General features: G+C 64.0%; 43 protein-coding genes and 4 pseudogenes (2 of these 47 running past the window's edge). 20 read left to right on the top strand and 27 right to left on the bottom strand.

The window, feature by feature from the left end; all coding sequences use genetic code 11:
• From H040_RS16785 to H040_RS16780, 3 genes are all read left to right on the top strand, one after another.
• Positions 1-124: the 3' end of an HlyD family type I secretion periplasmic adaptor subunit gene (locus H040_RS16785; protein WP_027916849.1), read on the top strand. The gene continues 1,295 nt to the left of window position 1, outside the view; the window shows 124 of its 1,419 coding nt (coding positions 1,296-1,419); its start codon lies off the left edge, out of view; it ends in the stop codon at positions 122-124.
• A 474-nt stretch (positions 125-598) separates the two neighbouring features.
• A complete protein-coding gene (locus H040_RS27285; RefSeq protein ID WP_143512507.1) occupies positions 599-1,102 on the top strand; it encodes a hypothetical protein in 504 nt (167 codons plus the stop codon).
• Between the two features lie 1,304 nt (positions 1,103-2,406).
• Positions 2,407-6,765 carry a S8 family serine peptidase gene (locus H040_RS16780; RefSeq protein WP_371260224.1) on the top strand — a complete coding sequence of 1,453 codons (4,359 nt, stop codon included), beginning with the start codon at positions 2,407-2,409 and terminating at the stop codon, positions 6,763-6,765.
• A 15-nt stretch (positions 6,766-6,780) separates the two neighbouring features.
• Here H040_RS16780 and H040_RS16775 read toward each other — a convergent pair.
• Positions 6,781-6,981 (bottom strand): annotated as a pseudogene (locus H040_RS16775) (TetR/AcrR family transcriptional regulator); the annotation flags it as partial.
• On the opposite strand from H040_RS16775, the pseudogene H040_RS27795 reads away from it, so the two are divergent.
• The 3 genes and pseudogenes from H040_RS27795 to proP form a co-directional block, all read left to right on the top strand.
• Positions 6,957-7,124 (top strand): annotated as a pseudogene (locus H040_RS27795) (amino acid ABC transporter substrate-binding protein); the annotation flags it as partial. The pseudogenes H040_RS16775 and H040_RS27795 sit on opposite strands and share 25 nt — an antisense overlap.
• 271 nt (positions 7,125-7,395) lie before the next feature.
• The gene (gene hemB, locus H040_RS16765; RefSeq protein ID WP_027916845.1) at positions 7,396-8,370 is read left to right on the top strand and encodes a porphobilinogen synthase; all 975 of its coding nucleotides are present in this window, start codon (positions 7,396-7,398) and stop codon (positions 8,368-8,370) included.
• Between the two features lie 280 nt (positions 8,371-8,650).
• Positions 8,651-10,153 (top strand): glycine betaine/L-proline transporter ProP, encoded by a 1,503-nt coding sequence (gene proP / locus H040_RS16760; RefSeq protein ID WP_027916844.1) that lies wholly within the window; start codon positions 8,651-8,653, stop codon positions 10,151-10,153.
• 2 nt (positions 10,154-10,155) lie between these two features.
• Here the strand turns inward: proP and H040_RS16755 are convergent, their stop codons facing one another.
• From H040_RS16755 to H040_RS16735, 5 genes are all read right to left on the bottom strand, one after another.
• A complete protein-coding gene (locus tag H040_RS16755; protein ID WP_027916843.1) occupies positions 10,156-10,857 on the bottom strand; it encodes a YoaK family protein in 702 nt (233 codons plus the stop codon).
• Positions 10,858-10,866: 9 nt separating this feature from the next.
• Positions 10,867-11,496 (bottom strand): riboflavin synthase, encoded by a 630-nt coding sequence (locus H040_RS16750; RefSeq protein ID WP_027916842.1) that lies wholly within the window; start codon positions 11,494-11,496, stop codon positions 10,867-10,869.
• Between the two features lie 197 nt (positions 11,497-11,693).
• Positions 11,694-14,678: an autotransporter outer membrane beta-barrel domain-containing protein gene (locus H040_RS16745; protein WP_027916841.1), complete on the bottom strand. Its 2,985-nt coding sequence runs from the start codon at positions 14,676-14,678 to the stop codon at positions 11,694-11,696.
• A gap of 88 nt (positions 14,679-14,766) precedes the next feature.
• Positions 14,767-16,833: a maltose alpha-D-glucosyltransferase gene (gene treS, locus H040_RS16740; RefSeq protein ID WP_027916840.1), complete on the bottom strand. Its 2,067-nt coding sequence runs from the start codon at positions 16,831-16,833 to the stop codon at positions 14,767-14,769.
• Between the two features lie 198 nt (positions 16,834-17,031).
• Positions 17,032-17,835 (bottom strand): DNA-binding transcriptional regulator, encoded by an 804-nt coding sequence (locus H040_RS16735; RefSeq protein ID WP_027916839.1) that lies wholly within the window; start codon positions 17,833-17,835, stop codon positions 17,032-17,034.
• A 316-nt stretch (positions 17,836-18,151) separates the two neighbouring features.
• Between H040_RS16735 and H040_RS16730 the strand changes: the two genes are divergently transcribed.
• The 8 genes from H040_RS16730 (at position 18,152) to H040_RS16695 (ending at position 27,107) form a co-directional block, all read left to right on the top strand.
• The gene (locus tag H040_RS16730; RefSeq protein WP_027916838.1) at positions 18,152-19,819 is read left to right on the top strand and encodes a bifunctional 3-(3-hydroxy-phenyl)propionate/3-hydroxycinnamic acid hydroxylase; all 1,668 of its coding nucleotides are present in this window, start codon (positions 18,152-18,154) and stop codon (positions 19,817-19,819) included.
• Between the two features lies 1 nt (position 19,820).
• Positions 19,821-20,765 (top strand): 3-carboxyethylcatechol 2,3-dioxygenase, encoded by a 945-nt coding sequence (mhpB, locus tag H040_RS16725; protein ID WP_027916837.1) that lies wholly within the window; start codon positions 19,821-19,823, stop codon positions 20,763-20,765.
• A 19-nt stretch (positions 20,766-20,784) separates the two neighbouring features.
• Positions 20,785-21,648, top strand: coding sequence for an alpha/beta fold hydrolase (locus H040_RS16720; RefSeq protein ID WP_027916836.1), 864 nt, complete (start codon positions 20,785-20,787; stop codon positions 21,646-21,648).
• Positions 21,649-21,663: 15 nt separating this feature from the next.
• Entirely contained in the window at positions 21,664-22,458 is a 795-nt protein-coding gene (gene mhpD / locus H040_RS16715; RefSeq protein ID WP_027916835.1) for a 2-keto-4-pentenoate hydratase, read from the top strand.
• A gap of 11 nt (positions 22,459-22,469) precedes the next feature.
• Complete coding sequence (locus H040_RS16710; RefSeq protein WP_027916834.1) at positions 22,470-23,402, top strand: acetaldehyde dehydrogenase (acetylating); 933 nt, start codon at positions 22,470-22,472, stop codon at positions 23,400-23,402.
• On the top strand, positions 23,399-24,409 hold the full coding sequence (mhpE, locus tag H040_RS16705; RefSeq protein WP_027916833.1) for a 4-hydroxy-2-oxovalerate aldolase: 1,011 nt from the start codon (positions 23,399-23,401) through the stop codon (positions 24,407-24,409). The genes H040_RS16710 and mhpE overlap by 4 nt, the downstream gene beginning before the upstream one ends.
• A gap of 166 nt (positions 24,410-24,575) precedes the next feature.
• A complete protein-coding gene (mhpT, locus tag H040_RS16700; RefSeq protein ID WP_027916832.1) occupies positions 24,576-25,760 on the top strand; it encodes a 3-(3-hydroxy-phenyl)propionate transporter MhpT in 1,185 nt (394 codons plus the stop codon).
• Between the two features lie 81 nt (positions 25,761-25,841).
• A complete protein-coding gene (locus tag H040_RS16695; RefSeq protein WP_027916831.1) occupies positions 25,842-27,107 on the top strand; it encodes an OprD family porin in 1,266 nt (421 codons plus the stop codon).
• Position 27,108: 1 nt separating this feature from the next.
• On the opposite strand, the gene H040_RS16690 is transcribed toward H040_RS16695, so the two are convergent.
• Positions 27,109-27,732, bottom strand: a complete 624-nt coding sequence (locus tag H040_RS16690) for an EamA family transporter (RefSeq protein ID WP_272482624.1) — start codon at positions 27,730-27,732, stop codon at positions 27,109-27,111.
• Positions 27,733-27,926: 194 nt separating this feature from the next.
• Complete coding sequence (locus H040_RS16680) at positions 27,927-28,844, bottom strand: LysR family transcriptional regulator (protein ID WP_027916830.1); 918 nt, start codon at positions 28,842-28,844, stop codon at positions 27,927-27,929.
• 116 nt (positions 28,845-28,960) lie between these two features.
• Between H040_RS16680 and H040_RS16675 the strand changes: the two genes are divergently transcribed.
• From H040_RS16675 to H040_RS16665, 3 genes are all read left to right on the top strand, one after another.
• Positions 28,961-29,719, top strand: coding sequence for a 5-oxoprolinase subunit PxpA (locus H040_RS16675; RefSeq protein WP_027916829.1), 759 nt, complete (start codon positions 28,961-28,963; stop codon positions 29,717-29,719).
• A 92-nt stretch (positions 29,720-29,811) separates the two neighbouring features.
• Positions 29,812-30,687 (top strand): 5-oxoprolinase subunit B family protein, encoded by an 876-nt coding sequence (locus H040_RS16670; protein ID WP_027916828.1) that lies wholly within the window; start codon positions 29,812-29,814, stop codon positions 30,685-30,687.
• Positions 30,684-31,655: a biotin-dependent carboxyltransferase family protein gene (locus H040_RS16665; protein WP_027916827.1), complete on the top strand. Its 972-nt coding sequence runs from the start codon at positions 30,684-30,686 to the stop codon at positions 31,653-31,655. The genes H040_RS16670 and H040_RS16665 overlap by 4 nt, the downstream gene beginning before the upstream one ends.
• 263 nt (positions 31,656-31,918) lie before the next feature.
• Here the strand turns inward: H040_RS16665 and H040_RS16660 are convergent, their stop codons facing one another.
• The 9 genes from H040_RS16660 to H040_RS16620 all read right to left on the bottom strand — a co-directional run bounded on the left by H040_RS16660 (position 31,919) and on the right by H040_RS16620 (position 42,206).
• Positions 31,919-34,021 (bottom strand): TonB-dependent siderophore receptor, encoded by a 2,103-nt coding sequence (locus H040_RS16660; protein ID WP_371260223.1) that lies wholly within the window; start codon positions 34,019-34,021, stop codon positions 31,919-31,921.
• Positions 34,022-34,191: 170 nt separating this feature from the next.
• On the bottom strand, positions 34,192-35,037 hold the full coding sequence (locus H040_RS16655; protein WP_027916825.1) for a TIGR03915 family putative DNA repair protein: 846 nt from the start codon (positions 35,035-35,037) through the stop codon (positions 34,192-34,194).
• The gene (locus H040_RS16650; RefSeq protein WP_027916824.1) at positions 35,028-36,248 is read right to left on the bottom strand and encodes a putative DNA modification/repair radical SAM protein; all 1,221 of its coding nucleotides are present in this window, start codon (positions 36,246-36,248) and stop codon (positions 35,028-35,030) included. The genes H040_RS16655 and H040_RS16650 overlap by 10 nt, the downstream gene beginning before the upstream one ends.
• A 91-nt stretch (positions 36,249-36,339) precedes the next feature.
• Positions 36,340-37,302, bottom strand: coding sequence for an SdiA-regulated domain-containing protein (locus tag H040_RS16645; protein ID WP_027916823.1), 963 nt, complete (start codon positions 37,300-37,302; stop codon positions 36,340-36,342).
• Positions 37,299-38,855 carry an ArnT family glycosyltransferase gene (locus H040_RS16640; RefSeq protein ID WP_050437154.1) on the bottom strand — a complete coding sequence of 519 codons (1,557 nt, stop codon included), beginning with the start codon at positions 38,853-38,855 and terminating at the stop codon, positions 37,299-37,301. Before H040_RS16640 ends, H040_RS16645 begins: the two co-directional genes overlap by 4 nt.
• A gap of 3 nt (positions 38,856-38,858) precedes the next feature.
• Positions 38,859-39,131, bottom strand: a complete 273-nt coding sequence (locus H040_RS16635) for a lipid-A-disaccharide synthase N-terminal domain-containing protein (RefSeq protein WP_027916822.1) — start codon at positions 39,129-39,131, stop codon at positions 38,859-38,861.
• Positions 39,128-39,871, bottom strand: coding sequence for a glycosyltransferase family 2 protein (locus H040_RS16630; protein ID WP_027916821.1), 744 nt, complete (start codon positions 39,869-39,871; stop codon positions 39,128-39,130). The genes H040_RS16635 and H040_RS16630 overlap by 4 nt, the downstream gene beginning before the upstream one ends.
• A 35-nt stretch (positions 39,872-39,906) precedes the next feature.
• Positions 39,907-40,881 (bottom strand): NAD-dependent epimerase, encoded by a 975-nt coding sequence (locus H040_RS16625; protein ID WP_027916820.1) that lies wholly within the window; start codon positions 40,879-40,881, stop codon positions 39,907-39,909.
• Entirely contained in the window at positions 40,869-42,206 is a 1,338-nt protein-coding gene (locus H040_RS16620) for a UDP-glucose dehydrogenase family protein (RefSeq protein WP_027916819.1), read from the bottom strand. Before H040_RS16620 ends, H040_RS16625 begins: the two co-directional genes overlap by 13 nt.
• Before the next feature lie 589 nt (positions 42,207-42,795).
• Here H040_RS16620 and H040_RS16615 point away from each other — a divergent pair.
• Positions 42,796-43,842, top strand: a complete 1,047-nt coding sequence (locus H040_RS16615; RefSeq protein ID WP_027916818.1) for a class I SAM-dependent methyltransferase — start codon at positions 42,796-42,798, stop codon at positions 43,840-43,842.
• A 104-nt stretch (positions 43,843-43,946) separates the two neighbouring features.
• Here the strand turns inward: H040_RS16615 and H040_RS16610 are convergent, their stop codons facing one another.
• From H040_RS16610 to H040_RS16565, 9 genes and pseudogenes are all read right to left on the bottom strand, one after another.
• Positions 43,947-45,191: a saccharopine dehydrogenase family protein gene (locus tag H040_RS16610; RefSeq protein WP_027916817.1), complete on the bottom strand. Its 1,245-nt coding sequence runs from the start codon at positions 45,189-45,191 to the stop codon at positions 43,947-43,949.
• 33 nt (positions 45,192-45,224) lie between these two features.
• Positions 45,225-46,322, bottom strand: a complete 1,098-nt coding sequence (locus tag H040_RS16605; RefSeq protein ID WP_027916816.1) for a carboxynorspermidine decarboxylase — start codon at positions 46,320-46,322, stop codon at positions 45,225-45,227.
• Between the two features lie 486 nt (positions 46,323-46,808).
• Complete coding sequence (locus H040_RS16595; RefSeq protein WP_027916815.1) at positions 46,809-47,738, bottom strand: pyridoxal-phosphate dependent enzyme; 930 nt, start codon at positions 47,736-47,738, stop codon at positions 46,809-46,811.
• The gene (locus H040_RS16590; protein ID WP_027916814.1) at positions 47,735-48,412 is read right to left on the bottom strand and encodes a helix-turn-helix transcriptional regulator; all 678 of its coding nucleotides are present in this window, start codon (positions 48,410-48,412) and stop codon (positions 47,735-47,737) included. Before H040_RS16590 ends, H040_RS16595 begins: the two co-directional genes overlap by 4 nt.
• A 184-nt stretch (positions 48,413-48,596) precedes the next feature.
• Positions 48,597-50,300, bottom strand: a complete 1,704-nt coding sequence (locus tag H040_RS16585; RefSeq protein WP_027916813.1) for an amidase — start codon at positions 50,298-50,300, stop codon at positions 48,597-48,599.
• 141 nt (positions 50,301-50,441) lie between these two features.
• Positions 50,442-51,281 (bottom strand): glutathione-dependent disulfide-bond oxidoreductase, encoded by an 840-nt coding sequence (gene yghU, locus H040_RS16580; RefSeq protein ID WP_027916812.1) that lies wholly within the window; start codon positions 51,279-51,281, stop codon positions 50,442-50,444.
• A 133-nt stretch (positions 51,282-51,414) separates the two neighbouring features.
• A pseudogene (locus tag H040_RS16575) lies at positions 51,415-51,681 on the bottom strand (NAD(P)/FAD-dependent oxidoreductase); the annotation flags it as partial.
• An 82-nt stretch (positions 51,682-51,763) separates the two neighbouring features.
• The gene (locus H040_RS16570; protein ID WP_027916810.1) at positions 51,764-52,366 is read right to left on the bottom strand and encodes a helix-turn-helix domain-containing protein; all 603 of its coding nucleotides are present in this window, start codon (positions 52,364-52,366) and stop codon (positions 51,764-51,766) included.
• A gap of 39 nt (positions 52,367-52,405) precedes the next feature.
• Positions 52,406-54,358 (bottom strand): oxidoreductase, encoded by a 1,953-nt coding sequence (locus H040_RS16565; protein WP_027916809.1) that lies wholly within the window; start codon positions 54,356-54,358, stop codon positions 52,406-52,408.
• 188 nt (positions 54,359-54,546) lie between these two features.
• Here H040_RS16565 and H040_RS16560 point away from each other — a divergent pair, with 188 nt between their 5' ends.
• Entirely contained in the window at positions 54,547-55,590 is a 1,044-nt protein-coding gene (locus tag H040_RS16560; RefSeq protein ID WP_027916808.1) for an ABC transporter substrate-binding protein, read from the top strand.
• Between the two features lie 126 nt (positions 55,591-55,716).
• A pseudogene (locus H040_RS16555) lies at positions 55,717-56,484 on the top strand (class II aldolase/adducin family protein); the annotation flags it as partial.
• 137 nt (positions 56,485-56,621) lie between these two features.
• On the opposite strand, the gene H040_RS16550 reads toward H040_RS16555, so the two are convergent.
• Positions 56,622-57,671, bottom strand: partial view of a purine-cytosine permease family protein gene (locus H040_RS16550; protein WP_027916806.1) — the 3' portion only. Its footprint extends 348 nt past the window's final position; only the last 1,050 of its 1,398 coding nucleotides appear in the window; its start codon lies off the right edge, out of view; the stop codon is at positions 56,622-56,624.

Below are 57,671 nucleotides of genomic sequence, written 5' to 3'. Positions count from 1 at the left end.
GGAGGTGCCGCTTGCGCCGGGTATGGCGGTGCGTGCAGAACTGATTATTGATAAGCGGAAGGTGATTAGTTACTTCCTTAGTCCGTTGCAGCGGCATGTGAGGGAAAGCTTCGGGGAACGATGAGACTGCCAGAGTGTGATGTAGGAGAGTGGGCTCAATGAAAAGGTCGCTGGGGATGTACGCGTTGATAGTGATGTGGAATGTGCTAGGGGTTTTGGTGTTCTTGATGCTGTTGTTCTTGCCAGGTAGCTTATTTGGCTACTTACTTCTGATTAGGTGGTGGTTTGGCTAGGCGGGCGATTTCGCCATAATGGGCTGTTTGCGTGGGAGGTTGCTAATGCTGAAGCTTGATGCAGTTCGACTATATATGATGACTTGGCGGCGGTTGAGGATTTGTGGTGGCTTTTTTTTCATCATTTGGATTGGTCCATATGTTTGGGGGGTGTTTATCATTGTCTGTACGCGAAGCCAGTCCAACCCTATGAGCCGCCTCCGGTTGCTTGCGGAAAAATGGCAGGCGAGGTGTATGAATTCTCCCGGTTATACCTTCCGTTTTGGCCTGAGTACGAAAAGGCACCTTTAAATGGTTCGTACCATGTGGAAAAGAACGACTGCGAAAAAAATATTGAATCAATTGTCTTGGCAATGACTTGGCCAGGGCTGGGGTCTACAGAAGACCGCCGGATTTATGAACGGCTTTTGGACAAGAAAGGTTTGTTGGTTGCAGTTGGTCCGGTGGTGGCGAGTGAAAGCTACCTTAGTCGACGGCGAGACTACCTGTTATCGGGATTGCCATCTCAGGTCGCGCCCGTTGCTGCTTATGACAGTTCGCTAAGTCTCTATGGCTCAGTGGATAACGGTTTTTCCTGGGGGCGGCAAAGCAGAAGAGTTTTTTGGAGCGAAGAGTCTGGGGTGGTTACATCAGTGACCATTTGCAACTGGCAAGCACGGGAACCAGATTTTTATGCTTGTGAAATGACATTTTTGATGCGCGGGTCTTTGAAAGTGGGGGTCACGATGTCTCCGGAAAATCTGGGGCAGTGGTACGAAGTCCGGCGTGCGCTCGAAGAGTTTTTCATCAACAGAAAGAAAGTCATGTGACCTATCCTTGATTTAGGAGGCTGGGTGAATAAATCCTTGGGTATGTGTGCGTTGATCATCGTATGGAACCTGCTGAGGGTTTTAGTTTTTCTGATGCTTTTCATTTCGACTGCAGGTATTGGATTCGCTGCGGTGTAGATGGTTTTGGTCTCGTCTTAGAAGGTGTTACTCGCTGGTCGCAGGATTAATTGTTGTTGCTGTTCTTGTTTCATTGTTCTCGCATGTGCAGCAATATCCGGAAAGCTTAGTCAAGAGGGCTGATGCATTGTGCGGGGATTTTATGGGCTATAACTTGAGGGTTTTTTATGTCTGGCTTGCTTCAGGAAGATGTAAGGCGTGCGCGCGAGATTTTCGAGTCTGAAAGGACTGGTGCAATGTATGACTACTTGGCAAGTAAGGGGGATCGTTATGCGGTTCTCGCAAATGGGGTGGCAAAAGGGAATTCAATAGCAGGCATTGCGGCGATCGATTTTATGAAGCGCACGGAACAAGGCGCCGATCGCCCCATGCAGGAGGAGGATGTCGAACAGGTACGATTTAAAATGGCCGAGGCCTATCTGGGAGTCTTGGATGAAAAAGTCAAGGCAGGAAGTATTGGTCTCGAAATCAATCATTTGGAGGCGTGGGGTTTTCACTCGAATGTTTTCGAAGATATGGGAAGATCAAAAGACGCTTGGACGCTGAATACCGTATTTAATTTGCTTCATGAAGACGCACGGGAGACCTATTGGAAGGAGGTTTTGGGCGCGGCAGGGAGCCTACCCTCTGAGTTATGGCTGTCGCTTCGAACTGATGCGAGCGTGGCATTTTCGTCAGCGATGGCGCCTGAAGAGTTACGTGTCCAAGCAGAGTCCTGGAAAGCTAGGATTGATTCACCAGGAGGAGTGGCGTCCGTTTTACTAGGCTTAGGTACCGTGACGGCAAATGGTATCCAAGGTGTGATCTCAGATTTGATCAACACGGATGAGCCCGCACCTTCCCAACCCATCCAGATCGAAATCACCCCAACCACCGACTCCCGCCGCGACCTACAAGGCCAGGACGACATCCGTAACGACGTCTCCGCCGGCTATGTCACCCGCCGCCTGACCCACAGCATCGCCTTCACCGACAAAACCCTCGACAACACCGATTTCACCTCTGCCCAGCTGGGCAGCCTGGCTACCGGCGGTATCCGCCCCGGCGAACTGCAACTGGACCCCAACGTGCGCCCCAACCAGCACCTGGCCCAGTTCTACCAGGATGGCTCTGACACGCCGGACTTCAGCCTGCGCAACGCCGCCGTCCTGAACGGCCTGGCCGCCATGACCACGGTCAACACCTTCGTCGACCCGCTGCTGTTCGACCTCAGCGGCCAAGGCGCAGGGATGACCGGTATCGAGGACGCCGTGCTGTTCGATGTCGACAACAGCGGCCAGCTGCGGCGCACAGGCTGGGCCGACCGGCAGACCGGGATGCTGGTGCACGATGACGGCAGTGGGCAGGTCGTCAGCATCCGCCAGCTTTTCTCTGAATACTACGGTGGCCAGCCAGGCAGCAATGGCGCACCGGGCGAGGCACCATTCAAGGATGGTTTTGCCGCGCTGGCCAGTGTCGATGCCAATGCCGATGGCTTGATTAGCCCCGACGATGCGGCGTGGGCACAGTTGAAGCTGTGGGTCGATGCCAACCATGATGGCCGAACCGATGCCGGTGAACTCAAGGCACTGCCGGAACACGGCATCACGCAGATCGACCTGCGTCAGGTCCAGCCAGTGAACGAGGTGCGCCAGGGCAACGAAGTCATCTCCCGCGGCGCGTTCGTGGCCAATGGCGTGGAGCGTGAAGTGCTGGCAGTGAAGTACCTCGCCGACACAGTAGGCAATCTCGTGGAGCAGCAAGACGGCGCCACCTTGCTGGCCTCCGTCAGTGGGGCGATCTCGCGCCGTTCCTATATCAGCAACAGCCCGCAAGGTACCGAGCTCGATGCCGCCGCGCTAGGCGTGGATACCCTGCAGGGCGGGGCGGGTGACGATGTGCTCAAGGCCGCACCAGGCGGCAGCTGGCTGGTGGGTGGCGCTGGCAGCAACACCTATGAAGGCGGCGCCGGTGACGATGTACTGGTGATCAGCGCCAGTGACCAGCAGGCCAACATCCGTGGTAACGGTGGGCGCGACACTGCGCTGATCGTCGGCATGCAGGGTGTTGGCCTGAACATGGCTGAGGCCGGGCTGACCATCGCCCAGGGCGGGCGAGGCAAAGACGTGATTGCCAGCGGCGGGCAGCGCGGCGTTTTCATCAAGGGTGGGTCTGGCGACAGCCTGCTGATCGGTGGTGGCGGCAACGATGTGCTGGTTGGCGGAACGGGCCGCAACACCATCATCGGCGGCACTGGCAAGGCGGTCATCTATGCCGGCCCCAATGGCGATCGGATTCAGGCCTCGGCCGCTGGCAGCATCATCCACGCCGGCGGCGGTGCAGACCAGATCATGGGCGGTGCGGCGGATGACGTCATCGAGGCCGGGCGCGGCAATGCAATCATCGACGGCGCAGGTGGAGTCAACCTTGTCACCCTGCATGGCAATCACGATGAGTACCTGATTGCGCGCACGGCGACGGGCTATCAGATCACTGATCGGCAGGCTGGGCGTGACGGCAGCCTGACCTTGAGTAATGTTCAGAAACTCAGTTTTGCCGATATCGCGTCGGTCGACCTGCAAGCCCCCGGTGCACTGCCGGTTGGCGATACCCTTGCCCCGGAACAGATGGCGGCATTCACCACCACGCCAGACGCCCTGGTCGTTCCTGCCTCGGTGCTACTGGCCAATGACCTGCCACTCAACAGTACTGGCCCACTGCGCATTGCCTCGGTCGGCGACGGCAAGGGCGCGACGGTCCGGCTCAACGAGCAGGGTGATGTCGAAGTCACGCCGTTGCCTGGCCATGACGCTGATGTGACCTTCCGCTATGACCTGGTCGATGCTGCCGGCAACGCATCGATGGGCGTGACGGAGGTTTCCAGCGGCGCATCGGCACCTTTGCGCGCCACAGTGACCTTGCGTCACGAACAGTCGCCTGTCGATCCGTTGGCGCCACGCCAGTGGTACCTCGATGAGATCGATGTCCAGCCGGTCTGGCGTGAGTTTACGGGCAAGGGCGTGAGGATCGGCCAGTTCGAGCCTGGGGGTGAATTCGCCGTTGCTCCGGAAATTTTCGACATCGAACACCCGGACCTGAAAGCCAATATCGACCCCATCTGGCTGCAGACCCAGCGCAGCAATGGCACGCTTCCACCCCTGGCTTCCAACCATGCGACGCAGGTGGCAGGGGTCATGGTAGGCGCACGCAATGATCAAGGGGGTATCGGCATTGCCTACGACGCGAAACTCGGCGGGCACTACCTGGCCAACAAAGGCGATGACCTGACCAACTTGGGGCAGATGGTCAATTACGACATCGCCAACCACAGCTGGGGTTTCAGGAATGACTTCGCCATCGGCAACGTGCCCGAAGGCAAGGTCGACACGTCCCTGGCCCTGGCCTTCAGCGCAACGCTGGCGGCCACCAACGGGCGCGGCGGGCTGGGTACCGTCATCGTCACCTCGGGCGGTAACCAGCGTGAACACGGCGGCAGCGCGCAAGGTTCGCTGATCAACAACAGCCGTCACGCCATCGAAGTAGCGGCCGTCAATGCCAAGGCAGACCTCTCGGTACTGCAGGTGGCCAGTGCGCCGTTTTCCAACCCCGGTTCAAGCCTGCTGGTGGCGGCGCCGGGTAGCCATGTGCTGTCCAGCGGCATCAACCTGGAAGCCGAGCGCGGCGCCAAGGTCGGCAGCGCCTATGGCACGACCCAGGGCACCAGTTTCGCCGCGCCAATGGTTTCTGGTGTGGTGGCGTTGATGCTGCAGGCCAACCCGGCCCTTGGCTACCGGGATGTGCAGCAGATTCTTGCGCTGTCCGCGCGCAAAGTCGATGACCCGGCTACTGCCTGGCGTGATAACGCCGGGCTCAACTGGAATGGCGGTGGCATGCGTGCCAGTCACGACTACGGGTTCGGCATGATCGACGCTCGCGCCGCCGTGCGCCTGGCCGAGTCGTGGGCTGGCCAGGCAAGCAAGGCCAACGAGCAGCAGCTGGCGGCCGACAGCGAAGCGCTTGCGCAGGTGATTGCGCCCGGTCAGGTCAGCACATTCGCTTTGAGCATACCGGCCGGGGTCTTGGTGGAGCATGTCGAAGTCGATGTTCACTCGCAGGTCGGCCGCCTCGGCGATATGACCGTTACGCTGGTGTCTCCCGGCGGAACGCGCAGCGTGCTCTTGGACCGCGCTGGCAAGGCGCCGGGCTCGGGCGATGATGACCTGGGCAACCCGCGCGCAGGCGAATTCAAGTACGGATTCATGTCGACCCATCATCGCGGTGAGCGCTCGGCAGGCGAATGGCGGCTGGAAGTCAGCAATGCCGGCAACGGGCTGCCACTGACGCTTGATCGGTGGGCACTGCGTGTCGTGGGTAGCCCCAGCAATGCCAACGATGTCTATTACTACACCAACGACTACGCCGATGCCGTGACCCAGAACGCTGCGCGCGCGGTGCTGGACGATGCGGTCAACGGTACCGCAGGTGGCCGCAATACCCTGAATGCTGCCGCTGTCAGCCGCAGTATTTCGGTTGATTTGGTCAGTGGCATTGCCAGTATCGCCGGGACGGCGCTCACCCTTGCCCCCGGCGCGGTGCACAACCTGATCGGCGGTGACGGTGATGACAGCCTTATCGCCGGTACGGACGGCGCCGTGCTCGATGGCGGTCGCGGTTACAACCTGCTCAAGGGCGGCAGCGGAACGGACCGTTATGTCAATCACAAACGTGCCGCTGGTCGTGATGAGGTCGAACAGTTCGAGCAGTCCCGAGAGGTCGTCGACCTGATCGGTTTTGGCAGCAAGGCCTTTACCGACTTGCAACTGAGCCAGGAAGGGACTGCTGCCGTGGTCGACCTGGGTAATGGGCAGACGCTGCGCTTCGCCGATCGAGGCATTGCCGAACTGCAGCCGAGCAACTTCCGCTTTCTGGACACGCTGATTGCTGCGCCGGGCTATTTTGATGGCAGCCCCGAAGGGCAGATGCCTGCGCCTGCTGACGGTACCGTACTGCTCCGTGGGGGGGCTGAAGGTGTGTCACTGACAACGGATGCCTCGGGGCAGTTTGTCGCATCGCTCAAAGGCACGATCTATGGCCCGGCAAGTGTTGCTCCCAGTGTCTTCGTAGTGGGCAAGCAGGAGGGTGTGGCCGACTACAAGAACACGGTACGTGGTTTCCGGCACGGTATCGACAAGATCGACCTGAGCCAGACCGGCATCAGCCGTTACGAAGACTTGCAGCTCACCAAGGACGAGCGCTTCCAGCTCAATGGCTTTGCCCAGATACACGGCGTGACGGTGGCGGGGCAGGGCAGCACGGTGACGCTGCTGTATCTGGATGCGCTGGAGCTGGCCCAGGTGACTGCCGAAGATTTCATCTTCGCTCCACCTGCAGCGTCAGGTTTGCCCGCCATGGCACCTGCAGCGCTGCCCAACCTTGCCAATCTGGTCGACGCCATGGCGGCGTTCGCCCCGGAGCCAGCCAGTAGCAAGCTGCTGGACGAGGTACCCACACAGCGCTGGGAATCGACCATTGCCGTAGCGGCCTGACCCAGCTCAAGAACGTCAATGCTCACTGCACGCACCCGGCGGCACAAAATCGTTGCGCTGATAAAAGCGCTCCCGTTCATGTGCCGCCGGCTCCTCGCCGGTAAAAATACGCAGATACTCTGGTATGAAACGCATGCGGTATTCCAGTGGCTCGACGGTCTTCATGCTGATGTAGCCGATCTGCGCCAGGTAGATCGAACGGGCGCGGCAAGTTGCTGGGCCTGTCGGCACCGCTGTACCAGGATGTGATGGGCATTATCTCGAAGCCGGGCTATGCCACGGTCGGCGAGCTGAAAGGCAAGTGGGTCGGCACCGTGCAGGGCTACCTGTGGGTCAATGACCTGAAGAAAGTGCTGGGCCGGACCGACAGGCGGCCGAGGTGGGGGCGCCAAGGCTGGTGGATTGAGTTTCTACCGTACCGGCCCTTTCGCGGGGCAAGCCCGCTCCCACAGGTACCCCACAAGACTTGAGGACGGTGTCACCCCTGTGGGAGCGGGCTTGTCCCGTGAAGATGCCCGCACAGGAAAAAGCTGATTGCCTTTGACGCAGGACATAATCTCGTCATCTGGCCTTTTCACTGGCGCCCGACAGGCATAAGGTATACGCCGTTAAAAAAGCCCTGGAGCTGTCATGTCCAACCGTTTCCCTTCCGTTCGTCCCCGCCGCCTGCGCCAGAACGAATCCCTGCGCACGATCTTCCAGGAAACCGAATTCCGCCTGGAAGACCTGATCCTGCCGATCTTCGTCGAGGAAGGCATCGATGACTTCGTGCCGATCACCAGCATGCCGGGTGTCAATCGCATTCCGGAAAAACTGCTGGCCCAGGAAATCGAGCGCTACGCCCGCGCCGGCATCAAGTCGGTGATGACCTTCGGCGTGTCGCACAACCTGGACGCCACCGGCAGCGACACCTGGAACGAGAACGGCCTTGTCGCGCGCATGTCGCGCATCTGCAAGGACACCGTGCCGGAAATGGTGGTGATGTCCGACACCTGCTTCTGCGAATACACCAGCCACGGCCACTGCGGCGTGCTGCACGACCACGGCGTGGACAACGACGCCACCTTGGCCAACCTGGGCAAGCAGGCGGTCATCGCCGCTGCCGCCGGTGCCGACTTTATCGCCCCGTCGGCGGCGATGGACGGCCAGGTGCAGGCCATTCGTAGCGCGCTGGACGGCGCTGGCTTCCACGACACCGCGATCATGGCCTATTCCACCAAGTTCGCCTCGTCGTTGTATGGGCCGTTCCGCGAAGCCGGTGGCACCGCGCTCAAGGGCGACCGCAAGAGCTACCAGATGAACCCGATGAACCGCCGCGAAGCGGTGCGTGAGTCGCTGCTCGACGAGCAGGAAGGGGCCGATGTGCTGATGGTCAAGCCGGCCGGTGCCTACCTTGACGTGATCGCCGACATCCGCGCCGCCTCGCGCCTGCCGCTGGCGGCCTACCAGGTGAGCGGCGAGTACGCGATGATCAAGTTCGGCGGCCTGGCCGGCGCCATCGACGAAGGCCGGGTGGTGCGTGAAAGCATTGGCGCAATCAAGCGTGCCGGTGCCGACCTGATCCTGACCTACTTCGCCATGGACCTGGCCCGCGAAGGCATCTGACAACTGCCCATATCGGCAAGCCACCGCGTGTAGGAGCGGCCTTGCGGGAGCGGCCTTGCCGGGGCCCGGATCGGGCGGAAAGGGCTGCATCACAGCCCCGGCGATATTGATGTTTACGCACTATTCGTGGGGGGCGCTTTGCGCCCCTTTCCGACCGGTCCGGCGCCCCGGCAAGGCCGCTCCTAAAAAGGGCGGAAGCAGAAAAAATCAGTAAGTGCTGAATTATTTAGTGTCCCGTTGTATCTGATCCCTTAGAGCCTTCAGCGATAGGGATACGGGCATGAAATCTCGCAAGAAAAGCGTCAAGCCGATCGGCTTGAAAGACATCACCATCGTTGACGATGCCAAGATGCGCAAGGCGATCACCGCCGCCGCACTGGGCAACGCCATGGAGTGGTTTGACTTCGGTGTGTACGGCTTCGTCGCCTTCGCCCTGGGCAAGGTGTTCTTCCCCGGTGCCGACCCCGGTGTGCAGATGATCGCGGCGCTGGCCACCTTCTCGGTGCCATTCCTGATTCGCCCGCTGGGCGGGCTGTTCTTCGGCGCCTTGGGCGACCGCTTCGGGCGGCAGAAAATCCTCGCCGCTACCATCGTGATCATGTCGCTGAGCACCTTTGCCATCGGCCTGATACCGTCCTATGCCTCGATCGGCATCTGGGCGCCGATCCTGCTGCTGCTGGCAAAAATGGCCCAGGGCTTCTCGGTGGGTGGTGAGTACACTGGGGCGTCGATCTTCGTCGCCGAGTACGCCCCGGACCGCAAGCGAGGCTTCCTCGGCAGCTGGCTGGACTTCGGCTCGATTGCCGGCTTCGTGCTGGGGGCGGGTGTGGTGGTGCTGATTTCCACCATTCTCGGCGAAGAGAAGTTCCTCGAATGGGGCTGGCGCCTGCCGTTCTTCCTGGCCTTGCCGCTGGGCATCATCGGCCTCTACCTGCGCCATGCGCTGGAGGAAACCCCGGCGTTCCAGCAGCACGTGGACAAGCTCGAACAGGGTGACCGCGAGGGCCTGGCCTCGGGCCCGAAAGTGTCGTTCAAGGAAGTCGCCACCAAGCACTGGCGCAGCCTGGTGACCTGCATTGGCGTGGTGATCGCCACCAACGTCACCTACTACATGCTGCTCACCTACATGCCCAGCTACCTGTCTCACAACCTGCACTACAGCGAAGACCACGGCGTGCTGATCATCATCGCGATCATGGTCGGCATGCTGTTCGTGCAACCGATCATCGGCCTGATGAGCGACAAATTTGGCCGCCGCCCGTTTATCGTGGTCGGCAGTGTCGGGCTGTTCGCCCTGGCCATTCCGGCGTTCATGCTGATCAACAGTGGCGCACTCGGGCTGATCTTCTCCGGCCTGCTGATCATCGCCGTGCTGCTGAACTTCTTCATCGGCGTCATGGCCTCGACCTTGCCGGCCATGTTCCCCACGCACATCCGCTACAGTGCCCTGGCCAGCGCCTTCAACATCTCGGTGCTGATCGCCGGCCTGACCCCGACCCTCGCCGCCTGGCTGGTGGAAAGCAGTGGCAACCTGTACATGCCGGCGTATTACCTGATGGTGATTGCCGTGATTGGCCTGGTGACCGGGCTGACCATGAAGGAAACCGCCAACAAGCCACTGCGGGGTGCAGCGCCTGCTGCGTCAGACATCGATGAAGCGCGCGAACTGCTGCAGGAGCACCATGACAACATCGAGCAGAAGATCGAAGACATCGATGCGCAGATCGCCGAACTGGAAGCCAAGCGCCAGTTGCTGGCGCAACAGCACCCGCGCATCGATTGACCTCAGCGCGGCATGTAGCCGCGCTGCCACGACCGAGGAATGAACCGCGACACCAGCGCCAGCAGGCAGGCCAGGGCCGCACTGCCTGCCAGGGCCTGCAAGCCCAGGCGCTGCTGCAGCCAGGCGCCGAGGGCGGCGCCCAGCAGCATGCCGGCCCAGGGCACCAGTTGCACCCGCCAGCCGTTGCGCCGCTCGCCCAACAGCCAGCGCCCCAGGCCACGGCCGAAGCGCGACAGGGCCCCGGTGACGTAGGTCAGGCCGATGGGCAGGCCGTTCACCTGTTCCACCACTGCATTGATCATGCCCATGGCCAGGGTGGCGGCCAGCAGCGCCGGGAAGGTTGCGGCGAACGGCCACGACCCGGCGCAGGCCAGCAGCCCGGCCACCACCAGTAGCACCGGCCAGGCCCGGCGGCGCATGCCGCGTGCCAGCAGCACACCTAGCGCGTTGCCCACCACGAAGCCGAGCACGGCACCGCTCAGGCGCAGCACCAGGGCCAGATCCGCCTGGCTGATGGCCACGGCCAGGCGGGTGGTGTTGCCGCTCATGAACGAGACGAAATCACCCAGCGCCAGCAGGCCGATGGCGTCGGTCATGCCGGCCAGCACCGATAGCCCGGCTACCAGGCCAAGGCCGACACGGCCACGCAAAACCTGCAGGCGCAGGCGCCTGGCGGTGCGTGCGGGGAGGGCGTTGGGCAGCATGCGCGGGCCTCAGGGCAGCAGTTTTTCGCGGGCCAGGGTGCCTTTGATGGTGCGCTCCACCACATCGACCAGCACCATGGTCTGGTGGTCGACTTCGATGTTCAGCAGCTCGCCGGCCCGGTAATGGGCGAAGGTGGTCTGGCGCAGGGTTTCCGGTATCAGGTTGATGGTGACCACGTTGTCCTCGACATCAGCGACGGTCAGGCTGCAGCCATTGACCCCGATGAAGCCGCGCGGGAACACGTACTTGCCCCACTCAGGTGGCATGCGGAAGGTGATGAAGGCGCCGGTTTCCTTGATCGACAGCTCGACGATCTCGGCAGTGGTGGCGATATGGCCGGCCATCAGGTGGCCGCCGACTTCGGCGTTCATCTTCGCCGACCGTTCGATGTTCACACCCTGGCCGGCCTTGAAGCAGCGCAGGTTGGTGCGTTCGAGGGTGGCGGTCATGGCGTCGAACTTCACCTGGGTGCCGTGGATTTCGGTGACCGACAGGCAGGTGCCTTCGACACTGACGCTGGCGCCGATCTTCAGCTCTTCGAGCAGTTCGGGGGTGAGGTCGATGGTGAACTGGTTGTGGCCCGGGTAGGTGGTCACATCAAGCAGAGGGCGGACGGCCTGGACGATGCCGGTGTACATGGAGTTGCTCCTGGGCACAAAAATGGAAAACATCAGGAAGCTATGCCCGTGGAGCAGCAATTGCAAGACCGGCCTCTTCACGGGCAAGTCGGGGCGCCGAACCGCCGCTCCCACAGGATCACCACAGCCTTCCAGACCTGTGCAATACCTGTGGGAGCGGGTTCACCCGCGAAGAGGCCAGTAGAGGCAGTGAAGATCTAGAACTTCAACTGCCATTGCCCGACAACAGCATGGTTGCGGCTGTTGCTGCCCAGCTCCCCGCTATACCCCAGGCCAATGCTCTGCCGCGCGCTCACCCCCAAATCCAGCCCGGCCTCTACCAGCAGGCTGTCGCGGTCGATCGCACTGCCTTCGACGCTGAATGCATCGCCGCCAGCGATGAACGACTGGCGCGTGCGAGTATCGATGCTGCCGTAAGTATGGCGCCAGCCCAGGGTCGCCCGCGGCGTCAGGCTCATGCCGTTGGCCAGTTGCCCCAGGTGTGCCAGGCGCATGCCGAAGGTACTGCTGAAGTTGTCCTGGGTATCGGCATCCACCGCCAGCGCGGCGTCACCGCCTTGTTCGCGGTAGCTGTCGCGGTGGTAGCGCTGGTAGCCAAGGTTGGCGAACGGCTCGGTGCTCAGGCGGCCGCTGCCCATGGCATAGCCCAGCTCGACGAACGCCTGCTGGCTGTCGGCATCGTAGTCGCCCTTGAGGCGTTCGTTGAAGCCGGTGAAGGCCACCTCACGCTTGCTGTCGCCGTCATGGCTGCTGTAGGCCGCGCCCAGGCGCACGGCCAGCGGGCCGCTGTGGTGCTGGGCATACACACCGGCGTGCCAGCTGCGCACGGTGCCGTCCAGGCTGGTGCTGTCCAGGCGCGTGCGCGAATAGCCGCCAAGCACGCCGAGGCGCCAGTCGCCGCCGAGCGCCCAGTCGACCCCCAGTACGCCACCGCCAGTACGTTGTTCCAATGCGCTGGCGCCGTGGCTACCCTCGACCTTGCCGTAGCTGCCCAGCGCCTGCGCCCAGACGCGCCCTTGGGCGTTCGGGTCATTGAGGTTGCGCGCCTCTCGGGGTACGCCAGTGGCGGCCAAGGCAGGGCCGTCATTGTCGTTCATGCCCACCAGCAGGCCGCCGGTACTGCCCATGCTGTGCATGGCCCCGAGCATGGTGCTGCCGACCTGGCTGGTGCCGGCCATTGTGGCTGCCGCCAGGTTCGCGGTATTGCTGCCGGACAGTTGCTCGATGGCGCTGCCGGCACCGGCGGTGGTAGTGCCGAGCACGGCGTTGTACAGGTTGCTGTTCTGCCCGAGGCTGGCCAGGCTGCGCGCGGCACCGGCGCCATTGCCAGACTGCGCGTAATGCTCGAAGGCCACGTCGTTGCGGGTGTAGTCCAGGCCTACTGCGGTGCTGCTGTAGCTCAGGGTCGGGGTGAGGAAGGCATAGTCGCTGGTGACCTGGGCAAAGCGGCCATTGACTGCGCCAGCCGTCAGCACGGTGTAGTGGCTCTGCCAGGGGTACTCGCCGGCGCTCGGCTGCACGCGCAAGGTGGCACCGTCGAGGCTGGCGCTGCCGCTGACGCTGAGCGGGGCGCTGCTGCCATCGGCGTTGACCCCGTAGACCAAGGTCGAGCCCTGGCCGAAGCTCAGGTCACCCGCGACCGTGGCCACGCCCAGGCCGGTGTTGGTCAACAGCGTGCCGTTGACTTGCAGCCCGCCGACCGAGCCCCCGCCGGCATAGGTGGCGCCTTGTTCGATGAGCATTTCACCCAGGATGCGGCCCTGGTTGATCAAGGTGGCGCCCCCGGTCACCACGCCGCCCTGGCTGAAATCGTCGATGCTGGTCAGCGTCCAGCTGCCGCCGCTGACCTTGAGCATTTCGAAGTTGGCGCTGTTGCCGAAGCTGCCGGTGCCGTCGAGGGTCACGCTGTCGATGCCGTCACCGCCATCGACCAAGCCGTTGAACCCACCGCCGGTCTGCACCACCAGGCTGTCGTTGCCCGCGCCCATGCTCAGCGCCAGGCCATTGCCGCCGCTGATGGTGCCGCTGTTGATCACGCTGTCGGCGAAATCGCCGATCAGCTTGATGCCGAAGCCGTTTTCGCCTTCGATGCGGCCGGCGTTGGTGATGTGCGTGGCCGCCACGCCAGCGCCTTCGGCGCCGTCGTCGACCAAGATGCCGTTGTCGACACTGCGGATCACCCCCGTGCTGGTGTTGATGACGGTACCACCGCCCATGGCGATGCCTTCGCTGCCGTTGGGCCGACCGCCGCTGTCCACACCCTTGGCGCCCAGGCCCTGGATGGTGCCGGCGTTGTACACGTAGCCGATGGTGTCGATGTCGACCCCGTCGCCGTCACCGTTGACCTTGCCATCGGCGATGGCGCCGGTGATGGTGCCCCAGTTGTACACCGTGCCGCTGCCGTCCGAGCCGAAGCCCGAACCGTTACGCCCGGTCACGCTGGCGCCGGCGTAGTTGTACAAAGTGGCGTCGCTTTTCAGGTCGATACCGTGGCGGTCGGCACTGATGGTGCCGTGGTTGTACACGGTGACACCGGTCGAGGTGCCGATCTTGATGCCGTCCCACTTCTGGTCGAGGCCGTTCTTGTCCTGCGGGGCGGTGTCGGTGTAGATCAGCCCGTAGTTGGTGAGGGTGGCGTTGGAGCCGGTCTTGATCGCGTCATTGCCAACCGAATGGATCACGCCAGTAGCCTGGTTCACCAGGGTGGTGGTGAAGGCCGGGTTGTTCAGGGTTTCCAGGTCGATGGCCTGGCCTTCTACGGTGGACTCGATGGTGCCGGCGTTGACGATGCACAGGCTGCCACCGGCGCTGGGGTTGGTCTGGAAGCGCAGGCCATCGTTGGTGCCCTGGATCAGCGCACCGGCCTGGTTGTTGATCACGTAGTGGCTGAGGTCTTCGCCTTCGTCCTTGGTATCGATGCCGCGGCCACCGGTGGAGCGGATGATGCCGGCGTTATCGACGGTGAGTGTGGCGCCGCTGGTATGTTTGGGCAGGATCACGCCGTCGTCGTCGCTGGCCACGATGCTGCCGTTGGCCGTTACCTTGAGCGTGTCGGTCTTTTTCAGCTCCAGAGTATCGGTGCTGGCGCTGTCGATCCGGTAATTCTTGGCAAAGGCGGCGGGGGCGAAGGCGGCGCAGGCCAGTGCCACGCACAGGGCAAGGCGATTGGGCGTGAAATGCATTGGGCGACCATGAGTTATTGTTCAGGGGCGCCCAATATGGCCATCCGATATTACGATTTTATTGAATGCCCACTTTCTTTATCGCCAATCAGACATGCCCGCTGCTGTTGACGATACGCAGGCACAGCGCCTCGTAGGGGTCGAGGTTGACAGTCAGGCGGCCATCTTCGGTCAGGTCGCCTTCGACCGTTTCGTTGATCATGTCTACTACCGTTCCGGGGGTGAAGCCGGTCAATTGCAGCTGTTCGGCAATCACCTCCTGGCCAAAGTTCAAGGCACTGATCTGGATACCACGCCCTGCCGGCAGTTCGTGCACCATCACCAGCAAGCCCGGGCTGCTGACCTCGGGCACCAGCACCTGGCGGCTGCTGGCAATGCCATAAGCCTGGCGCACGGCAAGCAGTTTCTTTACCTGGCTGGCGAACGACTCAGGGTCCTCCAGTTGTTGGTCAAGGCTGCCGTACAGCGAGCGCGCCCGCGGCATGCCACGCACCGACGCCTCGGCCTGTGGGTCGAGCCCGGCCAGGTCGTAGCCGCCCCGGTGGATCCAGCGGGTATCGCCGTCGACCATCCGCTCGGCCACCGCCTCGGCCGGCAGCGGCAAGGCACCGACCATGTCCCAGCCGGACAGTGCGACCACACCCGGTTGCATGGCGTTGTACATCACCAGCAGCAGGTGCACCTTGCGGATCAGTGCGATGTCCGCCGGGCTGATCTGTTCGAGGTCGCGAATGCCCAGCGCTGCGGTGATCAGGCTGGCGGTGGTGCAGGCGATGCCGTTGGTGACGAAGCGCAGGTTGTAGGGTGCATGCTCACCCGACAGACGCTCGTAAATTTCTTCGCGGATGTGCTCGCGCAGGATACTGCCGGGCAAGGTCTGGCCCTTGTACAAAAACATGTCGTGGGCGTGCAGGGTCCAGAAGTGCACCAGTTCGACGGTGAGTTCATCGTGGTTCTGCAGGGCGTGGATCAACGACGCGGGGTCGATGCCGAAGGCGTGCATTTCCTTGAGCATCAGGCGCAGGAATTCAGTGTCGCCGCTCAGCAGGGCATGCTGGTAGGCCGGGCGGGTGATGAAGTCGTAGGACAGGTCGGCGCCACCCTTGGACATTTGCGCGATGTCATCGAGGGTCAGGTTCAGCTCCTGGAAGCTGAAGCCGCCGGCCTTGCGGATCATGCCGCCGATCAGCTGATTGCCGACGATCGACAGCGGGTGGCTCTCGGACCAGGCGCTGCCGCTGGCACGGGTTTCCACGCCGAGAAAACCGTTGGCATCCAGGCGCAGGCCGCGGGCACCCAGGCAGTCCAGCGCGTGCAGGGCATCGCCGATGATCATCTGTTGGGCGGCGAAGCTGGGGTCGAGCCAGTTCAGTGATGGCTGGCCTTCCTTGAAATAGTGCAGGTACACCCAGCGCCGGGTTTTGCCGTCGACCCCGGTGACCGGCGCGGTGGCACTCCAGTCGGTTTCCTTGACCCCAGGCTCGAAGAAGATCACCCGCTGCAGCTGACCGACGATGTAGTGGCGCAGCTTGAGTTCGTCGCACTGTGCCGGCAGCAGGTTGACCGCATCGCGGCCCGCGGGCACCTCGGGCAGCAGCGGCCAGTCTTCCTCGCGGATCTCGACCATGTGGTAGAGCCCAGGATAGGCGCCGTGGGCCAGCTCGGCCAGGCGGAAGTCGGCGCCTTTGCCGGTGTGCGAAGGGATCAGGTCGTCGATGGTCACGGCATTGTGCGCGGCGGCCATGCGGCTCATCTGCACCAGCTCCTGCTCGTTGCCGTAGAGCGGGTCGATGTCGAAGCTGATGCGGTCGAAGTTGCCGTCGATGCTGGGCGTGAATTCACGCCCGCGCACACCGCCGGATTGCTTGATCGGGCCGGTGTGGATGCCTTGCACGCCGACTTCCGAGAGGCGCTTCCACAGCGTTTCGTGACCGAGGGCCGACAGTACCGAGCAGCCTTCGGGGGCGATGATGGCGTCGGGGTAGACGGTCAGCCACACCGAGGCGATCTCGGTGGCGCGGCGCGGCTGGGCTTCGGCGTAAGGGTTCTGCCACAGGCGGGATTGGCCGGAGTACAGCCTGGCGCGCTCCTGCGAGGCCTTGAGCATCGAATGGTCTTCGAGCCATTTGAGGTAAGACGGGTCGGGCTGGGTCATTTCGCGTCCTCTTTGCGTGGCGGCACCGGCCCAGGTTATGACGGCATTGCGGGCGGATCGTTCGGCTTGAGAATAGCGCTGGCCTCTTCGCGGGCAAGCCGGTGCGCCGAACCGCCGCTCCCACAGTGACCGCATCACCCTGAAGGCAGTGCCGATCCTGTGGGAGCGGGTTTACCCGCGAAGAGGCCAGGCCTGCAATCACACTTGTTCCTGGCCCTCACTCAACAGCTGGTCAATCCGCCCGGCAAACCGCTGCAGCGCCGGCAGGTACTTCACCACCGCCTGCTCGATACTCATTGCCTTGGCCACATAAACCAGGTTCAAGCACCCCAGCAGCCGCTCGCCAGCCCACAAGGGCACGGCGATCGAGGCGATCTTCTCTTCTCGGTTCCAGGCCATGAAGTTCTCCGCGTAGCCCCGGTGGCGCACCTTACGTAACAGGTTGTCGAGCGCTACCGGGTCACGTGCCAAGCGAAATTCGGGCCCTTCACGGCGGGCCAGCAGGGCGATGATCTGCTCGCGCTCAGCTTCGCCGCAGAAGGCCAGGTAGGCCTGCCCGGTGGCCGTCTCCAGCAGCGGCAGGCGGCGCCCGACCATTGAACGGTGGAATGACAGCCGGCTGAAGCGGTGGGTGGTTTCGCGGACCACCATGGCATCGACGTCCAGGGTGCTGATATCGGTTGGCCACACCACCTCCTGCAACGACTCGGCCAGCAGCGGCGCCGCTATGGCGCTGATCCACTGCTCATCGCGGAACCCTTCGCTCAACTCGCGCACCTTGAGGGCCAGGCGGAAGCTGTCGTCGGACTCGCTGCGGCGCACGTAGCCTTCTGCCTGCAGGGTCTCCAGCAGGCGCCGCACGGTGGTGCGGTGCAGGCCGGTAAGTTCGGCCAGGCGGGTCGGGCTGGCCCCACCGTCAAGGCGGTTGAGGGCATTGAGCAAGGCCAGGCCACGGCTCAGCCCACGCACGTTCTTGTAGTCGGAGTCTCGGTCGATGTTCACGAAAAATCCTTATAAAACAATGATGTGCACTAAGTGCACATACAGGCGGTTTTTCATTGTAGGGCAATCGGCCGCATTCCTATACTCGCTGCAACAACTACAAATGCCCTGACAGGGGAGTACACCATGCGCCACACCTGCCTGCCGTCCTTACGCATTGCCTGCGCCTGCCCACACCGAAGCGTAGCGCCGCTGCACTAACGCCCGTACCAGCCAAAACGCCCGTTCAACTGCCTTGCGCCTGCCTGCGCGAGGGCGGTAGCGGCTTGCCTGGATTTACCGGGGGCGCCGTCGGGCCGTGTCGAGGATTACAACAATGAACACATCACATCCAGATCACTCCCAGGCCGACTACAGCGCCGATGTAGTGGTCATCGGTGCTGGCCCGGTCGGGCTGGCAATCGCCAACTACCTGGGCCAGGCCGGTGTGCAGGTGCTGCAGATCGAGAAGCTCGACCAGTTGATCGACTACCCCCGCGCCATCGGCATCGACGACGAGTCGCTGCGCACCGTGCAGGCCATCGGCCTGGTCGAGCAGGTGCTGCCACACACCACGCCGTGGCATGCCATGCGCTTCCTGACGCCCAAGGGCCGCTGCTTCGCCGACATCCAGCCGATGACCGACGAGTTCGGCTGGTCGCGGCGCAACGCCTTCATCCAGCCACAGGTCGATGCCGTGCTGTTCAAGGGCCTGGCGCGGTTTGCCAACGTGCGCACGCTGTTTTCCCGCGATGTGGTCGAGTTCCAGCAGGACGAGCAGGGCGTGAGCCTGCGCATGAACGGCCCCGAGGGCCGACAGGAAAGCGTGCGCGCCCGTTACCTGGTGGCCTGTGACGGCGGCAACAGCCTGATCCGCCGGACCCTGGAGATTTCCTTCGAAGGCAAGACCGCGCCCAACCAGTGGATCGTCATCGACATCGCCAGCGACCCGCTGGGCACGCCAAACGTGTACCTGTGCTGTGACCCGGTGCGCCCTTACGTGTCGGCCGCGTTGCCCCACGGCGTTCGCCGCTTCGAGTTCATGGTGATGCCAGGCGAGACCGAGGAGCAGCTGAGCCAGCCGCAGAACCTGCGCAAGCTGCTGGCCAAGGTACTGCCAGACCCGGACCGGGTCGAACTGATCCGCAAGCGCGTCTACACCCACAACGCTCGCCTGGCCGGCCAGTTCCGGGTCAAGCGGGTACTGCTGGCCGGCGATGCCGCGCACATCATGCCGGTGTGGCAGGGCCAGGGTTACAACAGCGGCATGCGTGATGCCAGCAACCTCGGCTGGAAGCTGGCCCTGGTGGCCAAAGGCTTGGCCGGCGAAGCGTTGCTCGATACCTACGAGCAAGAGCGGCGTGACCATGCCAAGGCGATGATCGACCTCTCGGTGCTCGCCGGCCACGTGCTGGCGCCGCCCAAGCGCTGGCAGGGCACCCTGCGTGATGGTGTGTCGTGGGCCTTGAACTACCTGCCGGCGGTCAAGCGCTACTTCCTTGAAATGCGCTTCAAGCCCATGCCGCAGTACGCCAAGGGCGCGCTGGTGGCCGAGGCGAACAGCAAGGCCTCGCCGGTCGGGCGCATGTTCATCCAGCCCAAGGTGGTCACCGAAGCGGGTGAGACGCGCCTGCTGGACGATGTGATCGGCAGCAACTTCGCCTTCATCGCCTGGGGCAACGACCCGCTCTGGGGCCTGAGTGCCGAGCAGGTGCAAGCTTGGCGTGCATTGGGCGCGTGCTTTATCCAGGTGTTGCCTGAGGTGCAGCTCAAGGCCGGGCGTGAGGTGCCGGAGGGGGTCATTCGCGTGGGCGACTGCAGTGGCCGCCTCAAGGAATGGTTCGGCCGCTACCCGCTGTCCATCACGGTGCTGCGCCCCGACCGTTTCGTTGGCGCGGTGGCCATTCCCCAAACCCTCGGCCAGGCCAGCGACGCGCTGTTGCAGGCGCTGGCTGCCAAGCCTCAGGCCACCCAGCAGGCGCCATTGGCGACCAAGGTGGCCTGAGATGAGCGCCTATCTGCATTGCCTTTCGCACACGCCGCTGGTGGGTTACGTCGACCCGGCGCAAGCCGTGCTAGCGGAGGTGGCTGAGGTGGTCGCCGCCGCCCGTGCGCGTATCGCCGCGTTCGACCCAGAGCTGGTGTTCCTGTTTGCCCCGGATCACTACAACGGCTTTTTCTACGATGTGATGCCAGCCTTCTGCATCGGCATGGGCGCCACCGCCATCGGTGACTTCAACAGTGCCGCCGGCCCGCTGGATGTGCCGCGCGCTATCGCCGAGGCGTGCGCCGATGCAGTACTGCAGGCGGGCGTTGACGCTGCCGTGTCCTACCGCATGCAGGTCGATCATGGTTTCGCCCAGCCGTTGGAGTTTCTTCTCGGTGGCCTGGCGCAAAAGCCGGTGATCCCGGTCTTCATCAACAGTGTGGCGGTACCACTGCCGAGCTTTGCCCGCGCTCGCTTGCTCGGCGAGGCGATTGGCCGTTTTGCCCAAAGCACCGGCAAACGCGTGCTGTTCCTCGGCTCCGGCGGATTGTCGCACCAGCCGCCGGTACCGGAGCTGGCCCATGTCGATGCACGCATGGCCGACCGCCTGATGGGCAGTGGCCGTGACCTGCCGGCCAACGAGCGTCAGGCCCGCCAGCAACGAGTGATCAGCGCTGCCGAAGGTTTCGTGCGTGACCAGCACAGCCTGCACCCGCTCAACCCGGCCTGGGACAAGCATTTCCTCGACCTGCTGGAGCAACGCCGCTTCGCCGAACTCGATGGCATGGCTAACGCCGAGCTGTCGGCGCTGGCCGGCAAATCGACCCACGAGGTCAAGACCTGGGTGGCGGCCTTCGCCGCGCTGGCCGCGTTCGGCGACTACCAGGCCAGCGCGCGCTACTACCGGCCGATCCCCGAATGGATCGCCGGCTTCGGCTCGCTCAGCGCCCACTCCCTCACCTGATCAACGGAGCACTCCGATCATGACTGCCATCTCCATCAACGAAGCCGACAGCAGCCGTTTCGCGCGCATTCGCGAAGGCGAACTCGACCTGCAAGTGCATTACAACGACCTCGGTGAAGGCACCGAGACCGTGGTCATGCTGCACGGATCGGGCCCGGGTGCCAGTGGCTGGGCCAACTTCAACCGCAACATCGAGCCGTTGCTGGCGGCCGGTTACCGCGTGGTGCTGATGGACTGCCCGGGCTGGAGCAAGAGCGACCCGATTGTCTGCCGCGGTTCGCGCTCGGACCTCAACGCTACCGCGCTCAAGGGCCTGCTCGATGTGCTCGGCCTTGAGCGCGTGCACATCCTGGGCAACTCCATGGGCGGCCACAGCGCCGTGGCCTTCGCCCTGAGCTACCCGCAGCGGGTTGGCAAACTGGTGCTGATGGGCGGTGGCACTGGTGGCGCCAGCCCGTTCGTGCCAATGCCCACCGAGGGTATCAAGCTGATCAACGCGCTGTACCGCGAGCCGACCATCGACAACCTGAAGAAGATGATGAACGTCTTCGTCTACGACCCCAGCGACCTCACCGAGGCGCTGTTCCAGACGCGCCTGGACAACATGCTCAGCCGCCGCGACCACCTCGACAACTTCGTCGCCAGCCTGGCGGCCAACCCCAAGCAGTTCCCCGACTTCGGCGCGCGCCTGGGCGAGATCAAGGCCAGCACCCTGGTGATCTGGGGGCGCAACGACCGCTTCGTACCGATGGATGTCGGCCTGCGCCTGATCGCCGGTATCGCCAACGCCGAACTGCACGTGTTCAACAACTGCGGCCACTGGGCGCAGTGGGAGCACGCCGACACCTTCAACCGCCTGGTACTGGACTTCCTCCAGCACTGATTTGAGGTACACCCCATGACGATCGATTCGCCAACCCTCGAACGCCTGGCCGCCGACTTGCGGCGCGCACAGCAGCAGGGCGAAGCCATTGCCCCGCTGCGCGACGCCATCGGCGCGGAAAATGCCGAGGCTGCCTACGCCATCCAGCGCCTGAACGTGGCCCATGCCCTGGCCGAAGGCCGCCGCCTGGTCGGCCGCAAGATCGGCCTGACCAACCCCAAGGTGCAGGCCCAGCTCGGTGTCGACCAGCCGGACTTCGGCAGCCTGTTCGCCGACATGTGCTACGGCGACAACGAAAGCGTGCCCTACGCCAGCGTCATGCAGCCCAAGATCGAGGCCGAGATCGCCCTGGTACTGGCCCATGACCTGCCCAGCGCACAGACCACCTTCGCCGACGTGATCGCGGCCACGGCCTATGTGTTGCCGGCACTGGAAATCGTTGGCAGCCGCATCCAGGGCTGGAACATCCGCTTCGCCGACACCGTGGCCGACAACGCTTCCAGCGGTTGCTTCGTGCTCGGCGGCCCGGCTCGTCAACTGCACGACCTCGACCTGCGTGGCGCTGCCATGCGCATGACCCGCAATGGCGAGCTGGTGTCCAGCGGCAGTGGTGCCGAATGCCTCGCCCACCCGCTCAATGCGGCGGTGTGGCTGGCCCGCACCATGGCCCGCCTGGGCGAGCCACTGCGCGCTGGCGACATCATCCTCACCGGTGCCCTCGGGCCGATGGTGGCAGTGGCGCCGGGTGACCATTTCGAAGCCGAAATCGACGGCCTGGGCCGTGTCGGCGTGACCTTCAGCGGCGAATGACGGAGACCCCCATGAGCCACAAACGCAAAGTCGCCATCATCGGTTCCGGCAACATCGGTACCGACCTGATGATCAAGATCCTGCGCAACGCCAAGCACCTGGAGATGGCCGCGATGGTCGGTATCGACCCGGCTTCCGATGGCCTGGCCCGCGCTGCCCGCATGGGCGTGGCTACCACCCATGAAGGGGTGCAGGGCCTGGCCCGCCTGCCGGTGTTCAAGGACATCGATTTCGTCTTCGACGCCACCAGCGCCGGCGCCCATGTGAAGAACGACGCCTTCTTGCGCCAGCATAAGGCCGACCTGCGCATGATCGACCTGACCCCGGCGGCCATCGGCCCGTACTGCGTGCCGGTGGTCAACCTGGAGCAGCACCTGCAGGCGACCAACGTCAACATGGTCACCTGCGGTGGCCAGGCCACCATCCCCATGGTCGCGGCGGTGTCGCGGGTGGCCAAGGTGCACTACGCCGAAATTGTTGCCTCGATCGCTTCGAAGTCCGCAGGCCCGGGTACTCGCGCCAACATCGACGAGTTCACCGAGACCACCAGCAAGGCCATCGAAGTGATTGGCGGCGCGACCAAGGGCAAGGCGATCATCATCATGAACCCCGCCGAGCCGCCGCTGATGATGCGCGATACGGTGTACGTGCTGAGCGAGGCCGCTGACCAGCAGCAGGTGGCGGCCAGCATCGAGGAAATGTCTGCCGCCGTGCAGGCCTACGTGCCGGGTTACCGCCTCAAGCAGCAGGTGCAGTTCGAAGAAGTGCGCAACCTCAAGTTGCCAGGGCAGGGGACCTTCACCGGCCTCAAGACCTCGGTGTTCCTCGAAGTCGAAGGCGCCGCCCATTACCTGCCGGCCTACGCCGGCAACCTCGACATCATGACCTCCGCCGCGCTGGCCACCGCCGAGCGCATGGCCCTGGCGATGGGAGCCCTGGCATGAACGGCAAGAAGCTTTACATCAGTGACGTGACCCTGCGCGATGGCATGCACGCCATCCGCCATCAGTATTCGCTGGACGACGTGCGCGCCATCGCCAGTGCCCTCGACCGGGCCAAGGTCGACTCCATCGAAGTGGCCCATGGCGACGGCTTGCAGGGCTCCAGCTTCAACTACGGCTTCGGTGCCCACACCGACCTTGAATGGATCGAAGCAGCGGCCGACGCGGTCAACCACGCCAAGATTGCCACGCTGCTGCTGCCAGGGATCGGCACTATTCATGACCTGAAGAACGCCTACGACGCCGGTGCGCGCATCGTTCGCGTGGCCACCCACTGCACCGAGGCGGACGTCTCGCGCCAGCACATCGAATACGCCCGTGAACTGGGCATGGACACCGTCGGCTTCCTGATGATGAGCCACATGCAGACGCCCGAAGGGCTGGCGCAACAGGCCAAGCTGATGGAGGGCTACGGCGCCACCTGCATCTACGTGGTGGACTCCGGTGGTGCGATGAACATGGACGACATCCGTGCGCGTTTGCGCGCGGTGAAGGCCGTGCTCGACCCGGCGACCCACACCGGCATCCACGCCCACCACAACCTCAGCCTCGGCGTGGCCAACTCTATCGCCGCAGTCGAAGAGGGCTGCGACCGTATCGATGCCAGCCTCGCCGGGATGGGCGCTGGAGCCGGTAACGCGCCCCTGGAAGTGTTCATCGCCGCCGCCGACAAGCTCGGCTGGAACCACGGCACTGACCTGTATGCGCTGATGGATGCCGCCGACGACCTGGTGCGGCCGCTGCAGGACCGCCCGGTACGGGTGGACCGGGAAACCCTGGCACTGGGTTATGCCGGGGTCTACTCAAGCTTCCTGCGCCATGCCGAAGTGGCCGCTGCCCGCTATGGCATCAAGGCAGTGGACATTCTCGTCGAGCTGGGCAAGCGGCGGATGGTAGGTGGTCAGGAAGACATGATCGTCGATGTGGCGCTGGACCTGATGAAATCGTGACCCGGGGGCGCTTTGCGCCCCATTCGCGGCTGAAGGCCGCTCCCACAGGAGACCGCGTTCTTTGGGAGACGGCATTCCCTGCAGGAGCGGCCTTCAGCCGCGAATGGGCTGCGAAGCAGCCCCCTTTCAAGGACGACCTAATACAAAAACAATACGGGTAACCCCAATGACTGATTCTGCTAATGCATCGCCGCGCGTGGCCACCACGATCGGCCTGTGTTTCCTCGTCGCCCTGCTCGAAGGCCTTGACCTGCAAGCGGCCGGCATCGCCGCCCCCGGCATGGCCAGCGCCTTCGCGCTGGGCAAGCTGCAAATGGGTTGGGTGTTCAGCGCCGGTATCCTCGGTTTGCTGCCCGGCGCACTGATCGGCGGTTGGCTGGCCGACCGCGTAGGCCGCAAGCGTGTGCTGATCGGTTCGGTCGCGCTGTTCGGTGTGTTCTCCCTGGCCACGGCCCATGCCTGGAACCTGCCCAGCCTGTTGGCGGCCCGCTTGCTGACCGGTGTCGGCTTGGGCGCAGCACTGCCCAACCTCATCGCGCTCACCAGTGAGGTCGCCGGCCAGCGCCTGCGTGGCAGCGCGGTGAGCCTGATGTACTGTGGTGTGCCCCTGGGCGCGGCACTGGCCGCGGGCATCGGTATTGCCGGCTACAGCGGTGACTGGCAGCGGGTGTTCCATGTCGGCGGTGCCGGGCCGCTGCTGATCCTGCCGTTGCTCCTGCGCTACCTGCCCGAGTCCGGCCAGTTTCGCGCCACAGCCCAGGCCGAGGCCACGCCGAACCTGCGCCGCGAGCTGTTCGGCCAGGGGGCGACCTGGTTGCTGTGGCTGAGCTACTTCTTCACCTTGATGGTGGTGTACATCCTCATCAACTGGCTGCCGAGCCTGCTGGTCGGCCAGGGCTTCAGCAGCCATGACGCCAGCTGGGTGATGTTCGCCCTGCAGATCGGCGCAGCCATCGGTACCTTGGCCCTGGGCCTGTTGCTCGAACGCCTGCCGGCCTGGGCTACGGCGGCGCTGGTGTACTTGGGCATTCTCGCGGCGCTGGCCGGCCTGGGGCTGGCCAGCGAGCTGCGCGGCATGCTCGCCGCCGGCTTTTGCGCGGGCTTCTTCGCCACCGGCGGGCAGGGCGTGCTGTATGCCCTGGCACCGCATTTCTACCCCGTGCGCGTGCGCGCCACCGGCGTGGGTGCGGCCGTCGCCGTCGGCCGCCTGGGGGCGATGAGCGGGCCGCTGGTGGCCGGCCAGATGCTGGCCCTTGGCGCCGGTTCCGCCGGCGTGTTGCTGGCCTCGGCCCCGGGTGTGGTGATTGCCGCGCTGGCGCTGTTCCGCCTGATCGGCCGCCGCCCAATCTGACCCCACGCGCTGCTCGACCTTGCGTGCTCCCTGCTGCGCCTGCGGCAGGGCTTCCTACAACTACAAGAAAGTAAAATGACCATGCACAAGGCCCCGAAAACCTGCCTGGCCGTTGGCCTGTTCTGCAGCAGTGCTGCCCACGCCGCTGGCTTTGTCGAAGACAGCCACGCCGACCTGGTGCTGCGCAACTACTACTTCGACCGCAACTACCTGGGTACCACACCACAGGCCGCCGCCCGCGAATGGGCCCAAGGGTTCATCTTCAATGTCAGTTCCGGTTTCAGCGAGGGGCCGGTCGGCTTCGGCCTGGATGCCAAGGGCATGCTTGGGGTGAAGCTGGACTCTTCGCCTGACCGTGCGGGCACTGGCCTGCTGCCGTTCGACCGGACAACCCGTGAACCCGCGGACGAGTATTCCGAACTGGGCCTGACCGGCAAGGTGCGGATTTCGCACACCGAGCTGCAAGGCGGCACCATCAGCACCTTCCTGCCGATCGCCTTTGCCAGCCCCACCCGCCTGCTGCCGCAGACCTTCCGGGGCGCCTACTTGCGCTCCAGCGATATCGACCGTTTCAGCCTGCACGCCGGCTGGCTCGACCGGATCAACCTGCGCGATTCCACCGACTATCAGAAGATGAGTGTCGCCGCGCCCAACGGCCGCTTCAATGGCGCGGCCACCTCGGACCGCTTCACCTTCCTGGGGGGCGACTACGCCTGGTCCGACGCGTTGACGTTGCGCTACTACCATGCCGAACTGGACCAGATGTACCGCAAGGACTACTTCGGCTTCGTCGACGACCGCGCGGTCGGTGCCGGCCGCCTGAAGAGCGATTTCCGCCTGTTCGTTGCCGGTGAGGACGGTGCTGCCAAGGCCGGCAAGGTCGACAACCGCAACACCGCGCTGATGCTGACCTACACCTGGGCCAGCCACAGCCTAGGCGTGGGCTACATGCGCCTGGATGGCGACACCGCCATGCCGTACCTGTACGGCACCGAGCCGCTGGTGATCACCGAAGGTACGCTCAGCTCGGAGTTCATCAACCCCAAGGAGCGCAGCTGGCAAGCCAGGTTCGACCAGGACTTCGCCCCGTTCGGGGTGCCGGGGCTCAAGGGCATGCTGCGCTATGTACGCGGCGACAACATCGAGCTGGCGCAGCTGGGCGGCAGCGGGTCAAGCGAGAGCGAGAAGGATGTGGAGCTGTCGTATGCCGTGCAGCAGGGCACGTTCAAAGGCGTGACGCTGCGCCTGCGCCATGCCTGGTATCGCAATGACTTCGCGGCGGGAGCGACCCACCGCGATGACAACGAACTGCGGGTGAACCTGGACTACACCGTCAGGCTCTGGTGATTCAGCTGGCTGCGCGCTGGCGGGTAGCCTGCCAGCACAGCAGCGAGCCGGCCGTCACCCGCAACGCACCCTGCCAGAACTGCAGCCCCAGGTGAGCGCCCAGCCAGGCGGCGGCGAAGGCTGACGACAACACGGGCGCCGAATAGGAAGCGGTCGCCAGTAGGGTCAGGTTGCCGCGCAGGATGCCGATGTTCCACAAGGCGTAGCCGGCGGCCATGCCCACCGCAGCCGCCAGCAGCTCCAGGCTGCGACGCAGCGAGAAGGGCGGCAGCGTTTCGCTGCTGACCCAGTACGCACGGTCAGGCTCGGCCACAGAGAGTTGACCACGACCAGCTGGATGGCCTGGGTGCGGCTGACGGTGAAACCCAGGGCCAGGCTCAGGCAGACTTCGTAGGCGACGAACAGCGCGGAGCCGGAGATCAGGTAGAAACGCGAGGCATGGCGCAGGCGTGGGCGACCGAGCAGCAGCCAGCAGGGCGGCGCCAAAGGTGTAGATCAGCGCAGCGCCACCGATCGGGCCGAAGTATTCGCTGACACTGCGGATCAGGCCGCTGGCCGTGCTCCACAGCAGGATCGCCGCCAGACCGCAGGCGGTGGTGGCGGCAGGGCCGCTGGTGATGCGCATTGCTTGCTCTTGGTTTGAAAAAGGCCGGCGCGTCTAACACCTGTGGGAGCGGCCTTGCCGGGGCGCCGGACCGGTCGGAAAGGGCCGCAGCACGGCCCCGGCAAATCATGCGGCGAGGCTGAGACTTTGGGGGCGCTGCGCACCCCTTTCGCGACACAAGGCCGCTCCTACAGGATTTGTGAACGGTCTTGGACTTAGCGCCGGGCCGAGAGTTGCTGCGGCGCCAGGAAGGCATCATGGAAGTAGTTGCGCAGCGCCTGCATCGCCGGGCTGAACGCGCGCTCGCGGTGCCAGGCCAGGCCGACGCTCATCGGCGTCACTGGGTCCGTGATGGTCACCGTCTCGATGCGCTTGCCTTCCAGCGACCACGGGCGGTGCACCAGGTCAGAGAGGATCGCCACGCCGCTGCCATTGGCGACCATGCTGCGCACCGCCTCCACCGAGCTGGTGCGTACCCGCACATTCGGCCGTTGCCCGGCCTGTTGCCAATAGCGCATGGCGCTCTGCTCGGCCTCGTCGACAGTGAGCAGGATGTACGGCTCCCGGGCCACGTCGGCCAGGCTCACCGCCGAGCGTTCGCACAGGGGATGATGGCCGGGCAGCCACAACCGGCGCTCGGAGTTGAACAAGGTTTCCGAGACGATATCCGGGTGGGTGAGGTTGGCGGTGAGCACCACCGCCATGTCGAAACGCCCCTCCAGCAGGCCTTGCTCGATGGCGCTGCGCTCCTGCTCATGGACTTCCAGGGTCACGTCCGGGTGCCAGTGTTCCAGGCGCTGCAAGTGGTGTGGCAGGAAGTAGCCGATCACCGTGTAGCTCGCCGCCAGGCGCAACAGGCCGCTGGCGCGCACATCGGGCAACGGGCTGTTCAGGGCATCGTCGACACTGCGCAGGATCACGTAGGCGCGGTTGAGGAAGTGCCGGCCAGCGTCGGTCAGGCTCATGCCCTGGGCCGAGCGCTGGAACAGCAACACGCCCAGCATCGCTTCCAGTTCCTTGATCGCGGTGGTGACTGCCGACTGGGAAATATTGAGGTGGATCGCCGCCTGGGAGATCTGGCCGATCTCGGCGGTGGCGACAAAATAGCGAACCTGGCGCAGGGTCAGTGACACGGTGGGCTCCTGGGTATCTGATTTTCAGAAGACACCCTATCTGTTTATAGATCTTCCCAAGGGGGTCGGGAGAATCTACCGTGGCTTGCATGCCGTCACAAGCCAGGAGAACAGCGATGCGGGCAGTGGATTTCAACTCTGACATGGGCGAAGGCTTCGGTCCCTGGACCATCGGCGATGGCGTCGACAACGAACTGATGGCCTTCATCAGCTCGGCCAACATCGCCACCGGCTTCCATGCCGGCGACCCCGGGACCATGCGCCGCACCGTCGAGCGGGCCAAGGCGCTGGGCGTGGGCGTGGGCGCGCACCCAGGCTTCCGTGACCTGGTCGGCTTCGGCCGCCGGCACATCAATGCACCGGCCCAGGAACTGGTCGACGATATCCTCTACCAGCTCGGTGCGCTGCGCGAGATTGCCCGGGCGCAGGGCGTCAGGCTGCAGCACATCAAGCCGCATGGCGCGCTGTACATGCACCTGGCCCGTGACGAAGAGGCCGCGCGCCTGCTGGTGGAAAACCTGCGGGTGATCGAGCCCGAGCTGTTGCTGTACTGCATGCCCGGCTCGGTGATCTGCCGCATTGCCCAGGACCTCGGGCAGCCGGTGGTGCGCGAGTTCTACGCCGACCGCGAGTACGATCTGAGTGGCTCCATCGTGTTCACCCGCAACGTGCGTGGCTACGAACCGCAGCGGGTCGCCGAGCGGGTGCTGCGGGCCTGCCAGGAGGGCCAGGTACGCACCGTGGAAGGCCAGGACCTGGCAATCGAGTTCGATTCGATCTGCCTGCACAGCGACACCCCCGGTGCGCTCGACCTGGTCGAAGCCACGCGTACGGCGCTGGATGCCGCCGGCATCGAGGTGCGTGCACCGCGTTGAGTTTCAGTGGCTGCTGGCGCGAAGACGCCACGGCCTGCAACACAGGATTGTTTTGCCTGCCGTTCGATAAAGATTCCAATAAAGGAGCAGACATGGCCAGTACCCCGATCCGCTACAGCTTCGGTGCCGACGAGCACCTGTTCGCCGAAGTCAGCGACAGCATGTCGTTGGAGGCCTTCTTCAAGGGCATGGCGGTGACCCGCGCGGTGGAGCGCCTGGCGCTGGAGGGCGTGCTCGACATCTGCCTGGCCAACGCCTCGTTCCAGATCCGCTTCGACCCCGACCGCATCGCCCCCGAGGCACTGCTCGAAGCGGTGCGTGGCGCCGAGGCCGAAGCGGTGGCCGAGCGTTCGCTGAGCACGCGGATCATCGAGATCCCGGTGCTGTACAACGACCCTTGGACCCACGAAACGCTCATGCGCTTTCGTGACCGCCACCAGGACCCGAACAGCACCGACCTGGAATATGCGGCGCGTATCAACGGGCTGGCCGACGTCGAGGCGTTCATTGCCGCGCACAGTGGCGCGCCGTGGTTCGTGTCGATGGTCGGCTTCGTCGCCGGCTTGCCGTTCATGTTCCAGATGGTCGAGCGCGAGCGCCAGTTGCAGGTGCCCAAGTACCTGCGCCCGCGCACCGACACGCCAAAACTGACCCTTGGCCATGGTGGCTGTTTCGGCTGCATTTATTCTGTACGCGGGGCAGGGGGCTACCAGATGTTCGGTGTGACCCCGGCACCGATCTACGACCCCCAGCAGTCGCTGGCGTACCTGAAAGAGCACATGGTGTTCTTTCGCCCGGGCGATATCGTGCAGTTCAAGCCCATTGATCGCCAAGCGTATGACCAGGCTGTGGCGGATGTGGAGGATGGGCGCTTCGACCTGCGTATCCGTCCGGTGGAGTTCTCGCTGGATGCATTCCTTGCCGACCCGGTCGGCTACCCCAGATCGCTGCAGGAGGTGCTGGCATGATCAAGGTCATCAAACCTGGTTTGGCCACCTCGGTACAGGACATGGGCCGCGAAGGTTATTACCACCTGGGCATCCCGCCCTCTGGTGCGCTGGACCAGTATGCGCTGCAGGCTGCCAACCACCTGGTCGGCAACCCGGCCTCTGCGGCAGGCCTGGAGTGCACCCTGGTAGGGCCGGAACTGGAGTTTCAGCATGACGCGCTGGTTGCGGTGTGCGGTGCGCAGATGCCGGTGCTGCTCGATGGCCGCGAGCAGCGCCCGGATACCGCCTTCGCGGTGCGTGCCGGGCAGGTACTGCGTTTCGGCTTCCCCACGGCGGGCGCGCGGGCCTACCTGGCTGTGGCGGGCGGCATCGATGTGCCCGAGGTGCTTGGTAGCCGTTCGACCTATGCACTGGGTGCGCTCGGTGGCTTGCAAGGGCGCAAGCTGGTGGCCGGTGACCTGTTGGCGGTCGGCGTGCCGAGTGGCAAGAGCCGCGCCGGGGCCAGTCTGCCGATGGCCTTGCGCCAATCGCTGGGCGGCGAGGTGGTGCTGCGGGTGGTGCCCGGGCTGTATTTCCACCGCTTGACCGAGACGGCGGCGAAGCGCTTCTTCACCGATGCCTGGACCGTCGGCTCCGAGGCCGACCGCATCGGCTATCGCTACAAGGGCGGGGGTGCGCTGAGCTTCCAGCCACGCGAGCAACCGTTCGGGGCGGGGTCGGACCCGTCGAACATCGTCGACAGTTGCTACCCGATCGGCTCGATCCAGGTGCCGGCAGGGCTGGAGCCGATCATCCTGCACCGGGATGCGGTGTCGGGCGGTGGTTACGCGATGATCGGCACGGTGATCAGTGCCGACCTGGACCTGATCGGGCAGATGCAGCCGAACCAGCAGGCGCGGTTCCTGGCGGTGAGCCTTGAGGATGCACTGGCAGCCCGGCGTTCGTACAAGAAGAAGCTCGGCTGCCTGGCCAGGCTGTTTGGCTGATTGAATCAGTAGTGCCTGTGAGACCGAGCGCCGCCCGCGCGGCGCATCGCGGATGAATCCGCTCCTACATCTGTTGCAACGTGCCGAACCTGTTACGCCATGGTTGTCAGCCCTGGCGCATGTCTTGAGCCGTGCAAACCGGCTGGCAACCCTGGCTTAACAGGCGTGGCCACGTTGCAACAGATGTAGGAGCGGATTCATCCGCGATGCGCCGCGCGGGCGGCGCTCGGTCTCAAAAGCGCTGAAGATGTAACGGCGAACAATCAGAAACTGTACTTGGCCGTCAGCATCAGGTTGCGCGGCGCCCCCCAGGTATCGCCGGCATAGTCCACCGAACTGGCAATGGCCGAGTAGTACTTGCGGTCGAACACGTTGTTGGCGTTGAGCTGCAGGTCGAGGTGCTGGTCGACCCGGTAGCCGGCCATCAGGTCGGTAACCGCATAGGCACCCTGGACCAACCGGTACTCGCTGCCATCGGCGACGGTGAAGTCGTTGTAGATACGGCTCTGCCAGGAGATGTTGCCACCGACGCGCAGCTTTTCCAGCGGGCCCTGGAAGTGGTACACGGTGTTCAGCTTGAACAGGTGCTCCGGTGTGTCGGTGTCGAAACGCTGGTTGACGTTGGCAGGGTTGGCAGCGTCCTTGATGGTGTGCGCGCGCGCATAGGTATAGCCGCCACCGATCTGCCAGTTGGGCGTCAAGGCGCCTTGCAGTTCCATGTCGATACCCTGGCTGCGTACCTCGCCCGAGGCTTCGTAGCACGACGTCTGCGGGCAATCCGCGACGAAGACCTGGGTGGCACGGTTTTCCTGGTCGATGCGGAACAGCGCGACGCTGGCATTGAGGGCGCCGTCGAAGTATTCACCCTTGATGCCGACCTCGTAGTTCTTGCCCACGATCGGTTTCACCGGCGTACCGGAAGTGTCCTTGTTGCTTTGCGGCGTGAAGATGTCGCTGTAGCTGACATACACCGAATGGTGGTCGTCGAGGTCGTAGATCAGGCCGGCATACTTGGTGACGTTGCGGGTGACCTTGTAGTCGCCGTCGCCATCGCGGTTGTCGTAGTCGTACCAGTCCAGGCGCCCGCCGAGTATCAGCTTGAGCGGGTCGGCCAGGTTCAGCCGAGTGGTCAGGTACACGCCATCCTGGGTGGTGACTTCGCGTTGGTTGCCGGTGTGCACGAAGTCCGGTTTGCTGCCGTTGATCGGCCAGAACATGTCGTACGGGCTGTAGTTACGGGTGTCCATGTCGTAGATGCGCTTGCTGGCACCGACCACCAGTTCGTGGGTGCGGCCGAGCAGCTCGAACGGGCCGCTGACGAAACCGTCCAGGCCAGTCTGGTTTTCCTGGTGCTTGGACTGGTAGACCGTGCGTTGCAGCGGCGCCTGCAGGCCGGCCCAGCGCGACTGGTAGGAGCCGGTGAAGGTCGCATCCTGCTGCGAGTAGTTGGCGTTGAGCTGAAGCTTCCAGTCATTGGCCAGGCGGTGGTGCAACTCGGCGAACAGGGTGTTGATTTCCTGGTCCTTGTTCTCCCAGTCGGTGCCCGGATTATAGGAACGCGAGAAGCCCATGTGATGGCCGTCGAGGGCAGTGGGCATGGCGCCCCAGAAGTAGTTGGTCTTGTCCTTCTGGTGCGAGAGACCGAGCATCAGGCTGGTGTCATCGGACAGGTCCGCCTCGGTCACCGCGTAGAACAGGCCGTGGTCTTCCTCGACATCATCGACGTAGCTGTTGGCGTCGCGGTAGGACGCGACCACGCGCCCGCGCAGGGTGCCGCTGTCATTGAGCGGGCTGGAGGCATCGACTTCGCCGCGATAGTCGTCCCAGCTGCCGGCGGCGCCGGTGAGGGTGACCTTCTGCTCGGCCAGCGGGCGCTTGCGCACGAAGTTGATGGCCGCCGACGGGTTGCCCGCACCGGTGACCAGGCCAGTGGCGCCACGCACCACTTCCACTCGATCGAACATCGCCAGGTTCGGCTGGGCGCCGACCACCCAGCCGGTGTAGCCACTGGGGATGCCGTCGTACATCAGGTTATCGATGTCAAAACCGCGCGACGAGTAACTCTGCCGGCCTGGGCCGTTGGAATAGTCGAGGAACAGGCCGGGGGTGGCCTTGACCACGTCGTTTACGCTGGTCATGGCCTGGTCGTCCATCCGCTGGCGGGTGATCACGGTGACTGCCTGGGGCGTTTCACGCATGCTCATCGGCAACTTTGTGGCGGTGGACATGGAACCGGTGGTGTAGGACCCCGAACCCTCGGTGGTGCTGCCCAGCGCGTCCGAGCTGATTTCGGTGGCACCCAGTTCAAGCGTGGCTGGGGCATCTTCGGCCAGGGCCGGGGTAACGATGGCCATGCACACGGCCATGGCGAGCAGGTTGCGGGCGGGCAGGGGGCGCGTGTGCGCGAGGGGCGACAGCATGACGGGTGGGCTCCTGATGACTGCTAATACAAGTGAATATGAGAATGATTAGCAGTAATTTTGTCAGGATGTTTCGCACCTTGGGAAGGTGGTATGCCAAATCTATTACAAATTTTTCACAAATCACCGGAGCGGGTGATCTTCTTGCCACGCTGGCTGGCCACTTCCAGTGCTTGCCCATCGCGCTGTTTGCCTTGCCGCGCCAACCCCTCCAACTGTGGAATCAGCATGCCTTCCGGCAGGTGCCGCCAAAACCGCCCCGGCATGTGAAGGCGCAGGGCATCGGGGTTGAGCCGGGCCGGGTTGAAGGTGTGCCGGTAGTAGGTGCGCCACAGTTCAGCGCCGGGGTCTTCGGCATGTTGTGCCCATTGGCGCCAATCGTTCGGGCAACGGCGGTGATATTCGAAGGCTTGGCCGTCGAAGCGAATGCCGTCCTGTGGCGTTGCGATCAGCCAGCGCTGGCGCCCGAGGCGGTCGGCGAAATGCGCGCTGGCGCTTTGGAGGATGTCGTGAGCAGGTTCGTGGAAGGCCACCAGATCAAGTTGCAATTGCTCGGCCAGTGCCTCTGGTAGTGGCACGAAGCGCACGAATGCGTGCAGATGGTGCGCTTCACGGCTGACCTGCTTGATACGCCGCTGCAATTCGCTGCCCAGGCGGTCACCGGCCAGCATTGCCGTGCGGTCGCCGTGGGCCACGCGCCAGAGCACCTCGTACAGCAGGTTCCAGCGTTGCTCGCCGCGGTAGCGTGCGGCTTGCTCCAGTTGCGTCAGCAGCGTGGCGGGCACCTTGGCGCGAAACGGGCCGGGGCCTTCTGGCAGGGGCGTGGGCAGGGCCAGCAGGTCGCTGATCGGGCCTTGTGCCCAAGTCACGTTGGCGGGGTCGATACCGTGCCCGAGCAGGGTACGGGCCTGGCTGCGCCAAGTGCCGAACTGGTCATCGCAATCGAGCGCAATCACCCCCACAACCCCATCTGCTGCGGCGCCTGGGGCTCGCGCAGGCGCGCCCTGAGCACGCCGCTGCGCAGCTCGCCATCGGCGGGGCGGTAATCACTGGTGACGATGAACGGCCGCGCCTTGTCCAGCACGCAGCGCAGCTGGATCAGGTCGTCATAGCGCACGCGCCGCTCGCGGCGCAGTTCCACCAGCCGTTGCACGCTGCGCAGGCCGATGCCGGGAATGCGTGCCAGCAGCGCGGGCTCTGCGCGGTTCACATCCAGCGGGAATACCTCGCGGTTGGCCAGCGCCCAGGCCAGCTTCGGGTCGATGTCCAGCGCGAGGTTGCCGGCCTGGCCGAGCAGCTCACCGGCCTTGTAGCCGTAGCCACGCAGCAGGAAGTCGGCCTGGTACAGGCGGTGTTCGCGCAACAGTGGCGGGGCGGCCAGGGGGACGCTGCCGGGGCTGTCGGGGATCGGGCTGAAGGCCGAGTAGTACACACGCTTGAGCCCATAACCCTGATACAGCGACTCGGCGTTGCGCAGCAGGGTGCTGTCGTCGGTGGCGTCGGCGCCGACGATGACCTGGGTGCTCTGCCCGGCCGGGGTGAAGCGCGGGGCTTTCGGTTCACCGGCCACGGCCTGCTGGCCCTGATGGATCACGCCCATGGCCTGGCGGATGGTGTGCGCCTGTTTTTCCGGGGCCAGGCGCTTGAGGCTGGCGTCGGTGGGCAATTCGATATTGACGCTGAGGCGGTCTGCCAGGCGTCCGGCTTCTTCGATCAGCAGCGGGTCGGCATCGGGGATGGTCTTGAGGTGGATGTAGCCACGGAAGTTGTGCTCCTCACGCAGCAGGCGCGCCACGCGGATCAGCTGCTCCATGGTGTAGTCGGCCGAGCGGATGATGCCGGAGCTGAGGAACAGGCCGCTGATGCAGTTGCGCCGGTAGAAGTCCAGGGTCAGGCGCACCACTTCCTCGGGGCTGAAGCGGGCCCGCGGCACATTGCTGGAACGGCGGTTGACGCAGTACTGGCAGTCATACAGGCAGAAGTTGGTCAGCAGCACCTTGAGCAGCGACACGCAGCGGCCATCGGGGGTGTAGCTGTGGCAGATGCCCATGCCATCGGTCGCGCCCAGGCCTTCGCTGCCGCGCGAGCTGCGTTTAGGCGCGCCGCTGCTGGCGCAGGAAGCATCGTATTTGGCGGCATCGGCGAGAATGCCGAGTTTGGCGATGAGCTGCATGGGGATGTCTCGAGATACTGAATATTCATACAGTATTTCGAGATTTGTGCATTTGCAAGGGGCCAGCGGCGAAAGGTCGAGGTGCCAGGCTTCAGGGTTTGCTGAAACGGTAGAACAGGTTGGGCTCGCTGACGATATAGAGGTTGCCGGCGCTGTCCATGGTCATGCCCTCGGGTTGCGGGGCGTCATGCTGCAGCCCGCCGAGCCAGGCCCGCAGCGATCGGATGCTGACGAAGCGGCCATCGCCATCGAGTTCGGTGATGTTCTTCGACTGGTCGCTGAGCACCAGCAGGTGGCCGGTGTTCGGGTCATAGTAGCCGTCGGACAGGTCGGTGGCGTACACGCTGCGCTTGACCCAGTCGCGGCGGTCGCTGACTGTCAACTGCAGGGGGCCGCCGCTGAGCGCCGTGAGCATGCCGGTGACGGTGAACAGCTGCCGCGGGTCGCGCTCCTTGATGGCGAACAGGCGATCGTGCTGGCGGTCGTAGGTCACCCCCTCGAAGCCCTTGTTGCGGTAGGTCGGGTTGATGTCGAGGGTGATCCACTGCGCCTCGCTGGCATGGATCGGCTGCGGGGGGGCGGGCAGGGTGATCACGTCCAGCCGTTGCATCTGCTCATCGCTGATGGCCACGCGGCCATTGCCCAGGTACGCCAGGCCCTCGGTGTCTTCGAAGTCCACCAGCGGGTAGCGCGCCAAAACGTCGCCGCCCTTGCTCAGCTCGAGCAACTCCATGGGCACACCATTGGTGATTGCCAGCAGCCGGTCCCGGTCGTCGTCGTAGGCGATGCCGGACAGGTTGTTCAGGCCTGGCTCCACCACCTTGGCGTCGATCGTGACCTGAAAGGCCGGCAGCCAGAGGTTCTTCCCGGGCGCAGTGTCACCCGTCCAGTGGTTGCTCAGGTGCGCGTAGAGCTGCTGGGGCCAGAACGAGCGCGCGGCTTCGATGCCGATCAAGGCCATGGCCACTAGCACCGCCACTGCGCCGAGCTGGCCCCAGCGGTTCAAGCGCTGCCAGAGGTGCCGGCGCGGGGCGGGCAGGGTCTGGGTAGTCATTGTGCAGCCCCCTGAGCGGCGGTTTGCAGATTGCCGGGGGTGTCGGCCCAGGCGAAGTGGTAGACCTGCGCCGGTGCAGCGGGCTGGCATTGGCCGTTGTCGGCATCGGCGCCGACCACGTACCACTCGGCGCGCGAGGTATCCCCCAGCCGGTGAGCCTTGTCGGCGTTGAAGCAACGGCCCAGTTCCGTTGCCGGAATCAAGGCGAAGGCTGCCGGGTTATGGCGTAACCAGTACACCGCCGTTTCGGGCTTGGACTGGTTGGCGAAGCCGAAATGAACGATGGGCTGATGGGCGAACAGCCAGTGCCCTTCACGCCAGTTGACCAGCACCAGCTCGGCGCCACCGGTGGCGCGTGCGGCGTCGCTCATCAAGGTTTCGTGAGGGTTGCGGCCTTCCTTGATGGGCTCGACGAAGCCACGTGCGAACCATAGGCAGAACCACGCCAGGGCAATGGCGGTGAACGCCTTGCGCCAGCCGGGGCGGCGCTGCCACCAGCGTTTGAGCAGCCAAGGCACCAGCGGGGCGATGGCCAGCACCAGGCCGGGCAGGGCCGGGAAGATGTAGAGCTTGCGCTTGCCGCTGCTCAGGCTGAAGAACAGCAGCACCAGGGCGACCCAGCCGAGCAGCAACAGGAAACGCCCATCGCGTTTTTGCAGCTGTCGGCGCCAGGCCGGCACCAGCCACGGCAGGGCCAGGATCAGCGGCAGCCAGTACTGTGGGATGACCTTGACGAAGAAATACCAGAATGGCTCGCGATGGTCCCAGGCATTGGCATAGCGGCTGGCGGTCTGGCGCAGCAGAATCTCCTTCAGGTAGGCCAGCTCCGCCGCGCCGCCCCCGTGGGCAATGGAGACCAGCAGCGGCAGCAGCCACACGGCGCAACCTGCCAATAGCCAGACCAGCCCCAGGCTCCAGCGCCAGGCCTGGCCAGGGTAGGCCACCACGCCGCGCCAGCGCTTGCGCACGGCCCAGCCATAGGGCAGCAGCATCAGTGCCGGAACAAAGCCCACGCCCTTGCTGATGATGCCCAGGCCCATGGCTGCACAGGCCAGGTAAAACCAGCCCCAGGCCGGCCCGAGCAAGAGGTGGCGGACCATGCCGTAGAGGCCCAGCGCTACCCACAGGCACAGGAAGCTGTCGATCTGCCCGGTCCGCAGGATGCTGTAGCTCTGGTAGGTCGCCAGGAACAGCAGCGCGGCAATCACGCCGATACGCCGGGTCCCCAGGCGCCGCCCCAGGTCATGCAGCACCAGGGTGATGGTCGCCGCCGACATCAGCCCCGGCAGGTACAGGGCGACGTTTGGTGAACCGGTCAGGTAACTGAACAGGGCCACGGTCCACATGAACAGCGGTGGTTTGTCGCCGTAGATTTCCGCTGCGCGATGGGGGATGAACCAGTTGCCGCTCTGGAGCATTTCCAGGGCCACGCCGAGGAAGCGTTCCTCATCGACGTTCATCGGCTGGCGCCAGCCGATACCGGCGCCGACCAGCAGCACGGCGAGTACAACCAGGGCCAGGCGTTCGGCCCCGAGCGTCTTGAACCTTGGCAAGGGTTATTCCTTCTGCTCTTTGTGGCGGGCAATCAGTTGCAGGTTGCGCAGGTACACCACCAGGCCGAACGACTGGCCGATGATGAATACCGGGTCTTGGCGGTAGATGGCGTAGATCAGCAGCAAAGCGCTGCCGAGCATGCTCAGGTACCAGAAGCCCACCGGGATCACGCTGCGTTTCTTGAATTCGCTGTACAGCCACTGCAGGACGAAGCGGCCGGTGAACACGACCTGACCGGCGAAACCGACGATCAGCCAGAGGGTTTCGCGGGTCATCCTTCGAGCTCCTGCGGTTGGCTGTCGAGGCGCGTACGGCGGATCAGCCACCAGACCCCGACCAGGTCGAGAATGCCGACCAGGGCACGGTCCAGGTTGCCGTACTTGGATACCCCGGCATGGCGTGGGCGGTGGTTGACCGGGTGCACCAGCATGCGGCCCTTGTGGCGCAGGATCAGCGCCGGGATGAAGCGGTGCATGTGGTCGAAGTAGGGCAGGCGCAGGAAGGCGTCACGCTCGATCAGCTTCAGGCCGCAGCCGGTGTCTGGCGTGGCGTCCTTGAGCAGGCGGCTGCGCAGGCCGTTGGCAAAACGCGAGGCCCAGCGTTTGCTGGCAGTATCGCGGCGGTTGACGCGGTGCCCGGCCACCAGCTTGATGCCGCCGCCGAGGTCTTCACTGCCGCGCACCAGGGCGAGCATGCCGGGGATGTCGGCCGGGTCGTTCTGCCCGTCGCCATCCAGGGTGGCCAGCCAGCGCCCGCGAGCGGCCTGGGCGGCGTGCCAGATCGAGGTGCTCTGGCCCAGCGAGCGGTCGTGGCGCAGGATGCGCAATTGCGTGAAGCCTTGTTGTTTCAACTGCTGCAGCACGTTGAGGGTCTGGTCGCTGCTGCCATCGTCGACCACCAGTATTTCGTAATGTTCGGTGGCCAGCGCCGTGCGGATTTCCCCCAGCAATGCCGGCAGGTTGTCGACCTCATTCTTGGCGGGGATCAGTACCGAGAGGTCAATAGGGTCATTCATTGAGGCTACCTGTGTTCTTGTAATGGTGGCGAGGTTCAAACCCGGTAGAAATCCCGGTACCAGCCGACGAATGCGGCAACGCCGTGCTCCAGCGGTGTGCTCGGCGAAAAATCGATCCAGCGCGTCAGTGAGTCGACATCCGCCCAGGTTTCCAGCACGTCACCGGCCTGCAAGGGCAGGTACTCGCGCCGGGCCTTGATGCCCAGCGTGTTTTCCAGGCACTCGACGAACTCCAGCAGCCGCACGGGCTGGCCGCGGCCGATGTTGAACAGCTGGCAGGGTGCTTGCCCGGCGCCGGGCTGCGGGGCCTTCAGGCGCAGGCGCAGGACGCTCTCGACGATGTCGTCGACATAGGTGAAGTCACGCGCCATCTGGCCATGGTTGTAGACCTCGATCGGCTGGCCAGCGAGCATCGCCCGGGTGAACTTGAACAGCGCCATGTCGGGGCGGCCCCACGGCCCGTAGACGGTGAAGAAGCGCAGGCCAGTGACCGGCAACTGGTACAAGTGCGCGTAGCTGTGCGCCATCAACTCGTTGGCGCGTTTGCTTGCGGCATACAGCGAAATCGGCTGCTCGACCGGGTCGTCGATGCTGAATGGCTGCTTGCTGTTGGCGCCGTACACCGAGCTGCTGGAGGCATAGACCAGGTGACGCGGTGGGTGCTGGCGGCAGGCTTCGAGCAGGTTGAGAAAACCGGTCAGGTTGGACTGCCCGTAGACACTGGGGTTGTCCAGCGAGTAGCGCACACCGGCCTGCGCCGCCAGGTGGATCACTTCGCTGAATGGCTGCCCGGCGAACAGTTGCTGCAGGTCGGCCGCATTGGCGATGTCGACCGTCTGGAAGCGGAAGTTGCGGTAGGTCAGCAACTGTTGCAGGCGTGCCAGTTTGAGTTCGACGCTGTAGTAGGCATTGAGGTTGTCGATGCCGACCACCTCGACGCCCGCTTCGCACAAACGGCGCGCCAGGTGAAAACCGATGAATCCGGCTGCGCCGGTGATCAGTACGGGCATGGCTGTTTCACCTGGCCACGGCCGATGCCGTAGTACGTGAGGCCGGCGGCGGCCATTTGCTCGGGCTCGAACAGGTTGCGACCGTCGAACACCACGCAGTCAGCCAGCTGCTGCAAGACCTTGTCCAGGTTCAGCACCCGGTAGTCTTGCCATTCGGTGACGATCACCAGGGCATCGGCGCCTTCCAGCGCATCGTCCTTGCAGGGCACCAGCGTCAGGTCGGGGCGCTGGCCATAGTGCCGCTGAATGTCCTCCATGGCCTGCGGGTCGTGGGCCTGGACGCTGGCGCCGGCGGCCCACAGCGCTTCGAGCAACACCAGGCTGGAGGCTTCGCGAATGTCATCGGTGTTGGGTTTGAACGATAGCCCCCACAAGGCGAAGACCTTGCCCTGCACCCCGCCTGGGTAGTGGCGCTGGATCTTGCTGAACAGGCGGCTCTTCTGCCGCTGGTTGACCGCCTCTACTGCACTTAGCAGCTGCGGGTCGAAGCCTACGGCCTCGGCACTCTTGCGCAGTGCCTGCAGATCCTTGGGGAAGCACGAACCACCGAAACCGCAGCCGGGATAGATGAAGTCATAGCCGATACGCGGGTCCGAGCCGATGCCGCGACGGACCATTTCAATGTCGGCACCCAGGAGCTCGGCCAGGTTGGCCATTTCGTTGATGAAGGAAATCTTGGTCGCCAGTATGCAGTTGGCGGCGTACTTGGTCAGCTCGGCGCTGCGTGCATCCATGGCCATGAGCTTTTCGCGGTTGCGGCTGAATGGCTGGTACAGCTCGCGCAGCAGCTCGACCTCGGCCGGTGCGGCACCGCCAATGACGATGCGGTCCGGGCGCATGCAATCATCCACCGCAGAGCCTTCCTTGAGGAATTCGGGGTTGCTGATGACCTGGTGGCGTTCGCCATCGGCCACGGCCTGGCCGATGCGCGCCTTGATGCGGTCTACCGTGCCGACCGGCGAGGTGGACTTGTTGACGATGACCTTGGGGCCCTCGGCATGTTGGAGGATGCTGTCGACCACAGCGAACACATGGCGCATGTCGGCACTGCCATCGGCCTGGGGCGGGGTGCCGACGGCGATGAACTGCAATTTTGCATGTTGCACCGCTTCACGGGCGTCGGTGGTGAAACGCAGGCGACCGCAAGCCAGGCTCTTTTCCAGCAGCGGCGCAAGGCCGGGCTCGAAGATCGGGCAATGCCCCTTGCTGAGGGTTGCAACCCGTTCGGCATTGATATCCATGCACAACACCGAATGCCCCACCTGGGCCAGGCAGACAGCCTGAGTCAGGCCGACATAGCCGGTACCAAAAACCGTAACCTTCATTCAGCAGCTCCATGGTGTGAACCTGTAGGCGCTAGCCCTGCACGCAGGGGCCTGGTGCTCGGCCGATCAGATCCTTGGCGAAAAAGCTGAAAAAAAATGTCACACTCTTGTTTAATTTTTGTTACCTGAGCGCGCTGGCCGATGCTGCTCTGTCTGGCCAGTTCTTGTGCACCCGTTAGTTTCTGGAAATAAAGGGCGTACAGCTGCCATCAGCGCGCAAAAGCGAACTGGCGAGGCCTGGAATTAGCGGGGGAAATCAGCACCTACAACGTGCACGCGCCCCAATCAGGGGGAAGGCACAAATCGAGAGCTAAGACAGCCGTTTATGAAGTGCCGGAAAGACGGGCGCTTTCTTAGGAATAAGTTGAAGTAAGAGGTGACAGTTGTATGACAGTAACTGTCGAGAATTGCTTTAGATGTGGTTGATTCTATTTCCTGTTTGTCAGCCGTGCATGGCATTGCATTGTCCACCGTTCGCGTCGAGAGACTAAACTTAAATCCGATACATACCCATTATCCCGCTGACCACCGCTCCCCTTGAACCGGATTTCCTCGTCGACGGTGGCCTTCTTGCAGAGGAGGGCAGGTCATGGACGAGGCAAGGCTTCACGAATTCGTGGGTAAGCTGGTTGGAGACATGGGCGCTGCGGCGACCCTGGCCAATGTAGTCCTCGGCGATGAGCTCGGGCTGTATCGGGCCATGGCAGACAGCCAGCCGACCAGCCCCGAGGCACTGGCGGCGAAGACCGGATGCCACCCACGGCTGGTGCGTGAATGGCTCAACGCCCAGGCAGCGTCTGGCTACGTGGTGCATGACAAGGGCACCTTCGTCCTTCCAGAGGAGCAGGCCATGGCCCTGGCGCTGGAAGACTCGCCGGCCTACATGGCCGGCGGCGCGGCGGTCATCGCGGCGCTGTTCCATGACAAGGACAAGCTGGTGGCGGCCATGCGCGGCAACGGCGGGCTGGCCTGGGGTGACCACCACCCGTGCATGTTCAGTGGCACCGAGCGCTTCTTCCGGCCCGGTTACCGCACCTTTCTGGTCGCGGACTGGCTGCCGGCGCTGGAAGGTGTGGTAGCCAAGCTGCAGGCCGGGGCCAAGGTGGCGGATGTCGGTTGTGGCCATGGCGCCTCGACCCTGGTCCTGGCGCAGGCGTTTCCAGCGTCTACCTTCACGGGCTATGACTACCACGCACCGTCCATTGCCACGGCCAACGAGCGTGCGCGCGAAGCGGGGCTTGCGGGGCGGGTGAGCTTCCAGCAGGCATCGGCCAAGGATTACCCGGGGCATGACCACGACCTGGTGTGCTTCTTCGATTGCCTGCATGACATGGGCGACCCCGTGGGCGCGGCGAAGCATGCCTACCGGGCGCTGAAGGCGGACGGCACGGTGATGCTGGTGGAACCCTATGCCGAGGATTCGCTGGAGGGCAACCTGACGCCGGTCGGGCGCTTGTTCTATGCGGCGTCGACGTTCATCTGCACGCCGAATTCGTTGTCCCAGGAAGTGGGGCTGGGGTTGGGGGCACAGGCCGGGGAGGCGCGGTTGCGGGCGGTGTTCGAGGAGGCGGGGTTCACACAGTTCCGGCGGGCGACGCAGACGCCGTTCAACCTGATCCTGGAGGCCCGTAAATAGGTGACAACCGGCACTGGCGTCTTCGAGGCGTCGAACCGCCGCGAAGGGGCCGGGCTTGGTAAAGCAGAAGGGGCGCCATGTTGGCGCCCCTTCTGCTTTACTGCTTAGGCTTCAGCGTCCCAGGGACGATCGACATTTTCATCTTTCACGCGGGTCGGCAGGCCCATCACGTCCAGCGCCTTGAGGAACGGCTCGGCTGGCAGCTCCTCGACGTTGACCATGCGCTTGGCATCCCACTCGCCACGGGCGACCAGCAAGGCCGCGGCCACTGGCGGTACACCGGCGGTGTAGGAAATACCCTGGCTATCGGTCTCGGCGTAGGCTTCTTCGTGGTCGGCCACGTTGTAGATGAACACTTCGCGCGGCTTACCGTCCTTGGTGCCCTTGACCAGGTCACCGATGCAGGTCTTGCCGGTGTAGCCCGGGGCCAGCGAGGCCGGGTCAGGCAGCACGGCCTTGACCACTTTCAGCGGCACCACTTCCAGGCCTTCGGCAGTCTTCACCGGTTGCTCCGAGAGCAGGCCGAGGTTCTTCAGCACGGTGAACACATTGATGTAGTGCTCGCCGAAGCTCATCCAGAAACGCACGTTCGGCACATTGAGGTTCTTCGAGATCGAATGAACTTCGTCGTGGCCGGTCAGGTACAGGTTCTGCGAACCTACTACCGGCAAGTCGTCGGTACGCTTGACTTCGAACATGGTGTTGCTGGTCCACTGGCTGTTCTGCCAGCTCCATACTTGCCCGGTAAACTCACGGAAGTTGATTTCCGGGTCGAAGTTGGTAGCAAAGTACTTGCCATGGGAACCGGCATTGACGTCGAGAATATCGATCGAATCAATGCTGTCGAAGTACTGTTGCTGCGCAAGTTTTGCGTAGCTGTTCACCACACCCGGGTCGAAACCGACGCCGAGAATGGCGGTAATGTTCTTTTGTTGGCACTCTTCGAGGTGTTTCCACTCGTAGTTGCCGTACCACGGCGGGGTCTCGCAGATCTTGCCCGGCTCTTCGTGGATGGCGGTGTCCAGATAGGCGACACCGGTATCGATGCAGGCACGCAGCACCGACATGTTGAGGAAGGCGGAACCGACGTTGATCACGATCTGCGATTCGGTCTCGCGGATCAGTGCCTTGGTCGCCTCGACATCGAGGGCATTGAGCGAGAAGGCCTGGATGTCGGCGGGTACCTTGAGGCTACCCTTGGCCTTGACGCTGTCGATGATGGCCTGGCATTTGGAGATGTTCCGTGACGCGATAGCGATACGACCCAGTTCGTCGTTATGCTGCGCGCACTTGTGGGCCACCACCTTGGCGACACCTCCTGCACCAATGATAAGAACGTTCTTCTTCAATTTACCTTTTGCTCCTTACTTGGAAAGCCGGTCTTACGACAGGCTGGAAACGTAGTCTTCAAAACCGAAATCGCGGACCACCTCGACGCTGCCGTCGAGCTGCTTGACCACGATGGATGGCATCTTCAGACCGTTGAACCAGTTTTTCTTGACCATGGTGTAGCCGGCCGTGTCGATGAACGACAGGCGGTCGCCGATGGCCAGCGGGCGGTCGAATTGGTATTCGCCGAAGATGTCGCCCGCCAGGCACGACTTGCCGCAGACCATGTAGGTGTGCTCGCCGTCGTTAGGGGCCATCTTGGCGTTGAGGCGGTAGATCAGCAGGTCGAGCAGGTGCGCTTCGATCGAGCTGTCGACCACGGCCAGGTGCTTGCCGTTGTACAGGGTGTCGAGCACGGTCACTTCCAGCGAGGCGCTGTTGGTGATGGCGGCTTCGCCTGGTTCCAGGTAGACCTGCACGCCGTACTTCTGCGAGAAGGCTTTCAGGCGCGCGCAGAAGGCGTCCAGGGCATAGCCTTCGCCGGTGAAGTGGATGCCGCCACCGAGGCTGACCCACTCGACCTTGTGCAGCAGGTGACCGAAGCGCTCTTCGATGTGCGACAGCATCTTGTCGAACAGGCTGAAGTCACCGTTCTCGCAGTTGTTGTGGAACATGAAGCCGGAGATCTGCTCGATCACCTGTTCGATCTTTGCCGGGTCCCATTCACCGAGGCGGCTGAACGGGCGGGCAGGGTCGGCCAGCAGGTAGTCGGAGCTGCTCACCTGCGGGTTGACGCGCAGGCCGCGGACCTTGCCTTCGGACTGTTCGGCGAAGCGCTGCAGCTGGCCGATCGAGTTGAAGATGATCTTGTCGCAGTTCTCGAGCATTTCCTCGATTTCGTCATCGGCCCAGGCCACGCTGTAGGCGTGGGTCTCTCCCGCGAATTTCTGGCGGCCGAGCTTGAGCTCGAACAGCGAGGACGAGGTGGTGCCGTCCATGTACTGCTGCATCAGGTCGAACACCGACCAGGTGGCGAAGCACTTGAGGGCGAGCAGTGCCTTGGCACCGGAGTTTTCGCGCACGTAGGCGATCTTCTCCATGTTGCTCAGCAGCTTGGTTTTGTCGATGAGGTAGTACGGCGTCTTGATCATTTAAAGGCCCCCGGCCAGGCCGGCCAAAAAAAAGACCCGCATTGTGCCTTCACTTGCCGCAGATCGAAAGGGCGGATGGTGTATTTCGTCTGCGCGGCTGTAGTTGCAGGTGAAATGTTTCGGCAGTGGTGGGTTCAGTAGTACAGGGGGAAATGAACAGCTTGATGACAGGCTGACCAATGGCTTGTGCTTGCCATGGCATTTTCAGCGCCTGTGAGACCGAGCGCCGCCCGCGCGGCGCATCGCGGATAAATCCGCTCCTACGTCTGTTTCGGGCCAATTGATCCTGGGAGATTTGCGCGCGAACGCCTTGGCGCATGGCTCGATATCGCGTCGTACGAGCAAGGCGGTCGCGCGCGACTGTTACAGGCGTTACTGGTCCGAAACAGATGTAGGAGCGGATTTATCCGCGATGCGCCGCGCGGGCGGCGCTCGGTCTCACAGGCGCTAAAGATGCCACGACGAACCCGGCAGCCATGCCGTCGTTCATTCCACCCTTTGATCGACCACCTTCAACCACTCTTGAATCTGTTCCAGCGTAGCCGTTGCCCCGCCACACACCACCACCAGCACGTTCTGGTAACTGGCCAGGGCATCGGCTTCATAAGCCAGCGCCAGCGCCGCACCGCACGCCGGCTCCACCAGCACTCGATGGTCCAGCAGGAAGCGCTCGCAAGCCTCCAGCGCAGCCCGGTCACTGACCAGGTGGCTGTGCACGGGATGCTGGCGGGTGCACGCCAGTGCCTGTTCGGCCACGCGCTTTGCGCCCAACGAGCTGGCCACCGAGGCGATGCGTTCGAGTTCCACCGTTTGCCCGGCCTGCATGGCTGCATGCAGCGATGCGGCGCCTGTGGTCTCCACGGCCAGCACTGGCACATCGCCCCAGCCATTGCGCTGCAACCCTTCGACCACACCGCTGAGCAAGCCGCCGCCGCCAACCGAGAGCACCACCGCATCCGGCTTGAGCCCGGCTGCCGCGACTTCGTCGACCAGGCTGGCATGCCCGGCCCACAGCAGTGGGTCGTCGAACGGGTGAATGAAGGCATCATCTGCACCGACCAACGTCAATGCCCGTTCATTGGCTTCTTGCCACGAGCTGCCATGTACCACCACCTTGGCTTCTTCCAGGCGCAGCAGTTGCCTGGCCCGTTCGGTGGTGGTCTCGGGCACCACCACGGTCACCGGCACCCCCAGCTTGCGCCCGGCATAAGCCACCGCCAGCCCGGCATTGCCGCCCGATGAAGACACGAAGTGGCGTGCGCCCCGCGCATGGTGCACCTCGCAGGCGTGGCCGACCCCGCGCAGCTTGAACGAGCCACAGGGCTGCAGGGCGTCGAGCTTCAGCCACACGGCACCGCCGGTGGCCAGCGACAGCGGGCGGGATTCAATCACAGGGGTGTGGATGTGCAGGGTCATTGGCTCGCTCCGCGCAGTTGCTCAAGGTAGTTGTAAATGGTGTAACGGGTCACGCCAAGGGCAGCGGCGGCTTTTTCCACGCCGCCTTTGACGATGAACAGGCCGCGTTCCTGCATCACCCGCACGGCTTCGACCTTGGCCTGTTTGTTCATCCGCCCCTGGCCGCTGCGTTGCAGCGCGGCTTCGATGATCTCGCCCATCAGCAGCGCCATGTCGGCGGGCTCGCTGCCATTGGCCTCGGCCGGCGTAGCGCCCAGTGGCTGCAGCTGGCGAAGAAAATCCATGGCGGCGTCCAGGCCGGTGACGTCGGTGTTGACGCACAGGCTGGCGAACGGGTGGCCGCTGCTGTCGCGAAAGATGGCCGTGGCACTGCGCAGGGTGCGGCCCTTGAGGGTGGTGGGGTAGTCGGGCAGTACCACGGGCTCGGCGCCTTGCTGATCGGCGCTGGCCTGCATCAGGGCTTTGAAACCCTGGTCCTGCTCCGGGGCGGCGAGGATCGGGCTGCCAACTGCGCGGCCTGAGAGGTGGCCGTTGACGATCGCCACGACGGAGTGTTCCGGGTGGTCGAGGTCGTGCAGGAGGATTTCCATGTTGCGCGCGGCAACGCTGCCCAAGGCCTGGATGGCGGCCTTGAGGACGGTGAGGGTGAGCTGGCGTTCTTCAGCTGGGGACATGGGGTGATCACTGAATTCAACTTATTGTGTATTTTTGCACATTAAGTTGAATTCTGCGATTGGCTTTTCCAGCCTCATTCGGGGGTGAACCCGCTCCCACAGGAGCTCCACCGCCTTCAGGGCTTGTGCAGTACCTGTGGGAGCGGGTTCACCCGCGAACGGGGCGCAAAGCGGCCCCTGTAAATTAGCCCAGGGCTGGCGTGCGCGGCGGAATCATACGGCGCGAGCCAGTGGCCTCGAAGGCCGCAGCAAAGCTCAGCAGCGCATTGTCGGTATACGCCTTGCCGGCAAAGGTCAGCCCCACCGGCATGCCGATATCGGCCATCACGCCCATCGGCACGGTCACGGTTGGCACGCCCAGGTGACGGATGGCCAGGTTGCCGTTGGCCACCCAGATACCGTTGCTCCAGGCGATGTCCGCCGAAGCCGGGTTGACGTCGGCGTCGGCCGGGCCGACATCGGCCACGGTCGGGAACAGCACGGCGTCAAGGCCCTGCGCGTCCATCCAGTCTTCGAGGTCCATCTTGCGGGTCTTTTCCAGCCCGCGCAGGCCATCGGGCAGGGTCTCGATCTGGTCCCAGGTCTTCAGGCCGCGCTTGGCCATGTTGACGTATTCGTCCATGCCGGCGGCCAGGTCGTCCTCACGGTTGGGCAGGGTGCCCGGGTCGTGCGGGAAGATCTGCGGGCCATCGACATCGGCCAGGCGGTTGAGTTTCGGGTCATCGTTGGCACGCAGGAAGTCGTCGAAGGCCCAGCCCGACAGCTCCCACAGTTCGTCATGGAGGAATTCCTTGCTGACGATGCCACGGTTGTAAACGGTCGGCGCGCCCGGGCGGTCGCCTTCGCAGTTGGACACCAGCGGGAAGTCGACTTCCAGCACTTCGGCGCCGGCTGCTTCCAGGGCCAGGCGTGCCTGCTGCCACAGGGCGATGACGCTGTCGCGGGTATTGATGCGTTGGCCGGTCGGGCCGCCGATGCCAGGCTTCTCGGAGGTGCCGGCGGCTTCGTCCTTGTTGATGTACATGCGCGGCACGCCAAAGCGCTTGCCCTTGAGGGCGCTGGCGTCGACGGCCAGGTCAAGGTAGGACGCCGGGCGCACGGAGGAGGCGGCCGGGATCGCTACCCAAGGCTGCAGGCGCCACAGGTCGCCGCGCTTGTCGGCATCGTCGGCGACCACGACGTCGAGGATTTCCAGCAGATCGGTCATGGTCCGGGCGTAGGGCACCACCACGTCCATGGTTGGCGTCAGCGGCCAGTTGCCGCGCACCGAGATCACGCCGCGCGACGGGGTGTAGGCGCACAGGCCGTTGTTCGAGGCCGGGCCGCGGCCGCTTGACCAGGTTTCCTCGGCCAGGCCGAAGGCGCTGAAGCTGGCGGCGGTGGCGGTACCGGCGCCGTTTGACGAGCCAGAGGCGAATGGAGCAGTCAGGTAGCTGGCGTTGTACGGGCTTTCGGCGCGGCCATAGACGCCACGCTGCATGCCGCCATTGGCCATCGGTGGCATGTTGGTCTTGCCCAGGCACACGGCACCGGCGGCGCGCAGGCGCTCGATGGTGAAGGCGTCGCGCTGGGCGACCAGGTCCTTGAATGCCGGGCTGCCGGAAGCGGCAGTCAGGCCTTTGACCAGGTAGCTGTCTTTGGCGGTGTAGGGGATGCCATCCAGCGGGCTCAGGGGCTGGCCCTTGGCGCGGCGGGCGTCGGAGGCCTCGGCTTCCTTGAGCGCTTCAGGGTTGCGCACTACCACGGCGTTCAGCGCGGTGGCGGTGTCGGCGCCGTCATAGGCGTCGATGCGTGCCAGGTAGGCCTTGACCAGCTCGACCGCCGTCGTGCGGCCGGTTTCGAGCGCGTCGCGCAGCTCGGCAATGGAAACCTCGGTTACCTCGATCATGCTTTCACCAAAATTTGTGCAGGTTGGGGCTAGTGCGAGGAGTGTACAAGAAGGGATCGGGGGAGGGAGGTTTGCGCCGCAGAAATGGTTTTTTGCAACGGGGCATTGTCGGGGCCGCACAGCGGCCCCGTTACCCTTGGTTCAATCCAGGTCAGCCGCCGAATGCCGCTCGGGCACCTGGCTGGCTTCATCACCCCAGGTGCGGTTGACCCGGGCGCCACGTTGCACGGCCGGGCGTTGGGCGATGGCTTCGGCCCAGCGCTGCACGTGTGGGTATTCATCCACCGCGAGGAACTCGGCCGCACCGTACAGGTTGCCGCGCACCAGTTGGCCGTACCATGGCCACACGGCGATATCGGCGATGCTGTACTCGTCGCCACCGAGGTAGCGGCTGACCGCCAGGCGGCGTTCCAGCACATCGAGTTGGCGCTTGGCTTCCATGGTAAAGCGGTTGATGGCGTACTCGAATTTTTCCGGCGCGTACACATAGAAGTGGCCGAAGCCGCCACCAAGGTAGGGGGCCGAGCCCATCTGCCAGAACAGCCAGTTGAGGCTTTCGGTGCGTGCGGCCGGGGTTTTGGGCAGGAAGGCGCCGAACTTTTCCGCCAGGTGCAGCAGGATCGAGCCGGATTCGAACACCCGTACCGGCGGCTCGACGCTGCGGTCGAGCAGGGCGGGGATCTTCGAGTTGGGGTTGACCTCGACGAAGCCGCTGGAGAACTGGTCGCCCTCACCGATGCGGATCAGCCAGGCGTCGTACTCGGCGCCGCTGTGGCCCAGGGCGAGCAGCTCTTCGAGGAGGATGGTGACCTTGACGCCGTTGGGTGTGGCCAGGGAGTACAGTTGCAGCGGGTGCTTGCCGACCGGCAGGTCCTTGTCATGGGTCGGCCCGGCGATCGGCCGGTTGATGCTGGCGAACTGGCCGCCGGACGCGGCATCGTTGCGCCAGACCTTGGGCGGGACGTAAGGGGGCTTGCTCATGCAGAAGTTCTCCTTGGAAAGCGCGAAAGCGACCACGTAAGGCTGTGGACCTGCATCTATGCCACGGGTTCGGAGAAAAGCGCAAATGCATTGGGCGCGGGCGTCAGCTGCATGGCGCGTACGGCCACAGCTGCGCCGCGATCAGCCGGTCATACGGCAGGCTGCAGCGGGTACCTGTCTGGGTGCGGTAGTGCACGCGCCGGTCGGCGGCGTCGACATGCGAGGCAGTGCCTTGTACCAGGCACAGGTTGCACTGAGCCAACGGCTGTTGCAGTTCGGCCTGCGGCGCCAGCAACGTTACCTGGGCATCCCTCTGGCCCTGCAGGTTCAGTTGGCGGATTGCGCTCAGGGCGCTCCATGGGCCGGCGATGCCGGTGCCAATGATCAGGATATTGTTCATCGTTGTGCTCCTGGAACGTCAGAAAGACACAGTAGACCGTAATTGCAGTCAACGATGTTACGGGGCCAGCTGGCAGATCTTTTCAAAATGTTGGCGGGGTGATTACCCAGATCACCACGGCGTCCACTTCACCAGGGTTGCCATAGCGGTGTGGCGCCTGGCTGGAGAAGCTGAAGCTGTCGCCTTCGCCCAGCAGGAAGTGGCGCTCACCCACCCATACCTCGAAACTGCCCGAGAGCACATAACCCGCTTCGTCACCCTCATGGCTGTAGCTCTGCTGGCTGTAGGTGCCCGGTGGAAAGCGCGAGTGCAGCATCTCCAGCTGGCGGTTGGGTTGCGGGGTCAGCAGCTGGTCGACGATGCCGTCCTCGTAATGCACGCTCAGCCGGCTGTTGCGCCGCACCACGTAACCCTGGTCTTCGGGGGCGGTAGTGGCTTCGCTGGCGAAGAACCACTGGATGGTCACGCCGAGGCTGCGGGCGATGTTGAACAGCGCCGGGATCGACGGGTACGACAGGTTGCGCTCCAGCTGGCTGATGTAGCCGGCGGTCAGCTCACTGTGCGCCGCCAGCTCTGCCAGGGTCATGCCGCGGCGCTTGCGCAAGCCGCGGATGCGGCCGCCGAGGAACTGCGGCGCGGCGCCGCCATCTTCGGCGGCGGGCGGGATCTGGGGGTGCTGGCTCATGCGTTTCGGTCCATCGGGAAAGCCGCAGTATGGACAGGCTCAGAGTGCCCAGGCAACTGTCAGGCCGTCGTGGATGGCCTCTTCGACCGTGCGTGGGGCCAGGCAGTCGCCGATGCGCCGTACCTCCACCAAGCCTGCCAGTTCCGCCGCCAGGGTGTCCTGCGGTTGATGGCCGAGGCACAGCACCAGGCTGTCGATGTCCTCGAAGATCATCGGTTCACCGCTGGCGGTGTGCTGCAGGTACACGGTGTTGTCGTCGCTGCCGTACAGGCGGGCATAAGGCGTGATCGGTATGCCCAGGCGGTGCAGTTCGCCGGCCAGCTGGTCGCGTACATACAGCGGCAGGCTTTCGCCGCAGTGGGTGCCGTTTACTGCCAGCTGCACCTGGTGGCCGTCGCGCACCAGGCGCTCGGCGATGCCCGGGCCGATCCAGTCGCTGCGCCAGTCGATCACCAGCACCGAGCGGCCGAGGCTGACCTCGTTGCGCAGTACCTGCCAAGCGTCCACCACCTGCAATTCGCCGCTGCGTTCGAACGATGGCCAATAGGGCGTGGCGCCGGTAGCGGCAATCACCAGGTCGGGGCGTTCACGCTCGACCAGGGCGCGGTCGACACGCGTATTACGTACTACGCGTACGCCTGCCAGTTCCATCTCCCGCTGCAAATTGGTACTGGCGCCGCCGAACTCGCTGCGCCGCGGCAGCAATTGTGCGAGCTGTATCTGGCCACCGAGTTGTGTACTGGCTTCGTACAGCGTGACCTCATGCCCACGGGCCGCGGCAACGGCTGCAGCCTTCATGCCGGCGGGGCCGCCCCCGGCCACCAGGATGCGCTTGCGCACGGTAATGGGAACCGGTGTTTCATACTGCAGTTCGCGGCCGGTTTCCGGGTGCTGGATGCAGGAGATCGGCAGCCCTTTGTGGAAGTGGCCGATGCAGGCTTGGTTGCAGGCGATGCAGGCACGCACGTTCTCGACCTTGCCGCCTTCGGTTTTGGCCGGCATCTGCGGGTCGCAGATCAGCGCGCGGGTCATGCCACACACGTCGGCCTGGCCACGCGCCAGGATCAGTTCGGCTTCCTGCGGCTGGTTGATGCGCCCGGTGACGAACAACGGAATGTTCAGGTGCTGCTTGAAGGTCCCGGCCTCGCGCGCCAGGTAGGCCGGCGCGACAGCCATGGGCGGCACGATATGCACGGCGCCGCCCAACGACGCAGAGGTGCCGGCGACGATATGCAGGTAGTCCACCTGATCTTGCAGGGCTTGGGCGGCGGCGAGTGACTCGTCTTCGCTCAGGCCCTCGCTGTCGCGCTCGTCGGCACTGATGCGCAGGCCGACAATGAACTGCTCGTCGGTGGCCGCCCTGACTGCCGCCAGCACTTCGCGCAGAAAGCGCAGGCGCTGTTCCAGCCCGCCGTTGTAGCCGTCGTTGCGCTGGTTCACCCGTGGGTTAAGGAATTGCGCTGGCAGGTAGCCGTGGCTGGCCACTACCTCGACACCGTCCAGGCCGGCCTGGTGCAGGCGCCGGGCGGCGCTGGCATAGCCCTGGACGATCTCGTCGATCATCGGCTGGTCCAGCGCACGCGGCATCACTCGGAAGCGTTCGTTGGGTACCGACGAGGCCGAGTAGGCCACCGCCAGCAGGCCGTCCGCCGATTCCATGATCTCCCGCCCTGGATGGAACAGCTGCGACAGCACCACCGTGCCGTGGGCATGGCAGGCCTCGGCCAGGCGCCGGTAGCCGTCGATGCAGGCGTCGTCGGTGGCCATCAGCACGTGCGAAGTGTAGCGGGCACTGTCGTGCACCCCTGCCACTTGCAGCACGATAAGGCCGACGCCGCCGGCGGCACGGGCGCGCTGATAGGCGATGAGCTTGTCGTTGACCAGGTTGTCGGTGGGCAGGCAGGTGTCGTGGCCGGTCGACATGATGCGGTTTTTCAGGCGTTTGCCGCGGATCTGCAGGGGTTCGAACAGGTGGGCGAAGGCGGTCGTCATGCGGGCGGCTCCGGTGCGGTGTTGTTCTTGTTTTTCTCATGAAAGTGTAGCGGTAGTAAAAAATCAACTTGTTTTTTTACTGGTGCCGGACTAGCTTTTTCCCAGCCACGGCAGTGGCGCGTGACCTCACCAAAACAAGAAACGGGCCTTCGAGCTCTCGCTGGAAGGTACCGACAGGAGGCAACTCGATGCAGGCATTTCCCCGCAATACCGGCCTTTGCGCAGCGCTGTTGGCCGTAGGCCTGGGCAGTGTGCAAGCGGCGCCGCAGATGGTCGTGGTCGGCTATGGCGGCGCCGGTCAGAAAGCCCAGGATGTGGCGATCTTCCAGCCTTTCAGCGCCCAGGACGGCAGCAAGTTGATCCAGAGCGAATACAACGGCGAGATGGCGCGCATCCAGGTGATGGCCGATACCGGTAATGTCGACTGGGACGTGGTGCAGATCGAGGGGCCGGACCTGATGCGCGGCTGCGACGAAGGGATCTACGAGCACCTCGACTGGCAGCGGCTGGGGCATGCCGCCGAACTGATCCCTGCTGCCGCCCAGGACTGCGGCTCGGCAGCGCTGGTGTGGAGCGTGGCGATTGCCTACGACCGCAACAAGCTGGCCCAGGCGCCGAGCTCTTGGGCCGATTTCTGGAACGTGCAGAAGTACCCGGGCAAACGCGGGCTGCGCAAGCGCGCGGTGTATAACCTGGAGTTCGCCCTGTTGGCGGACGGGGTCAAGGTTGAGGACGTGTACAAGGTCCTGTCGACCCCGGCAGGTGTCGAACGTGCCTTTGCCAAGCTGACTGAACTCAAGCCGTATATCCAGTGGTGGGATGCTGGCGCGCAGCCGGCGCAATGGCTGACGGCGGGTGATGTGGTGATGACCTCGACCTACAGCGGCCGCATCGCCGTGGCCGCGCAGCAGGGCAGCCCGCTGGCGGTGGTCTGGCCTGGTAGCCTGTATGGAATGGACTATTGGGCAATCATCAAGGGCTCCAAGCATGTCGATCAGGCCAAGCGGCTGATCAGCTATGCCAACCAGCCGGATACCCAGGTGCGTTATGTCGAGCAGATCCCCTATGGGCCGACCAACACCCAGGCGGCGGCCAAGCTTGACCCGGCGCTGGCCAGCTGGGTGCCGACCTCGCCGGAAAACCTGCAGGGCGCGCTGGCGATGAATGTGGAGTTCTGGGTCGACCATGGCGAAGAGCTGGAACAGCGCTTCAATGCCTGGGCCAGTAAATGATGTAGCTTATCGGGGCCGCGTTGCGGCCCATCGCCGGCAAGCCAGCCGCCGCACACGCAAACCTGCGCGGTACGTGTGGGCGCTGGCTTGCCGGCGATGGGCTGAACAGCAGCCAAAAAAACAACAGGAAGAACAACCATGACCGCCACGGAACAGACCCTGCGCCAGCAACTGGCCGCCTGCTACCGCCTGATTGCCCATTTCCGCATGTCGGACCTGATCTTCACCCATATTTCGCTGCGCCTGCCAGGCCCCGAGCACCATTTCCTGATCAACCCCTATGGCCTGTTGTTCGACGAAATCACCGCGTCGAGCCTGGTGAAAATCGACCTGCAGGGCCAGCCGGTAGAGCCCACCGAACACCCGGTCAACCCGGCCGGGTTCGTCATCCACAGCGCCATCCATGCCGCCCGCGAGGATGCCCAGTGCGTGCTGCACACCCACACCCGCGCCGGTTGCGCGGTGGCGGCGCTGGAGTGCGGGTTGCTGCCGGTCAACCAGATGTCGATGGAGTTCCATGGCAAGGTCGCCTACCACGCTTACGAAGGCATTGCCCTGGACCTGGATGAGCAGCAACGGCTCGTGGCGGACCTGGGCGACAAACCGGTGATGATTTTGCGCAACCATGGCCTGTTGACCACCGGGCGCTCGGTGGCCGAGGCGTTTCTGCGCATGTATTACCTGGAGAAGGCCTGCGAGATCCAGCTGGCGGCGCAGAGTGCCGGGCCGCTGGTGCTGCCCCCGGAAGCGGTGTGCGCGCATACCGAACGGCAGTTCAATGAGCCGATGCGGGGCTTGAAACAGGGCGAGCTGAATGACCCGGATGCGCTGCAACTGGCCTGGGGGGCTTTGTTGCGAATGCTGGAGCGGATTGCGCCTGATTATCGAAACTGACTAACCACTCGTTCGCGGATAAATCCGCTCCTGCAACGCCAGTGGACTTGTTGTAGGAGCGGATTTATCCGCGAAGGGCCGGCACTGGCGATCTTGGTACACGGCCATTCGCGCGTTCAGTTTCGGTGGCAACGCGATCAGCGCGCCTGCGGCACGATCATGCTGGCCGGTGCCTCTGCGGCCCGCCGGCGCGCCACCCAGTAGTACAGCACGCTAGGCACCACCAGCCCGATCAGCCATGACACATCCACGCCACCCAGGTGCGCGACCATTGGGCCGGTGTACAGCTTGGTATCGATGAACGGCATCTGCACCAGCACGCCGAGTGTGTAGACGCTGATGCCAGGCCAGTTCCAGCGGCCGTAGCGTCCCTCGGGGTCAGCCAGGGCCGGGATGTCGTAGCGCTCTTTGGTGATGAAGTAATAGTCCACCAGGTTGACCGCGCTCCAGGGCACGAAGAAGGTCAGCAGGAACAGGATGAACGACTTGAATGCACTGAGGAACGAATGCTGGCCGAGCAGGGCTACCAGGGTGGCGGCGCCGACGATGGCCAGCACGAACACCAGGCGCTGAACGCGGCTGATCGCCAGGTGGCCACGAAAGCCGCTGATGATGGTGGCGATACACATGAAGCTGCCGTAGGAGTTCAGCGTCGAGATGGTCACCTTGCCGAAGGCGATGCTGAAGTACAGCAGCGCAGCGGTGGTGCCGGCCCCGCCGAGGCCGACGATGTAGGCCACTTCACGTCCGGAAAACTCCCCGCCGGCAATCGCTGCGGCGAACACGCCGAGGATCATCGACGCTTGGGCGCCGATGACCGAACCCAGGCCGGCGGCGAGGAAGGTCTTCACCGGCGAGGTGCTGCTCGGCAGGTAGCGAGAGTAATCCGCCACGTAGGGGCCGAAGGCGATCTGCCAGGAGGCGGCCAGCGACACCGCGAGCAGGAAGGTGGCCCAGCTGAAGTGGCGGTTTTCAAGCAGTTGGCCGATGTCGGCAAGCATGAGGATGCGGCTGAACAGGTACACGAAGGCAATGATGCCCAGCACGCTGGCGACCCGGCCGATCCAGTGGATCACGCGATAGCCGGCCAGGGTGGCGAGCACGATCACCGAGGCGAAGATGAGGATGCCGGTGCTGTCGCTGACACTCAGCAACTGGCCGATGGCTTGCCCGGACAGCACCGTGCC

Source organism: Pseudomonas sp. URMO17WK12:I7 (genome assembly GCF_003269045.1).
Classification (GTDB): domain Bacteria; phylum Pseudomonadota; class Gammaproteobacteria; order Pseudomonadales; family Pseudomonadaceae; genus Aquipseudomonas; species Aquipseudomonas putida_J.
This window is presented reverse-complemented; position numbering and strand designations above follow the sequence as displayed.

Bases quoted from the DNA above. Each gene is read 5' to 3' on its own strand.
- H040_RS16695 (WP_027916831.1), top strand. From the start codon at position 25,842: ATGCACAAGGCCCCGAAAACCTGCCTGGCCGTTGGCCTGTTCTGCAGC.
- mhpT (WP_027916832.1), top strand. From the start codon at position 24,576: ATGACTGATTCTGCTAATGCATCGCCGCGCGTGGCCACCACGATCGGC.
- H040_RS16690 (WP_272482624.1), bottom strand. From the start codon at position 27,732: ATGCGCATCACCAGCGGCCCTGCCGCCACCACCGCCTGCGGTCTGGCG.
- mhpD (WP_027916835.1), top strand. From the start codon at position 21,664: ATGACGATCGATTCGCCAACCCTCGAACGCCTGGCCGCCGACTTGCGG.
- H040_RS16630 (WP_027916821.1), bottom strand. From the start codon at position 39,871: ATGAATGACCCTATTGACCTCTCGGTACTGATCCCCGCCAAGAATGAG.
- H040_RS16590 (WP_027916814.1), bottom strand. From the start codon at position 48,412: ATGTCCCCAGCTGAAGAACGCCAGCTCACCCTCACCGTCCTCAAGGCC.
- H040_RS16585 (WP_027916813.1), bottom strand. From the start codon at position 50,300: ATGATCGAGGTAACCGAGGTTTCCATTGCCGAGCTGCGCGACGCGCTC.
- H040_RS16625 (WP_027916820.1), bottom strand. From the start codon at position 40,881: ATGCCCGTACTGATCACCGGCGCAGCCGGATTCATCGGTTTTCACCTG.
- H040_RS16560 (WP_027916808.1), top strand. From the start codon at position 54,547: ATGCAGGCATTTCCCCGCAATACCGGCCTTTGCGCAGCGCTGTTGGCC.
- H040_RS16755 (WP_027916843.1), bottom strand. From the start codon at position 10,857: ATGCTGCCCAACGCCCTCCCCGCACGCACCGCCAGGCGCCTGCGCCTG.
- H040_RS16605 (WP_027916816.1), bottom strand. From the start codon at position 46,322: ATGATCAAGACGCCGTACTACCTCATCGACAAAACCAAGCTGCTGAGC.
- H040_RS16720 (WP_027916836.1), top strand. From the start codon at position 20,785: ATGACTGCCATCTCCATCAACGAAGCCGACAGCAGCCGTTTCGCGCGC.
- H040_RS16595 (WP_027916815.1), bottom strand. From the start codon at position 47,738: ATGACCCTGCACATCCACACCCCTGTGATTGAATCCCGCCCGCTGTCG.
- proP (WP_027916844.1), top strand. From the start codon at position 8,651: ATGAAATCTCGCAAGAAAAGCGTCAAGCCGATCGGCTTGAAAGACATC.
- H040_RS16650 (WP_027916824.1), bottom strand. From the start codon at position 36,248: ATGCAGCTCATCGCCAAACTCGGCATTCTCGCCGATGCCGCCAAATAC.
- H040_RS16780 (WP_371260224.1), top strand. From the start codon at position 2,407: ATGACCACGGTCAACACCTTCGTCGACCCGCTGCTGTTCGACCTCAGC.
- H040_RS16620 (WP_027916819.1), bottom strand. From the start codon at position 42,206: ATGAAGGTTACGGTTTTTGGTACCGGCTATGTCGGCCTGACTCAGGCT.
- H040_RS16570 (WP_027916810.1), bottom strand. From the start codon at position 52,366: ATGAGCCAGCACCCCCAGATCCCGCCCGCCGCCGAAGATGGCGGCGCC.
- H040_RS16665 (WP_027916827.1), top strand. From the start codon at position 30,684: ATGATCAAGGTCATCAAACCTGGTTTGGCCACCTCGGTACAGGACATG.
- treS (WP_027916840.1), bottom strand. From the start codon at position 16,833: ATGACCCAGCCCGACCCGTCTTACCTCAAATGGCTCGAAGACCATTCG.
- H040_RS16710 (WP_027916834.1), top strand. From the start codon at position 22,470: ATGAGCCACAAACGCAAAGTCGCCATCATCGGTTCCGGCAACATCGGT.
- H040_RS16730 (WP_027916838.1), top strand. From the start codon at position 18,152: ATGAACACATCACATCCAGATCACTCCCAGGCCGACTACAGCGCCGAT.
- yghU (WP_027916812.1), bottom strand. From the start codon at position 51,281: ATGAGCAAGCCCCCTTACGTCCCGCCCAAGGTCTGGCGCAACGATGCC.
- H040_RS16660 (WP_371260223.1), bottom strand. From the start codon at position 34,021: ATGGCCGTGTGCATGGCCATCGTTACCCCGGCCCTGGCCGAAGATGCC.
- H040_RS16750 (WP_027916842.1), bottom strand. From the start codon at position 11,496: ATGTACACCGGCATCGTCCAGGCCGTCCGCCCTCTGCTTGATGTGACC.
- H040_RS16645 (WP_027916823.1), bottom strand. From the start codon at position 37,302: ATGACTACCCAGACCCTGCCCGCCCCGCGCCGGCACCTCTGGCAGCGC.
- H040_RS16615 (WP_027916818.1), top strand. From the start codon at position 42,796: ATGGACGAGGCAAGGCTTCACGAATTCGTGGGTAAGCTGGTTGGAGAC.
- hemB (WP_027916845.1), top strand. From the start codon at position 7,396: ATGTCCAACCGTTTCCCTTCCGTTCGTCCCCGCCGCCTGCGCCAGAAC.
- H040_RS16670 (WP_027916828.1), top strand. From the start codon at position 29,812: ATGGCCAGTACCCCGATCCGCTACAGCTTCGGTGCCGACGAGCACCTG.
- H040_RS16675 (WP_027916829.1), top strand. From the start codon at position 28,961: ATGCGGGCAGTGGATTTCAACTCTGACATGGGCGAAGGCTTCGGTCCC.
- H040_RS16745 (WP_027916841.1), bottom strand. From the start codon at position 14,678: ATGCATTTCACGCCCAATCGCCTTGCCCTGTGCGTGGCACTGGCCTGC.
- H040_RS16635 (WP_027916822.1), bottom strand. From the start codon at position 39,131: ATGACCCGCGAAACCCTCTGGCTGATCGTCGGTTTCGCCGGTCAGGTC.
- H040_RS16565 (WP_027916809.1), bottom strand. From the start codon at position 54,358: ATGACGACCGCCTTCGCCCACCTGTTCGAACCCCTGCAGATCCGCGGC.
- mhpE (WP_027916833.1), top strand. From the start codon at position 23,399: ATGAACGGCAAGAAGCTTTACATCAGTGACGTGACCCTGCGCGATGGC.
- mhpB (WP_027916837.1), top strand. From the start codon at position 19,821: ATGAGCGCCTATCTGCATTGCCTTTCGCACACGCCGCTGGTGGGTTAC.